The 56,441-nt window shown below is 40.8% G+C and carries 70 protein-coding genes, 1 rRNA gene, 1 pseudogene and 2 other annotated features; of the genes and pseudogenes, 1 reads left to right on the top strand and 71 read right to left on the bottom strand.

The annotated features are described in order from the left end of the window. Positions 1 to 73 precede the first annotated feature (73 nt). Positions 74 to 691 carry a spore germination lipoprotein GerD gene (gerD, locus tag EEJ45_RS14530; RefSeq protein ID WP_124565536.1) on the top strand — a complete coding sequence of 206 codons (618 nt, stop codon included), beginning with the start codon at positions 74 to 76 and terminating at the stop codon, positions 689 to 691. A 22-nt stretch (positions 692 to 713) separates the two neighbouring features. On the opposite strand, the gene EEJ45_RS14525 is transcribed toward gerD, so the two are convergent. The 71 genes and pseudogenes from EEJ45_RS14525 to rrf all read right to left on the bottom strand — a co-directional run bounded on the left by EEJ45_RS14525 (position 714) and on the right by rrf (position 56,439). Further along, positions 714 to 1,772: an Mrp/NBP35 family ATP-binding protein gene (locus tag EEJ45_RS14525; RefSeq protein WP_124565535.1), complete on the bottom strand. Its 1,059-nt coding sequence runs from the start codon at positions 1,770 to 1,772 to the stop codon at positions 714 to 716. A gap of 113 nt (positions 1,773 to 1,885) precedes the next feature. Next, positions 1,886 to 2,599 carry an N-acetylmuramoyl-L-alanine amidase CwlD gene (cwlD, locus tag EEJ45_RS14520; protein WP_124565534.1) on the bottom strand — a complete coding sequence of 238 codons (714 nt, stop codon included), beginning with the start codon at positions 2,597 to 2,599 and terminating at the stop codon, positions 1,886 to 1,888. 62 nt (positions 2,600 to 2,661) lie between these two features. Continuing rightward, positions 2,662 to 3,102 carry a DUF2521 family protein gene (locus tag EEJ45_RS14515; protein WP_124565533.1) on the bottom strand — a complete coding sequence of 147 codons (441 nt, stop codon included), beginning with the start codon at positions 3,100 to 3,102 and terminating at the stop codon, positions 2,662 to 2,664. Positions 3,103 to 3,533: 431 nt separating this feature from the next. Next, complete coding sequence (gene rpsI, locus EEJ45_RS14510; protein WP_124565532.1) at positions 3,534 to 3,926, bottom strand: 30S ribosomal protein S9; 393 nt, start codon at positions 3,924 to 3,926, stop codon at positions 3,534 to 3,536. A 20-nt stretch (positions 3,927 to 3,946) separates the two neighbouring features. Further along, the gene (gene rplM / locus EEJ45_RS14505; RefSeq protein ID WP_124565531.1) at positions 3,947 to 4,384 is read right to left on the bottom strand and encodes a 50S ribosomal protein L13; all 438 of its coding nucleotides are present in this window, start codon (positions 4,382 to 4,384) and stop codon (positions 3,947 to 3,949) included. A 154-nt stretch (positions 4,385 to 4,538) separates the two neighbouring features. Continuing rightward, positions 4,539 to 5,279 (bottom strand): tRNA pseudouridine(38-40) synthase TruA, encoded by a 741-nt coding sequence (truA, locus tag EEJ45_RS14500; RefSeq protein WP_124565530.1) that lies wholly within the window; start codon positions 5,277 to 5,279, stop codon positions 4,539 to 4,541. Between the two features lie 5 nt (positions 5,280 to 5,284). Next, a complete protein-coding gene (locus EEJ45_RS14495) occupies positions 5,285 to 6,079 on the bottom strand; it encodes an energy-coupling factor transporter transmembrane component T family protein (protein ID WP_124565529.1) in 795 nt (264 codons plus the stop codon). After that, positions 6,080 to 6,946 carry an energy-coupling factor ABC transporter ATP-binding protein gene (locus tag EEJ45_RS14490; RefSeq protein ID WP_124565528.1) on the bottom strand — a complete coding sequence of 289 codons (867 nt, stop codon included), beginning with the start codon at positions 6,944 to 6,946 and terminating at the stop codon, positions 6,080 to 6,082. After that, positions 6,922 to 7,764, bottom strand: a complete 843-nt coding sequence (locus EEJ45_RS14485; RefSeq protein ID WP_124565527.1) for an energy-coupling factor ABC transporter ATP-binding protein — start codon at positions 7,762 to 7,764, stop codon at positions 6,922 to 6,924. The genes EEJ45_RS14490 and EEJ45_RS14485 overlap by 25 nt, the downstream gene beginning before the upstream one ends. 116 nt (positions 7,765 to 7,880) lie before the next feature. Next, positions 7,881 to 8,243, bottom strand: coding sequence for a 50S ribosomal protein L17 (gene rplQ, locus EEJ45_RS14480; protein ID WP_124565526.1), 363 nt, complete (start codon positions 8,241 to 8,243; stop codon positions 7,881 to 7,883). Positions 8,244 to 8,287: 44 nt separating this feature from the next. Further along, positions 8,288 to 9,232, bottom strand: a complete 945-nt coding sequence (locus EEJ45_RS14475; RefSeq protein WP_124565525.1) for a DNA-directed RNA polymerase subunit alpha — start codon at positions 9,230 to 9,232, stop codon at positions 8,288 to 8,290. A 169-nt stretch (positions 9,233 to 9,401) separates the two neighbouring features. Continuing rightward, positions 9,402 to 9,791, bottom strand: coding sequence for a 30S ribosomal protein S11 (gene rpsK / locus EEJ45_RS14470; protein ID WP_124565524.1), 390 nt, complete (start codon positions 9,789 to 9,791; stop codon positions 9,402 to 9,404). A gap of 24 nt (positions 9,792 to 9,815) precedes the next feature. Beyond that, complete coding sequence (gene rpsM / locus EEJ45_RS14465) at positions 9,816 to 10,181, bottom strand: 30S ribosomal protein S13 (RefSeq protein ID WP_124565523.1); 366 nt, start codon at positions 10,179 to 10,181, stop codon at positions 9,816 to 9,818. 20 nt (positions 10,182 to 10,201) lie between these two features. Then, on the bottom strand, positions 10,202 to 10,315 hold the full coding sequence (gene rpmJ / locus EEJ45_RS14460; RefSeq protein WP_000868344.1) for a 50S ribosomal protein L36: 114 nt from the start codon (positions 10,313 to 10,315) through the stop codon (positions 10,202 to 10,204). A 35-nt stretch (positions 10,316 to 10,350) separates the two neighbouring features. Beyond that, positions 10,351 to 10,569 (bottom strand): translation initiation factor IF-1, encoded by a 219-nt coding sequence (gene infA / locus EEJ45_RS14455; RefSeq protein WP_028400878.1) that lies wholly within the window; start codon positions 10,567 to 10,569, stop codon positions 10,351 to 10,353. 60 nt (positions 10,570 to 10,629) lie between these two features. Continuing rightward, positions 10,630 to 11,376, bottom strand: coding sequence for a type I methionyl aminopeptidase (map, locus tag EEJ45_RS14450; RefSeq protein ID WP_124565522.1), 747 nt, complete (start codon positions 11,374 to 11,376; stop codon positions 10,630 to 10,632). Then, positions 11,376 to 12,026: an adenylate kinase gene (locus EEJ45_RS14445; RefSeq protein WP_124565521.1), complete on the bottom strand. Its 651-nt coding sequence runs from the start codon at positions 12,024 to 12,026 to the stop codon at positions 11,376 to 11,378. Before EEJ45_RS14445 ends, map begins: the two co-directional genes overlap by 1 nt. A 51-nt stretch (positions 12,027 to 12,077) precedes the next feature. Further along, on the bottom strand, positions 12,078 to 13,376 hold the full coding sequence (gene secY / locus EEJ45_RS14440; RefSeq protein ID WP_124565520.1) for a preprotein translocase subunit SecY: 1,299 nt from the start codon (positions 13,374 to 13,376) through the stop codon (positions 12,078 to 12,080). After that, entirely contained in the window at positions 13,376 to 13,816 is a 441-nt protein-coding gene (gene rplO / locus EEJ45_RS14435) for a 50S ribosomal protein L15 (protein WP_124565519.1), read from the bottom strand. Before rplO ends, secY begins: the two co-directional genes overlap by 1 nt. A 34-nt stretch (positions 13,817 to 13,850) precedes the next feature. After that, the gene (gene rpmD / locus EEJ45_RS14430) at positions 13,851 to 14,033 is read right to left on the bottom strand and encodes a 50S ribosomal protein L30 (protein WP_124565518.1); all 183 of its coding nucleotides are present in this window, start codon (positions 14,031 to 14,033) and stop codon (positions 13,851 to 13,853) included. Between the two features lie 19 nt (positions 14,034 to 14,052). Continuing rightward, positions 14,053 to 14,553 (bottom strand): 30S ribosomal protein S5, encoded by a 501-nt coding sequence (rpsE, locus tag EEJ45_RS14425; protein ID WP_124565517.1) that lies wholly within the window; start codon positions 14,551 to 14,553, stop codon positions 14,053 to 14,055. Between the two features lie 21 nt (positions 14,554 to 14,574). Further along, entirely contained in the window at positions 14,575 to 14,937 is a 363-nt protein-coding gene (gene rplR / locus EEJ45_RS14420; protein WP_124565516.1) for a 50S ribosomal protein L18, read from the bottom strand. Positions 14,938 to 14,968: 31 nt separating this feature from the next. Next, positions 14,969 to 15,508 (bottom strand): 50S ribosomal protein L6, encoded by a 540-nt coding sequence (rplF, locus tag EEJ45_RS14415; protein ID WP_124565515.1) that lies wholly within the window; start codon positions 15,506 to 15,508, stop codon positions 14,969 to 14,971. A 26-nt stretch (positions 15,509 to 15,534) separates the two neighbouring features. Continuing rightward, a complete protein-coding gene (rpsH, locus tag EEJ45_RS14410) occupies positions 15,535 to 15,933 on the bottom strand; it encodes a 30S ribosomal protein S8 (RefSeq protein ID WP_124565514.1) in 399 nt (132 codons plus the stop codon). 29 nt (positions 15,934 to 15,962) lie between these two features. Then, positions 15,963 to 16,148 carry a type Z 30S ribosomal protein S14 gene (locus EEJ45_RS14405; protein ID WP_124565513.1) on the bottom strand — a complete coding sequence of 62 codons (186 nt, stop codon included), beginning with the start codon at positions 16,146 to 16,148 and terminating at the stop codon, positions 15,963 to 15,965. Between the two features lie 33 nt (positions 16,149 to 16,181). Beyond that, complete coding sequence (gene rplE, locus EEJ45_RS14400) at positions 16,182 to 16,721, bottom strand: 50S ribosomal protein L5 (RefSeq protein WP_124565512.1); 540 nt, start codon at positions 16,719 to 16,721, stop codon at positions 16,182 to 16,184. 25 nt (positions 16,722 to 16,746) lie between these two features. Next, positions 16,747 to 17,058: a 50S ribosomal protein L24 gene (gene rplX / locus EEJ45_RS14395; protein ID WP_124565511.1), complete on the bottom strand. Its 312-nt coding sequence runs from the start codon at positions 17,056 to 17,058 to the stop codon at positions 16,747 to 16,749. 38 nt (positions 17,059 to 17,096) lie between these two features. Next, positions 17,097 to 17,465 (bottom strand): 50S ribosomal protein L14, encoded by a 369-nt coding sequence (gene rplN / locus EEJ45_RS14390; RefSeq protein WP_124565510.1) that lies wholly within the window; start codon positions 17,463 to 17,465, stop codon positions 17,097 to 17,099. Positions 17,466 to 17,510: 45 nt separating this feature from the next. Then, a complete protein-coding gene (gene rpsQ, locus EEJ45_RS14385; protein ID WP_124565509.1) occupies positions 17,511 to 17,774 on the bottom strand; it encodes a 30S ribosomal protein S17 in 264 nt (87 codons plus the stop codon). A 22-nt stretch (positions 17,775 to 17,796) separates the two neighbouring features. Continuing rightward, the gene (gene rpmC / locus EEJ45_RS14380; protein WP_124565508.1) at positions 17,797 to 17,997 is read right to left on the bottom strand and encodes a 50S ribosomal protein L29; all 201 of its coding nucleotides are present in this window, start codon (positions 17,995 to 17,997) and stop codon (positions 17,797 to 17,799) included. Beyond that, complete coding sequence (gene rplP / locus EEJ45_RS14375; RefSeq protein ID WP_124565507.1) at positions 17,987 to 18,421, bottom strand: 50S ribosomal protein L16; 435 nt, start codon at positions 18,419 to 18,421, stop codon at positions 17,987 to 17,989. The genes rpmC and rplP overlap by 11 nt, the downstream gene beginning before the upstream one ends. A 2-nt stretch (positions 18,422 to 18,423) precedes the next feature. After that, a complete protein-coding gene (rpsC, locus tag EEJ45_RS14370) occupies positions 18,424 to 19,083 on the bottom strand; it encodes a 30S ribosomal protein S3 (protein WP_124565506.1) in 660 nt (219 codons plus the stop codon). 3 nt (positions 19,084 to 19,086) lie between these two features. Continuing rightward, positions 19,087 to 19,428 (bottom strand): 50S ribosomal protein L22, encoded by a 342-nt coding sequence (rplV, locus tag EEJ45_RS14365; RefSeq protein WP_124565505.1) that lies wholly within the window; start codon positions 19,426 to 19,428, stop codon positions 19,087 to 19,089. Between the two features lie 17 nt (positions 19,429 to 19,445). Then, on the bottom strand, positions 19,446 to 19,724 hold the full coding sequence (gene rpsS / locus EEJ45_RS14360) for a 30S ribosomal protein S19 (RefSeq protein WP_124565504.1): 279 nt from the start codon (positions 19,722 to 19,724) through the stop codon (positions 19,446 to 19,448). A 57-nt stretch (positions 19,725 to 19,781) separates the two neighbouring features. Continuing rightward, positions 19,782 to 20,612, bottom strand: a complete 831-nt coding sequence (gene rplB / locus EEJ45_RS14355; RefSeq protein ID WP_124565503.1) for a 50S ribosomal protein L2 — start codon at positions 20,610 to 20,612, stop codon at positions 19,782 to 19,784. A 27-nt stretch (positions 20,613 to 20,639) separates the two neighbouring features. After that, positions 20,640 to 20,930: a 50S ribosomal protein L23 gene (gene rplW / locus EEJ45_RS14350; RefSeq protein WP_124565502.1), complete on the bottom strand. Its 291-nt coding sequence runs from the start codon at positions 20,928 to 20,930 to the stop codon at positions 20,640 to 20,642. Then, positions 20,930 to 21,553, bottom strand: coding sequence for a 50S ribosomal protein L4 (gene rplD / locus EEJ45_RS14345; protein WP_124565501.1), 624 nt, complete (start codon positions 21,551 to 21,553; stop codon positions 20,930 to 20,932). Before rplD ends, rplW begins: the two co-directional genes overlap by 1 nt. A gap of 23 nt (positions 21,554 to 21,576) precedes the next feature. Next, positions 21,577 to 22,209, bottom strand: a complete 633-nt coding sequence (gene rplC / locus EEJ45_RS14340; protein ID WP_124565500.1) for a 50S ribosomal protein L3 — start codon at positions 22,207 to 22,209, stop codon at positions 21,577 to 21,579. A gap of 33 nt (positions 22,210 to 22,242) precedes the next feature. Further along, positions 22,243 to 22,551: a 30S ribosomal protein S10 gene (rpsJ, locus tag EEJ45_RS14335; protein WP_028397310.1), complete on the bottom strand. Its 309-nt coding sequence runs from the start codon at positions 22,549 to 22,551 to the stop codon at positions 22,243 to 22,245. A 473-nt stretch (positions 22,552 to 23,024) separates the two neighbouring features. Then, a complete protein-coding gene (gene tuf, locus EEJ45_RS14330; RefSeq protein WP_124565499.1) occupies positions 23,025 to 24,212 on the bottom strand; it encodes an elongation factor Tu in 1,188 nt (395 codons plus the stop codon). Between the two features lie 120 nt (positions 24,213 to 24,332). After that, complete coding sequence (gene fusA, locus EEJ45_RS14325; RefSeq protein ID WP_124565498.1) at positions 24,333 to 26,411, bottom strand: elongation factor G; 2,079 nt, start codon at positions 26,409 to 26,411, stop codon at positions 24,333 to 24,335. A gap of 197 nt (positions 26,412 to 26,608) precedes the next feature. Then, a complete protein-coding gene (gene rpsG, locus EEJ45_RS14320; protein ID WP_124565497.1) occupies positions 26,609 to 27,079 on the bottom strand; it encodes a 30S ribosomal protein S7 in 471 nt (156 codons plus the stop codon). 32 nt (positions 27,080 to 27,111) lie between these two features. Next, positions 27,112 to 27,531 carry a 30S ribosomal protein S12 gene (gene rpsL / locus EEJ45_RS14315; RefSeq protein ID WP_124565496.1) on the bottom strand — a complete coding sequence of 140 codons (420 nt, stop codon included), beginning with the start codon at positions 27,529 to 27,531 and terminating at the stop codon, positions 27,112 to 27,114. 281 nt (positions 27,532 to 27,812) lie between these two features. Further along, a complete protein-coding gene (gene rpoC / locus EEJ45_RS14310) occupies positions 27,813 to 31,424 on the bottom strand; it encodes a DNA-directed RNA polymerase subunit beta' (protein WP_124565495.1) in 3,612 nt (1,203 codons plus the stop codon). Between the two features lie 38 nt (positions 31,425 to 31,462). Further along, entirely contained in the window at positions 31,463 to 34,996 is a 3,534-nt protein-coding gene (gene rpoB, locus EEJ45_RS14305; RefSeq protein WP_124565494.1) for a DNA-directed RNA polymerase subunit beta, read from the bottom strand. A 281-nt stretch (positions 34,997 to 35,277) separates the two neighbouring features. Then, a complete protein-coding gene (locus EEJ45_RS14300) occupies positions 35,278 to 35,874 on the bottom strand; it encodes a class I SAM-dependent methyltransferase (protein ID WP_124565493.1) in 597 nt (198 codons plus the stop codon). A 164-nt stretch (positions 35,875 to 36,038) separates the two neighbouring features. Further along, positions 36,039 to 36,401: a 50S ribosomal protein L7/L12 gene (rplL, locus tag EEJ45_RS14295; protein WP_124565492.1), complete on the bottom strand. Its 363-nt coding sequence runs from the start codon at positions 36,399 to 36,401 to the stop codon at positions 36,039 to 36,041. A 61-nt stretch (positions 36,402 to 36,462) separates the two neighbouring features. Next, a complete protein-coding gene (gene rplJ, locus EEJ45_RS14290) occupies positions 36,463 to 36,963 on the bottom strand; it encodes a 50S ribosomal protein L10 (protein WP_124565491.1) in 501 nt (166 codons plus the stop codon). Positions 36,964 to 37,000: 37 nt separating this feature from the next. Next, positions 37,001 to 37,139: a sequence feature (ribosomal protein L10 leader region), on the bottom strand. Between the two features lie 50 nt (positions 37,140 to 37,189). After that, positions 37,190 to 37,882: a 50S ribosomal protein L1 gene (rplA, locus tag EEJ45_RS14285; RefSeq protein ID WP_124565490.1), complete on the bottom strand. Its 693-nt coding sequence runs from the start codon at positions 37,880 to 37,882 to the stop codon at positions 37,190 to 37,192. Positions 37,883 to 38,043: 161 nt separating this feature from the next. Next, positions 38,044 to 38,469: a 50S ribosomal protein L11 gene (gene rplK / locus EEJ45_RS14280; RefSeq protein ID WP_164464297.1), complete on the bottom strand. Its 426-nt coding sequence runs from the start codon at positions 38,467 to 38,469 to the stop codon at positions 38,044 to 38,046. Between the two features lie 167 nt (positions 38,470 to 38,636). Continuing rightward, positions 38,637 to 39,170: a transcription termination/antitermination protein NusG gene (gene nusG, locus EEJ45_RS14275; protein ID WP_124565488.1), complete on the bottom strand. Its 534-nt coding sequence runs from the start codon at positions 39,168 to 39,170 to the stop codon at positions 38,637 to 38,639. 121 nt (positions 39,171 to 39,291) lie between these two features. Next, complete coding sequence (gene secE, locus EEJ45_RS14270) at positions 39,292 to 39,471, bottom strand: preprotein translocase subunit SecE (RefSeq protein WP_124565487.1); 180 nt, start codon at positions 39,469 to 39,471, stop codon at positions 39,292 to 39,294. A 30-nt stretch (positions 39,472 to 39,501) separates the two neighbouring features. Beyond that, on the bottom strand, positions 39,502 to 39,648 hold the full coding sequence (gene rpmG / locus EEJ45_RS14265; protein ID WP_124565486.1) for a 50S ribosomal protein L33: 147 nt from the start codon (positions 39,646 to 39,648) through the stop codon (positions 39,502 to 39,504). Positions 39,649 to 39,858: 210 nt separating this feature from the next. Further along, a pseudogene (locus tag EEJ45_RS14260) lies at positions 39,859 to 39,975 on the bottom strand (IS200/IS605 family element RNA-guided endonuclease TnpB); the annotation flags it as partial. A 24-nt stretch (positions 39,976 to 39,999) separates the two neighbouring features. Further along, the gene (locus EEJ45_RS14255) at positions 40,000 to 40,656 is read right to left on the bottom strand and encodes an RNA polymerase factor sigma-70 (RefSeq protein WP_124565485.1); all 657 of its coding nucleotides are present in this window, start codon (positions 40,654 to 40,656) and stop codon (positions 40,000 to 40,002) included. A 142-nt stretch (positions 40,657 to 40,798) separates the two neighbouring features. Then, entirely contained in the window at positions 40,799 to 41,311 is a 513-nt protein-coding gene (locus EEJ45_RS14250; protein WP_124565484.1) for an NYN domain-containing protein, read from the bottom strand. Positions 41,312 to 41,314: 3 nt separating this feature from the next. Next, entirely contained in the window at positions 41,315 to 42,058 is a 744-nt protein-coding gene (rlmB, locus tag EEJ45_RS14245) for a 23S rRNA (guanosine(2251)-2'-O)-methyltransferase RlmB (RefSeq protein WP_124565483.1), read from the bottom strand. Further along, positions 42,055 to 42,459: a Mini-ribonuclease 3 gene (locus EEJ45_RS14240; RefSeq protein WP_124565482.1), complete on the bottom strand. Its 405-nt coding sequence runs from the start codon at positions 42,457 to 42,459 to the stop codon at positions 42,055 to 42,057. The genes rlmB and EEJ45_RS14240 overlap by 4 nt, the downstream gene beginning before the upstream one ends. A gap of 2 nt (positions 42,460 to 42,461) precedes the next feature. Further along, a complete protein-coding gene (gene cysS / locus EEJ45_RS14235) occupies positions 42,462 to 43,862 on the bottom strand; it encodes a cysteine--tRNA ligase (RefSeq protein ID WP_124565481.1) in 1,401 nt (466 codons plus the stop codon). Beyond that, a complete protein-coding gene (cysE, locus tag EEJ45_RS14230; protein WP_124565480.1) occupies positions 43,843 to 44,508 on the bottom strand; it encodes a serine O-acetyltransferase in 666 nt (221 codons plus the stop codon). Before cysE ends, cysS begins: the two co-directional genes overlap by 20 nt. Before the next feature lie 199 nt (positions 44,509 to 44,707). Further along, positions 44,708 to 44,921 (bottom strand) — a binding site (T-box leader). Between the two features lie 104 nt (positions 44,922 to 45,025). Beyond that, complete coding sequence (gltX, locus tag EEJ45_RS14225; protein WP_124565479.1) at positions 45,026 to 46,483, bottom strand: glutamate--tRNA ligase; 1,458 nt, start codon at positions 46,481 to 46,483, stop codon at positions 45,026 to 45,028. A gap of 28 nt (positions 46,484 to 46,511) precedes the next feature. Continuing rightward, on the bottom strand, positions 46,512 to 46,991 hold the full coding sequence (gene ispF / locus EEJ45_RS14220; RefSeq protein WP_124565478.1) for a 2-C-methyl-D-erythritol 2,4-cyclodiphosphate synthase: 480 nt from the start codon (positions 46,989 to 46,991) through the stop codon (positions 46,512 to 46,514). 11 nt (positions 46,992 to 47,002) lie between these two features. Then, positions 47,003 to 47,680 (bottom strand): 2-C-methyl-D-erythritol 4-phosphate cytidylyltransferase, encoded by a 678-nt coding sequence (ispD, locus tag EEJ45_RS14215; protein WP_124565477.1) that lies wholly within the window; start codon positions 47,678 to 47,680, stop codon positions 47,003 to 47,005. 9 nt (positions 47,681 to 47,689) lie between these two features. After that, entirely contained in the window at positions 47,690 to 48,787 is a 1,098-nt protein-coding gene (locus tag EEJ45_RS14210; protein WP_124565476.1) for a PIN/TRAM domain-containing protein, read from the bottom strand. Positions 48,788 to 48,920: 133 nt separating this feature from the next. Further along, on the bottom strand, positions 48,921 to 49,997 hold the full coding sequence (disA, locus tag EEJ45_RS14205; protein WP_124565475.1) for a DNA integrity scanning diadenylate cyclase DisA: 1,077 nt from the start codon (positions 49,995 to 49,997) through the stop codon (positions 48,921 to 48,923). A gap of 2 nt (positions 49,998 to 49,999) precedes the next feature. Further along, complete coding sequence (gene radA / locus EEJ45_RS14200; protein ID WP_124565474.1) at positions 50,000 to 51,379, bottom strand: DNA repair protein RadA; 1,380 nt, start codon at positions 51,377 to 51,379, stop codon at positions 50,000 to 50,002. Positions 51,380 to 51,479: 100 nt separating this feature from the next. Beyond that, on the bottom strand, positions 51,480 to 53,915 hold the full coding sequence (gene clpC, locus EEJ45_RS14195) for an ATP-dependent protease ATP-binding subunit ClpC (protein WP_124565473.1): 2,436 nt from the start codon (positions 53,913 to 53,915) through the stop codon (positions 51,480 to 51,482). 13 nt (positions 53,916 to 53,928) lie between these two features. Continuing rightward, the gene (gene mcsB, locus EEJ45_RS14190) at positions 53,929 to 55,002 is read right to left on the bottom strand and encodes a protein-arginine kinase McsB (protein WP_124565472.1); all 1,074 of its coding nucleotides are present in this window, start codon (positions 55,000 to 55,002) and stop codon (positions 53,929 to 53,931) included. Positions 55,003 to 55,005: 3 nt separating this feature from the next. Beyond that, positions 55,006 to 55,551 (bottom strand): protein-arginine kinase activator protein McsA, encoded by a 546-nt coding sequence (mcsA, locus tag EEJ45_RS14185; protein WP_124565471.1) that lies wholly within the window; start codon positions 55,549 to 55,551, stop codon positions 55,006 to 55,008. A 19-nt stretch (positions 55,552 to 55,570) separates the two neighbouring features. Next, on the bottom strand, positions 55,571 to 56,032 hold the full coding sequence (locus EEJ45_RS14180) for a CtsR family transcriptional regulator (protein ID WP_124565470.1): 462 nt from the start codon (positions 56,030 to 56,032) through the stop codon (positions 55,571 to 55,573). Between the two features lie 291 nt (positions 56,033 to 56,323). After that, positions 56,324 to 56,439 (bottom strand): 5S ribosomal RNA (gene rrf / locus EEJ45_RS14175). Positions 56,440 to 56,441: the final 2 nt, after the last annotated feature.

The following is a 56,441-nucleotide window of genomic DNA, read 5'->3' as shown; positions in this document are numbered from 1 at the left end:
AACGTGACCATGTATAAATTTCAACGTAGGATTCATATTAAAAAAGAAAAAGTAGTGAAAGGGGCTCCGGCTAATGAAACGGATTCCGTTATTATTGTGCTTTCTTCTTTTAACAACTGCCTGCGCTCAACCAAAGCAAGCGGAGTCACAACCGGATTATGATCAAACGAAGAAAATGGTTGTTGATATCTTAAAGACTGACTCCGGAAAAAAAGCGATTGAACAAGTGCTAGCCGATGAGAAAATTAAGCAAACCATGGTTTTAGATGAGGCTGTTGTTAAAAAAACGATAGAAGATGTAATGATGTCTGAAAAAGGGCAACAATTTTGGGAAAAAGCCTTTACAGATCCTCAATTTGTCGCCGCATTCGCAAAAAGCATGGAAAAAGAACAAGCAAAACTGATGAAAACCTTATTAAAAGATCCCGAGTATCAAGCTGGGGTGATTGATATTATGAAAAATCCTGAAATAGAAAAACAAATGATGGAAGTCATGAAAAGTAAAGAATATAGAAAACACGTACAGCAAGTTATAACTGAAACAACAGAAAGTCCTTTGTTTCAAGCAAAAATGATTGATGTTATTAGTAAAGCTATCAAAAAAGCTGAAAAGAGTGGGGAAGAAAGTACAGGTAGTTCAAAGACCTCTAACGGAGAAGGTAACTCTCAAAACCAGCAAGAACAAAAATAAAACCTCCAAATGGAGGTTTTATTTATTTTGCATATATCGTTAATTCAGCGATTTGCTTTGCAATATCATTATAAATTTTACCTATTTGATGATCAGCCTCATATACAGACGGCGCAAAGTCTTCTTTGTCCCAATCCGGTTGTTGCAGAGGAATTTGTCCTAAGACTTTTGTGCGCAGCTCTTCTGCAAGCTTTTGTCCGCCACCTTGCCCAAAAACATATTCTTTCTCGCCTGTGATTTTACTCTCAAAGTAAGACATGTTTTCAATAACGCCTATAATCTCATGCTCAGTACGAAGTGCCATTGCACCTGCACGAGCTGCTACAAAGGAAGCCGTAGGATGAGGTGTTGTAACAATCACCTCTTTACATGCCGGAAGCATAGCATGTACATCTAGCGCAACATCACCTGTACCTGGTGGTAAATCAAGCACCAAATAATCTAGTTCACCCCATTCTACCTCTGTAAAGAAATTATTGAGCATTTTCCCTAGCATCGGCCCTCTCCAAATAACCGGTGCATTATCTTCTACAAAGAACCCCATAGAAATTACTTTTACACCCAGTCGTTCTACAGGAATAATTTTGTCCCCTCTCACAACAGGCCGTTTGGTAATTCCCATCATGTCAGGTACACTAAACCCATAAATATCTGCGTCAACAATACCAACCTTTTTCCCTAATCTCGCTAGAGCAACAGCCAAGTTAACTGATACTGTAGATTTTCCGACTCCGCCCTTACCGCTTGCCACAGCTAAAAATACCGTTTGCGAGTTTGGAGACAGTAGGTTATCCGGCTTCGTTTCATTAATTTCAAAAGCCTTTAGCTCTTCTGCATCCATTTCAGCAAAGCGAATGCCAACTGTTTGTGCGCCCAGCTCCTTGATTAGCTTTACAACGGCAGTTTGTAACTGCATTTGTTCTGCTGTACCTGTTTTAGCAATGGCTAACTTAACACTTACATGATTTTTCTCCGGCTTTACCGTTACTTCTTTAATCCCACCCGTTTCCTTTAGGCTTTTATGTAAAAACGGATCTTGCAGTTGTTCTAATGCTTGTACAATCGTTTCCTTTGTCATCATGATAGCCCCCATCACCTATTGGAAATAAATACGCTTTCATACATTATATCCTATGCTGTATCCTAGGACAAACGGTTATGCATTCTCCTCATATAAATATAAGAAAACCCACCTTATTCAGGAGGGTTTCCCTTTTCTGTAAAATAGCGTAATATACCGCGATATACCGCTGCCGAAACCTTTTGTTGATATTTCTCTGAATTCAATAAATACCGCTCATTTACATTAGATAGAAATCCGGCTTCCACAAGCACACCAGGTACTTCCGTATGTTTTAATAAGTATACACGATTAATCGTCTTTGCTTGCCTATGTGTATTCTCCAAGCTCGTTCTTAGCTCAGCTTGTATATACTTAGCCGCTCTTTCATTCTCAACTAACGAACGATAATAAAATGTCTGTGCACCTTTAGAACTGCTGATCGGTATGGCATTTAAATGTATACTGACAAATAAATCAGCACCGGAATGGTTAATAAGCTTTACCCGTTGTTTTAAATCCTCAGCCTTCCGCCGACTGTACCCCTTTGTATTCTTAGATGCCAAGTCCTCATCTTCATCTCTTGTTAAAATAACTAGCGCTCCTTGTTCTTGTAAATAATCACGAATCTTCTTGGAAATCTCCAGGGTAATTTCTTTCTCAACAATGTCTTCTCCGCCTACGGCCCCACCATCTGGACCACCATGACCGGCATCTAATACGATAATTTTACCTGCTAGAGGCAGATTCCAGGACCTCCATGATTTTGTAATTTCAAATTCATGCTGTACCAGAAAAAATAAAATCACCGCCGCCGTTAGAAATGAAAATGCCTTAATTTTCTTCATACCTCTCCCTCCTGCTCGTCCTCTACTTACTTATATGGGACAAGAGAGAGGAATATGAATCGTTAGCGCAATCTCAATCGATATCTTCTTTCACCTTTTGTATAGCCTTCTGTCCACCAACAAGAGATAAATTCGTGGCATGTATCATATAGAGATTGATGGCACTCCTCTATAAACTCACTAGCTGGAATGCTGCATAAAAACTGGAATAACGTTTCCGCCAAATGACTTTCCTCATAATGAGAGCGAATTTTCACATTCAGTAAAGACTCGCCATAATAGCCAAATTTACTATAACGAGCTCCCAACAAATATGATTCCACCGCAAGCTCTAAACAATAGTCCTCTAAATGACGCGCAAAGCGCGGTGCACTCATGTATTGAATAAATGAATTGTGTATGCCGCTGCGCAATGTTTGTAAGGATAGTTCCCGTAGCAGCCGCTTCTCATATTTCAATTGCTTCTCTCTTCTCTTTTCTGTTAGGGTAGTAACAATTGTCATACAACACCTCCCTACTTCGTAGTCTAAACGACTCGAAACGGAACATGCGGCTAAAAATATTCCAAAGAAAAGAGACGTATAATATTAAGAAACAATAAAACATTTCCTTTTGCATTTTGACTGTTTTCGCAAACTTTGCTTCTATGTAACAAATCGTGGGGAGTGGTTTATTTCTGCTCTAGGTTGCTCACTTTCCGCGGGAATCTCTCACCTTCCACTCCAACCAACCTGAAACAAAGAAACCTATCTAAAAACAACAATTTTTGAGAAAAGAGCCTACATTTTTGCCTCTGTTTCATAACGGTCTGAACAGGATAGAAATCAGACCAAAGGAATTACATTAATTATTACTGTTATCGGTAAGAACCTTTACTGTTTTTAGCATATAAAAAACTCCAAGCAAATTTGCTTGGAGTTTGAAAACGTAAAAATTAACGTTTTGAGAACTGAGGTGCACGACGAGCACCTTTAAGACCGTATTTCTTACGCTCTTTCATACGTGCGTCACGAGTCAACAATCCTGCACGCTTAAGAGTTAAGCGGTACTCAGGATCAGCTTTTAGCAATGCTCTTGCGATACCGTGACGGATTGCACCAGCTTGACCAGTGAAACCGCCGCCGCTTACATTTACAAGAACATCGTAGTTACCTAAAGTTTCAGTTGCAACTAGAGGTTGTTTAACTACTTCACGCAATGCAGCGAATGGGATATAGTTTTCGAATTCACGACCGTTGATGATAACGCGTCCTTCACCTGGAACGAGACGTACGCGCGCTACTGAACTCTTACGACGTCCAGTACCATAGTATTGTACCTGTGCCAAATTAAACCCTCCTTAGTAAATTATCCGCGAAGTTCGTAAACTTCTGGTTTTTGTGCTTGGTGTGGATGCTCAGAACCAGCATACACGTTTAATTTCTTAACCATTTGACGACCCAAACGGTTCTTTGGAAGCATACCTTTAACAGCAAGCTCGATCATTTGTACTGGGTAGTTTGTACGCATTTCCAATGCAGTTCTTTGTTTCAAACCGCCTGGGTGCATAGTGTGACGATAGTAAATTTTATCGTTCAATTTATTACCTGTTAGGTGAACCTTTTCAGCGTTGATGATGATTACATGATCACCAGTATCAACGTGTGGTGTAAAAGTTGGTTTGTTTTTACCGCGTAAAATAGCAGCTACTTCGCTTGCAAGACGACCTAAAGTTTGACCTTCAGCATCGATCACATACCATTTACGCTCAACTTCGTTAGCTTTTGCCATGAAAGTCGTACGCATGTTTATTTCCCTCCTACATGTTTTGTTCTCAAGATCAATTCATTGTTTATCTTAAACACGATTAATTTCCGGGGCTAATCGTGGTTTTAGAAACAATACCATATGTTATGATATATCTTTGCGAAACCAATGTCAAGCAAATGTTACACCAGGATTAGTTGTTATAGTTTACCTGCCATAAATATAGCCCGTGTCCCGGTGCTGTTTTACTAGCATAGCGACGGTCGCGCTTTTCCAGAATGGCTGGTATATCTGCAGGAGCACGCCTTCCTTGCCCAACATCAAGCAATGTCCCTACCATAATACGGACCATATTATACAAGAAACCATTACCTACAAATCGAAATAGAAGTTCATCGCCATTTTGCTGTATTTCAATTTCATGAATGGTGCGCACTTTGTTTTCTTTATCTGATTTCGCAGAGCAAAATGAAGTGAAATCATGTGTGCCTAAAAAGTGCTTTGCCGCAGCTTCCATTGTACTTACATCAATGCGATACGGATAACGATACATATAATTGCGTGCAAATACATTATCCCTTCCATTTAGCAACACCTTATAACGGTATTCCTTACTCACGACATCATAGCGCGCATGAAAATGCGAATGAACCTTTTCCACCCTTCTTACCGCAATATCCTCAGGTAATGCTGAATTTAAAGCAGCAACCCAGCCTAAAGCAGGAATAGCAAGGGGGGAATCAAAATGAAAAACTTGTCCGTACGCATGCACTCTAGCATCTGTTCGACCTGAGGCATGCGTACGAATGTCATCTTTATGAATTTTGCGAAGCGCTCGTTCTATCTCAAATTGAACCGTCCTGTCTTTTTGCTGCATTTGATAGCCACTAAAATTTGTTCCATCATATGAAATGGTACACTTTATTCTTTCCATGTATATCACCAACGTAAAAGAATAAGGACTAACGCTATTACTACTAAACTTAGCAATGCTAAATTATCCTTATATCCCCATTGTAACTGACGAAATTTGGTTCGCCCTTCTCCGCCCCTATAGCCTCTTGCTTCCATCGCAATGGCAAGGTCTTCAGCACGTTTAAAAGCACTAATAAATAGAGGGACGAGCAAGGCAATTACAGCTCGCAGTCTCTCTTTTAGGGGCCCGCCTGTAAAATCTGTTCCACGTGAAGATTGTGCTTTCATAATCTTTTCTGTTTCCTCCATAAGTGTCGGAATGAAACGTAACGAAATGGACATCATTAATGCAATTTCATGCACAGGCATACCAATCCGTTTAAATGGTGAGAGTAATGTCTCCAACCCATCTGTAATTTCAATAGGTGTAGTGGTTAGTGTTAGCATAGTTGTTATGATAATTAGCAGCAAAAAGCGCAAGGATATATAAATTCCTTGTTGTAAGCCTTTTTCATAGACTGCAAACCACCCAACTTGAAACAATACATTACCTTCTTTCGTTGTTAAAACGTGAAGAAGAAATGTAAATAAAAATAACCATAATACCGGTTTTAAGCCCGAAACGATATATTTAATAGGCACGCGTGATAAAAATAAGGGAATAGATGTGTATAGCAATAGTACTGTGTACGATATTGCATCGTTTGCTAAAAAGACTACAAATACATATAGGAAAGCAAACAACAGCTTAGTCCGAGGGTCTAAACGATGGATAATAGAATGACTAGGAATATATTTACCAATAATAAGCTGCTGCATCTACATTCCACCCTTCTTAAACAAAGAAGTTATTTCTTCTGCTAAAGCCTCTATTGTTAATGCATTGGTATCGAGCGTAATATTCATTCTTTGTTCAAGAAGCTGCTTACACTTTACAGAAAGGGGCACAGACAGACCAATCTCTTCTAATAAAGTCGCATTGGAGAAAACTTCTTCTGGTTTACCACGTAGAAAGACCGTACCCTTATGCATAACCACGACTTCTTGGGCATATTGTGCCGCATCTTCCATGTTATGTGTAACTAGTATAACCGTTATCCCTCTTTGTTTATGGAGTTTATAGAACATAGCCATGAGTTCTTCCTGACCTCTCGGATCAAGCCCCGCAGTCGGTTCATCTAAGACGAGAACTTCAGGTTCCATAGCCAATACTCCCGCTATAGCAACACGGCGCATTTGTCCACCACTTAGTTCGAATGGGGATTTCTGCAGGAACTCTATCGGTAGCCCTACCATTTCAAGAGCAAATGCAGCCTTTTTCTTTGCTTCCTCACTAGAAACACCAAAATTTAAAGGTCCAAAACAAATATCCTTTTCTACAGTTTCTTCAAACAACTGATGCTCCGGATATTGAAATACAATGCCGACCTTCTTGCGAATACCTTTTAGCTTTTTCTGCTTTTTATCAGCAGCCACAACAATATCTCCCAGCTCTACTTTCCCCGCTGTTGGCTTTAAAAGCGCATTTAAATGCTGAATAACTGTAGATTTACCTGAGCCTGTATGACCAATAATAGCGTAATAGCCGCCTTCTAAAAAAGAAAGGTCTATATCATATATAGCTAACCGTTCAAACGGTGTATTCTTTTGATATCGATGTTCTACTTTTTTAAATATAATGTCCAAAGCTCGTTCACCAAACTTTCCGCGGTAAGATGCATCTTGTTTACCGGTAACATTCGCTCTTTTAACATTTCTGTCAATCTTACTGAAAAAGGAACGTTGAGTCCCATAGAGCGAAGCTCCTCTGTAAACGTAAATACATATTCAGGCGTGCCTTCTTTTACTATATTCCCTCGGTCAAGCACAACGATACGATCTGATTGCGCTGCTTCTTCTAAATCATGGGTAATTGAAATGACAGTCATATGATTTGCTTGCACCAGCTGCTGTACCGTTTCCATTACTTCTTTTCTTCCCATAGGATCTAACATAGAGGTCGCTTCATCCAAAATCAAAATGGAAGGTCGGAGCGCTAACACACTTGCAATCGCTACACGCTGTTTTTGTCCGCCTGATAAGGTGTGAGGCTCCTGTTCAGCAAATTCCTCCATACCGACCAAAGAAAGGGCATACTGTAATCTTTCTATCATTTCATTACGCGGCACACCTCTATTTTCCATTCCAAACACTACATCATCTTGTACTGTTGTCCCGACAAATTGATTATCCGGATTTTGAAAGACCATCCCAATATGCTCACGTACATCCCATATCGTTTCTTCTGATAAAATAATTTCCCCATTTACTAGAATAACGCCTTCATTGGGAAGCAGTAACCCATTTAGAATTTTAGCTAGCGTAGACTTACCTGAACCGTTTTGGCCGATGATAGACAGCCATTCTCCTTGATAAACAGAAAATGATATATCTTTTAAAGCAGCCTCTTTTGCATGAGGATATTGAAACGACAAATGCTCTATACGAAGCTTCTCTTCCTTCATTTATCGACACCTTCTCGTATTATTTCCTAAGAAATACGAATATTCCCTATCAATGCATACAAAAAAAGGGCCACGACCAGTTACTTAAAAAGCACTGTCCTGCCCTTTTACTGCGGTTATACTAATTCGATGATAACCATTGGAGCACCGTCACCGCGACGAGGACCAACTTTAGCGATACGAGTGTATCCACCTTGGCGGTCTGCGTAGCGAGGAGCGATGTCTGCAAATAATTTTTGCAACGCATCTTGCTTCGTCTCAGCGTTTGCTACTTCGTTACGAACGTAAGAAGCTGCTTGACGGCGAGCGTGAAGATCTCCGCGTTTACCTAGAGTAATCATTTTTTCTACTACGGAACGAAGCTCTTTCGCACGAGTTTCAGTCGTTTCGATGCGCTCGTTGATGATTAAGTCAGTAGTCAAGTCACGTAACATAGCTTTACGTTGCGCGCTTGTACGGCCTAATTTTCTGTATGCCATTCGTAGTTCCCTCCTTCGTTGATTGTTAACAAAACAAAGAAACCTTAGTCGTCCTTACGTAAGCCTAAGCCTAGCTCTTCAAGCTTGTGCTTTACTTCCTCTAAGGATTTACGTCCTAAGTTACGAACTTTCATCATATCTTCTTCTGTTTTGTTAGCAAGCTCTTGTACCGTATTGATACCAGCTCGCTTTAAGCAGTTATAAGAACGAACAGAAAGATCCAGTTCTTCAATTGTCATTTCTAAAACTTTTTCTTTTTGATCTTCTTCTTTTTCTACCATAATCTCCGCATTTTGCGCTTCGTTAGTTAAACCAACAAAGATATTTAAATGCTCGGTTAAAATCTTAGCTCCTAACGAAATTGCTTCTTTCGGCCCGATGCTTCCATCCGTCCATACATCTAGCGTCAATTTGTCAAAGTTCGTTACTTGCCCTACACGTGTATTTTCCACTTGGTACGTTACACGTGACACTGGAGTGAAAATGGAATCAATAGGAATTACGCCTATTGGTTGATCTTCTCTTTTGTTTGCATCAGCTGGCGTATACCCACGACCACGCTTTGCAGTTAAACGCATGCGTAAATGCGCATCCTTTGCTAACGTTGCAATGTGTAAATCCGGATTTAAGATTTCGACATCGCTATCATGAGTAATATCGGCAGCTGTGACAACACCTTCACCCTGCACATCAATTTCAAGCGTTTTCTCCTCTTCAGAGTAAATCTTAAGCGCCAATTTCTTGATGTTTAAGATAATTGTTGTAACATCTTCTACAACACCCTCAATTGTTGAAAACTCATGAAGTACACCATCAATTTGGATTGACGTAACAGCGGCACCAGGGAGTGAAGATAACAAAATACGACGTAAGGAGTTACCCAAAGTAGTACCATATCCACGCTCAAGTGGTTCAATAACGAATTTACCGTATTTAGCGCCTTCGTTAAGTTCAACCGTTTCGATTTTCGGTTTTTCAATCTCGATCATGTATTAAACCCTCCTTCAAAACGTCGAAACCCCGGCTAGACAAGTAGTATTGTCTAACCGAAAGTCCCCCTTAGGCAGTTCCCGATTGTGCACAACAAGCGATGCTTCTGTTAAATATTTTCAGTCTATATCCCATTATAGACAAGAGTAAGAAATTTATACAGAAGAATTACACACGACGACGTTTTGGCGGACGGCATCCGTTATGAGGTACTGGCGTAACATCGCGGATCGCTGTTACTTCTAGACCTGCAGCTTGAAGCGCACGGATTGCAGCTTCACGACCTGCACCAGGACCTTTAACAGTAACCTCTAGAGTTTTTAAACCATGCTCCATAGATGTCTTTGCAGCTGTTTCAGCAGCCATTTGCGCCGCAAATGGTGTAGACTTACGAGAGCCTTTGAAACCAAGTGCACCAGCACTAGACCAAGAAAGTGCGTTACCATGAACGTCTGTGATTGTTACGATTGTGTTGTTGAATGTTGAGCGGATGTGTGCGATACCAGCTTCAATGTTCTTTTTCACACGACGTTTACGAGTGTTAGTTTTACGTGCCATTGATGTTCAACCTCCTTTACTTAATTATTTCTTTTTGTTCGCTACTGTACGACGAGGACCTTTACGTGTACGAGCATTGTTCTTAGTATTTTGACCACGAACTGGTAAACCACGGCGATGGCGAATACCACGATAAGAACCGATTTCCATTAGACGCTTGATGTTTAGGGATACTTCACGACGAAGGTCACCTTCAACTTTCAATTTGTCAATGATATCACGGATTTTACCTAATTCTTCTTCTGTTAGATCACGAACACGAGTATCTTCAGAAACGCCAGCTTCAGCAAGAACCTTCTCCGCTGTTGGACGACCAATACCGTATACGTATGTTAAAGAAATAACGACGCGTTTGTCACGAGGAATATCTACACCTGCAATACGTGCCATTAGAAAACACCTCCTTCAAATTAACCTTGTTTTTGCTTATGTTTAGGATTTTCACAGATAACCATTACTTTTCCTCTTCTGCGAATAACTTTACATTTTTCACAGATCGGCTTTACAGATGGTCTTACTTTCATCTCTCTAACCTCCTTAAAGATTACGGAGTGCTATATCATTTAAAACGGTACGTAATACGACCACGATTTAAATCGTACGGAGATAATTCTACCGTAACTTTGTCTCCAGGTAAAATACGAATGAAGTTCATACGAATTTTACCAGAAACATGAGCTAATACGACATGCTTGTTTTCCAGTTCTACTTTGAACATAGCATTCGGTAATGTCTCGATAACTGTACCTTCAATTTCAATTACATCATCTTTAGCCATTTCTTGTTCTCCCTTCTTCAAATCGTCTTTGAGACTGCTCTGAAATCTCGGAGAAGTAAACTACTCAGTTGTCAAAATTTCATACCCTGTTTCCGTAATGGCAATTGTATGTTCAAAGTGAGCACACCACTTACCATCCACAGTCACTACTGTCCAGTTGTCGGACAATGTTTTCACATATCGATGTCCTTGGTTAATCATCGGTTCAATACAAAGTACCATGCCCGGTTTTAACCTCGGCCCTTTTCCCGGAGGTCCGTAGTGCGGAATTTGGGGAGCTTCATGTAAGTCTTGCCCAATCCCATGTCCTACATACTCTCTTACGACTGAAAAACCCTCGCCTTCAGCATACACTTGGATCGCATGAGAAATATTTGAAAGCCTTACATTAGGTTTTGCTTCTGCTAAGCCAATGTGCAACGATTTCTCTGTGACATCAAGCAGCTTCTGGACAGAATCTGAAATCTTGCCGACCGGATACGTCCATGCAGAATCTCCATGATATCCGTTATATTTAGCACCAATATCAATGCTAATAATATCGCCGTCTTTGAGCTTACGATCTCCTGGAATACCGTGAACAAGTTCTTCATTAACGGAAGCACAGATGCTTCCCGGAAAGCCATTATATCCTTTAAATGATGGCGTAGCACCATACCCTCGGATGACTTTCTCAGCAATGGAATCAAGCTCTTTCGTTGTAATCCCAGGTACAATATGCTTTTTTAACTCTTTATGCGTAAGAGCGACAATTTTGCCGGCATATCGCATGATCTCGATTTCACGAGGCGTTTTACATATAATCATTACGCTAACTCTCCGATAAGCGCATTGATATCTGCAAATACCTTGCTAATTTCTTGCTCACCGTCGATATTTCTTACATAACCAAGCTCACCATAGAAGTCCAGCAAAGGTTGCGTCTGCTTGATGTTTACTTCAAGGCGATTCGCAACGGTTTCTTCATTGTCATCAGAACGTTGATACAATTCACCGCCGCATTTGTCGCAAACACCTTCCACTTGAGGCGGATTAAATATCAAATGATACGTAGCGCCGCAGCTTTTGCAGATCCGTCTGCCCGTCAATCGTTTTAGCAATAGGCTAGAGTCAACATTAATGTTGAGGACATAATCAATCTTCTTGCCAAGATCTTTCATAATCCCTTCCAAAGCATCAGCCTGCGCAACAGTTCGCGGAAAACCGTCAAGCAAGAAACCTTTGGAGCAATCGTCTTTCGCTAAACGCTCACGAACAATACCGATTGTTACTTCATCCGGAACGAGCTCACCTTTATCCATGAAAGATTTTGCTTGTAGGCCAAGTTCCGTTCCTTCTTTTATAGCAGCACGAAACATATCGCCTGTCGAGATATGAGGAATGTTGTACTCAGCAACGATTTGCTCGGCTTGTGTACCCTTTCCTGCTCCCGGAAGTCCCATTAAAATTAGATTCATCTTTGAGTTCCCCCTAAGGATAAGCCTTTAGGGAAGATTACTCTTCCCGGCTCATTGTTTGATAAAGCCTTTATAATGGCGTTTCACTAACTGGCTCTCTAGCTGCTTCATTGTTTCTAAAGCAACCCCGATTACAATCAGTAAGCTCATTCCACCAATTTGGGCAGAAGCTGGAAGATCAGCTATTTTAATGAATAACACAGGCAGAATTGCAATTGCCGCTAGGAAAATTGCACCTACGAACGTTAAACGGTATAAGACCTTTGTTAAATATTGTTCTGTATTCTTACCCGGACGAATACCAGGAACGTATCCACCTTGTTTATTCAGATTTTCAGCCATCTGCTCCGGATTAACCTGAACAAATGCATAGAAATACGTGAAGGCAACGATTAAAGCAACATATACGATCATTCCTACTGGATGATTGTAGTTAAAGTTATTTATAATCCATTGCGAAACATCGCTTTTCGGGAAAAACTGAGCAATTGTCGGTGGCGTAATCAGGAAAGAAACAGCGAAAATGACTGGAATTACACCTGCACTATTTACTTTTAAAGGTAAATGCGTGTTTTGCGCACCAGCAAAACCGTTGTTTCCTGTAGAACGTTTTGCATACTGAATTGGAATCTTACGAGTCGCTTGTTGGATGTAGATAACACCTACAATAACCGCCAATAAAGCAAGCAAAACCAATCCTACTTTTACAAGACGAATGAATAAATCATCCCCTGCATCTTGGAACTGCTGTACATAAACTTGATTTATAACATTCGGAATCGCTGCTGTAATACCTGCAAAGATGATGATAGAAATACCGTTTCCTACCCCTTTTGCAGTAATCTGCTCACCAAGCCACATTAAAAATGCTGTCCCGGCAGTCAGAACAGTAGCAATGTATAAATAAGTCGTCCAGCCTGGATCAATAATTAGCTGACCACCAGCCAAATTGTTGAATCCAATTGACATCCCAATCGCTTGGATAAAACCAAGAGCAATTGTAAAGTAACGTGTAAATTGCGCTAACTTACGACGCCCGGCTTCCCCTTGCTTTGACCATTCTGTAAACTTAGGAACAACATCCATCTGTAATAGCTGTACAATGATGGATGCTGTAATGTAAGGCATAATCCCCATTGCGAAGATTGAGAAGTTTTGTAAGGCACCTCCACCAAACGTGTTGAGAATACCTAAAGCACTCAACGAGTCTTGTGCTTTTAGAACATCACCGTTGACGTGCGGTACCGGAATAAATGTACCGATACGAAACACGATCAACATCGCAAAGGTGAAAAAGATTTTATTTCTTATCTCAGCAACGCGCATAAAGTTGGAGATTGTGCGAAACATTAAATCACCTCAGTTTTGCCGCCAGCTGCTTCAATAGCCGCAGTAGCAGTTGAAGAAAACTTATGTGCTTTTACAGTAAGCTTCTTCTCTAACTTGCCGTTAGCAAGAATTTTCACACCGTTGTTTACTTTGCTGATTACGCCAGTTTCAAGTAATAATTCTGGTGTTACTTCTGTACCATCTTCAAAGCGATTTAATGCTGTTAGGTTAACGATAGCAAATTCTTTACGGTTGATGTTTGTGAAACCGCGTTTTGGTAAACGACGGTAAAGTGGAGTTTGGCCACCCTCAAAACCAAGGCGAACACCGCCGCCAGAACGAGCGTTTTGTCCTTTATGACCTTTACCAGCAGTTTTACCGTTACCAGAACCGATACCACGTCCAACACGGTTGCGAACTTTACGAGAACCTTCAGCAGGCTTTAATTCATGAAGTTTCATTCCGAGGCACCTCCTTATTGTACGTAATTTATTATTAAACTTCTTTCACTGTTACAAGGTGAGAAACTTTAGTGATCATGCCGCGGATCGCAGGAGATTCCTCTTTCACTACAGTTTGGTTAAGCTTACGTAAGCCTAATGCTTCAACTGTTGCGCGTTGATCTTGCGGACGACCAATTACACTACGAGTGAGGGTAATTTCTAACTTCTTTGCCATGTGTTTTCCCTCCTTCTTCTTAGCCTAGTAGCTCTTCTACAGTTTTACCACGCAATTTCGCTACATCTTCAGCACGCTTTAATTGGCTTAATCCGTTCATTGTAGCGCGAACCATGTTGATTGGTGTGTTAGAGCCTAAAGATTTAGAAAGAATATCTTGTACACCAGCAAGCTCAAGTACCGCACGAACAGGACCACCTGCGATAACTCCAGTACCCTCAGAAGCAGGCTTCAAGAATACTTCACCAGCTCCGAAAAGACCTAACACTGAGTGTGGAATTGTTGTACCAACTAGAGGTACGCGAATCAAGTTTTTCTTCGCATCTTCGATAGCCTTGCGAATCGCATCAGGTACTTCTTGTGCTTTACCTGTTCCGAATCCAACATGACCATTTTTGTCTCCAACTACAACCAATGCTGCAAAGCGGAAACGACGTCCACCTTTAACAACCTTTGCAACACGGTTAATCGTTACTACACGTTCTTCAAGTTCTAATTTGCTTGGGTCAATGCGACGCATCTGTTTTCCCTCCTTTGACCATTAAAATTGTAATCCAGCTTCACGAGCAGCTTCAGCTAAAGCTTTAACACGACCATGGTATAGGTAACCACCGCGATCGAATACTACTTCTTTAATACCTTTCTCAACAGCACGCTTTGCAACTAACTCGCCTACTTTTGTAGCAGCAGAAATGTTGCCAGTACCTTCAAGAGAAAGTTCTTTATCAAGAGTAGATGCACTTACCAAAGTTACACCCTTCACATCGTCAATTACTTGAGCGTAAATGTGTTGATTAGAACGGAATACGTTTAAACGAGGACGTTGTGCCGTACCTGTAAGCTTTGCGCGTACACGTGCATGTCTTTTCTTACGAACCACATTTTTATCAGGTTTAGTGATCATTGATGTCACTCCTTTCTTTCACCTAATGGGCTTACTTAGCTGTTTTACCTTCTTTACGACGTACATTTTCGCCTTCGTAGCGAATACCTTTGCCTTTGTAAGGCTCTGGAGCACGTACTGCACGGATGTTAGCAGCCAATTCACCAACACGTTGTTTATCGATACCTTTTACGACGATCTTTGTGTTTGAAGGAACTTCGATTTCAATACCTGCTTCAGGCGTGATCTCAACTGGATGAGAGTAACCTACGTTCAATACAAGCTTGTTACCTTGCTTTTGCGCACGGTAACCAACCCCGATTAACTCAAGGCTACGTTGGAAGCCATTTGTTACACCTTCAACCATGTTGCCGATTAAAGCACGAGTTGTACCGTGAAGAGCGCGGTGTTCTTTTTGATCAGAAGGACGCTCAACAGTTAAAATGTTATCTTCAATCTTAACAGCAATAGCTGCGTTGAATGTACGAGACAATTCACCTTTAGGACCTTTAACTGTTACTGTGTTGTTTTCGCTAACAGTAACTGTAACGCCTGCAGGGATTTCAAGAATCTTTTTACCAATACGAGACATTTGTCACACCTCCGTTCGTTTCGATATTACCAAACGTACGCTACTACTTCTCCACCTGTTTGTGCTTGACGAGCTTCTTTGTCAGTCATAACACCTTTAGATGTAGAAACGATCGCGATACCTAGTCCGTTAAGTACACGTGGTACTTCATCAGATTTTGCATATACACGTAAGCCAGGCTTACTGATGCGTTTTAGTCCTGTAATAACACGCTCGTTATTTGGACCGTATTTCAAGAAGATACGAAGAATACCTTGTTTGTTATCCTCGATCAATTCTACGTCGCGAACGAAACCTTCACGCTTTAAGATTTCTGCAATTTCTTTCTTGATTTTAGAAGCAGGAACTTCTAATTTATCGTGACGTACCATGTTCGCATTACGGATGCGAGTAAGCATATCTGCAATTGGATCTGTCATCACCATTTGTTTTACCTCCTTCCCATTTTCGGGTATTACCAGCTAGCTTTTTTAACACCAGGAATTTGTCCTTTATATGCAAGTTCACGGAAACAAATACGGCAAAGCTTAAATTTACGGTATACGGAATGTGGACGACCGCAACGTTCACAACGTGTATACGCTTGAACATTAAACTTTGGAGTACGTTTTTGCTTCGCAATCATTGACTTCTTAGCCACGTTTTCGCCTCCTCTACTTAGCGCTTGCTTCCATTATTTTTGGAATGGCATACCGAATTGTGTTAAAAGTTCACGAGCTTCTTCGTCCGTGTTAGCAGTTGTTACAATTACGATATCCATACCGCGGACTTTGCTTACTTTATCATAATCAATTTCCGGGAAGATTAACTGCTCTTTAACACCTAGAGTATAGTTACCGCGACCGTCGAAGGACTTCTTAGAGATACCACGGAAGTCACGAACACGTGGTAAAGATACTGCGATTAGTTTATCTAGGAACTCATACATTTTTTCGCCACGAAGTGTAACTTTCGCACCGATTGGCATACCTTCACGAAGACGGAAACCAGCGATTGATTTCTTAGCACGAGTTACTACAGGCTTTTGACCTGTAATAGCAGCCAACTCTTCTACTGCATTGTCCAATGCTTTAGAGTTTTGAACAGCATCACCGATACCCATGTTAATAACGATCTTCTCAAGCTTAGGTACTTGCATTACAGATTTATAGCTAAACTTGCTCATTAGAGCAGGAGTAATTTCTTTTTGGAATTTCTCTTTAAGGCGATTCAATGAAGGGACCTCCTTTCGAAAAGAATTATTTATCTAAAGATTCACCTGATTTTTTCGCAACGCGAACTTTTTTACCGTCAACGAATTTGTATCCTACACGAGTAGGCTCACCTGTTTTTGGATCTAATGCCATAACATTAGATACATGGATAGGTGCTTCCTTCGTTACGATTCCACCTTGTGGATTCAATTGGGACGGCTTGGAGTGTTTTTTTACAATGTTAACACCCTCAACAATAACACGGTTTTGTTTAGGGAAAGAAGCAAGGATAACACCTTGTTTTCCTTTGTCTTTACCAGTGATTACTTGAACTTTGTCACCTTTTTTAACATGCATCTTACTTGTGCACCTCCTTAGAAAGGCAATACCTCAAATTATAGAACTTCTGGAGCTAAAGAAACGATTTTCATGAAGTTGCTATCACGCAATTCACGAGCAACTGGTCCGAAGATACGAGTACCACGAGGGCTCTTGTCTTCTTTGATAATTACCGCTGCATTTTCATCAAAACGGATGTAAGATCCGTCTTTACGACGCATACCGCTCTTCGTACGTACAACTACAGCTTTAACAACATCACCTTTTTTAACAACGCCACCTGGTGTTGCTTGTTTTACCGTAGCAACGATGATATCGCCGATGTTAGCGTACTTACGGCCGGAACCACCTAAAACTTTAATTGTTAATAGTTCACGTGCGCCAGAGTTGTCAGCAACTTTCAAACGAGATTCTTGTTGAATCATGCTATGAAACCTCCCTTCGGATTTCTCATTTATCCGATTCGTCTATTAAATAATAACAGCTTCTTCAACGATTTCAACTAAACGGAAACGCTTAGTCGCAGAAAGCGGACGAGTTTCCATAATTTTAACGATATCGCCAACTTTTGCTTGGTTTTGCTCATCATGTGCTTTGTACTTCTTAGAGTACTTAACACGCTTACCATATAAAGAATGGTTTTTGTAAGTTTCAACTAAAACTGTGATCGTTTTGTCCATTTTATCAGACACTACGCGTCCAGTATAAACTTTACGTTGGTTACGTTCGCTCACAATGCAAACCTCCCCTCAATTTTTATCCGTTAATTCCGATCTCTCTTTCACGAACTACAGTTTTCATACGAGCAATCGCTTTGCGAACTTCGCGGATGCGAGCTGTATTCTCAAGTTGACCTGTAGCCAATTGGAAGCGAAGGTTGAACAACTCTTCCTTCAATGCTTTAACCTTTAGTTCGATTTCGGCAGTGGTTAATTCACGAATTTCATTAGTTTTCATTTGCTTCACCACCATTTTCTTCACGTTTTACGAACTTGCACTTAACAGGTAGTTTGTGTGCAGCAAGACGTAATGCTTCACGTGCGATTTCTTCAGAAACGCCAGCAATTTCGAACATTACTTTACCAGGCTTAACAACTGCTACCCAACCTTCTGGAGCACCTTTACCGGAACCCATGCGCACCTCTAGAGGTTTTGCAGTGTAAGGCTTAGAAGGGAAAATTTTGATCCATACTTTACCGCCACGTTTCATATAACGAGTCATTGCACGACGTGCAGCCTCAATTTGACGGTTTGTGATCCAAGACGCTTCAAGAGATTGCAGACCGAATTCGCCGAAATGAACTTCAGTACCGCCTTTCGCTTTACCACGCATTTTACCACGATGCTCTCTGCGATATTTTACGCGTTTAGGCATTAACATACTTATTTTCCTCCTTCCTCAGAAGCTCTCTTTTTTGTAGGAAGGACTTCTCCACGGTAGATCCATACTTTTACGCCTAGTTTACCGTATGTTGTGTCTGCTTCTGCAGTTGCATAATCGATATCAGCGCGAAGTGTATGAAGTGGAACAGTACCTTCACTGTAAGATTCAGCACGAGCGATGTCAGCTCCGCCAAGACGACCAGAAACCTGTGTTTTGATACCTTTCGCACCTGCGCGCATAGCACGTTGAATTGTTTGCTTTTGTGCACGACGGAAAGATACGCGGTTTTCTAATTGACGAGCGATGTTCTCAGCAACGAGTTTCGCATCCAGGTCAGCTTTTTTGATTTCAATGATGTTGATGTGTACACGTTTGCCAGTCAATTCGTTAAGTGCTTTACGAAGTGCTTCAACTTCTGTACCACCTTTACCGATTACCATACCAGGCTTAGCTGTGTGTACTGTAATATTTACGCGGTTTGCAGCACGCTCAATTTCTACTTTAGAAACAGAAGCGTCTTTCAAACGAGCGCTGATGTATTCACGGATTTTAATATCTTCGTGTAGTAACTCAGCGTAATCTTTACCAGCGTACCATCTGGACTCCCAATCACGGATAATACCGACGCGAAGACCAACCGGACTTACCTTTTGACCCATGGATTATCCCTCCTTCTTTTCTGATACCACGATTGTGATGTGGCTAGTGCGTTTGTTGATTTGGCTTGCACGTCCCATAGCACGTGGACGGAAACGTTTCAATGTTGGACCTTCATCAGCAAAAGTTGCGCTAACAACTAGATTGTTCGGATCCATTTCATAGTTATGTTCTGCGTTTGCAATTGCAGACTTCAAAAGCTTTTCTACAACTGGAGAAGCAGTTTTTGGTGTGTGGCGAAGAATTGCGATTGCTTCACCAACTTGCTTTCCTCGAATTAAATCTAATACTAGACGAACCTTACGAGGAGCAATACGAACTGTTCTTGCGATTGCTTTAGCTTGCATTGGAGTGCCTCCTCTCATTATCTTCTTGTTTTCTTATCGTCGGCATCATGACCTTTGTAAGTACGAGTAGGTGCGAATTCACCTAGTTTGTGGCCAACCATATCTTCTGTAACAAATACAGGAACATGCTTGCGGCCATCGTACACAGCGATCGTGTGACCAATGAATTGTGGGAAAATAGTAGAACGACGAGACCAAGTTTTAACAACTTGTTTAGCGTCTTTTTCGTTTAATTGCTCGATTTTCTTCATTAAATGATCATCGACAAATGGTCCCTTTTTTAAGCTGCGAGCCATTTTTGTACCTCCCTTCGTGATTGAGGTACGGTTCTGCTGAACCGTACTGCAACCCCGTTATTTTTTACGACGACGAACGATGAACTTGTCAGAAGCTTTATTCTTCTTACGAGTTTTAAAGCCAAGAGTCGGTTTACCCCATGGGCTCATTGGAGACTTACGTCCAATTGGAGAACGACCTTCACCACCACCGTGTGGGTGATCAACTGGGTTCATTACAGAACCACGAACTGTAGGGCGTTTACCTAACCAACGAGAGCGACCTGCTTTACCAATTTTAATAAGTTCGTGTTGCTCATTACCTACTTGACCTACTGTAGCACGGCAAGTAGCTAAGATCAAACGTACTTCACCGGAAGTTAAACGTACTAGTACGTATTTTCCTTCTTTACCTAATACTTGCGCGGAAGAACCAGCAGAACGTACTAATTGTCCACCTTTACCAGGCTTAAGCTCGATGTTGTGGATCAATGTACCTACAGGCATGTTTGCAAGTGGAAGTGCGTTACCTACTTTAATGTCGGCATCAGGACCAGACATAATCTCCATACCTACTTGAAGGTTTTTAGGAGCAAGGATATAACGCTTTTCACCATCAACGTAGTTAATCAAAGCGATATTCGCAGAACGGTTTGGATCGTACTCGATCGTAGCAACGCGTCCTGGAATTCCATCTTTATTACGCTTAAAGTCGATGATACGGTATTGACGCTTATGTCCGCCACCTTGGTGACGTACAGTAATTTTACCTTGGTTGTTACGGCCAGCTTTTTTGCTCAAAGGAGCAAGCAAAGATTTTTCTGGTTTGTCAGTAGTGATTTCAGCGAAATCAGAAACTGTCATACCACGACGACCGTTTGTAGTTGGTTTGTACTTTTTAATTGCCATCTTGGTTTCCCTCCTTCTCTATAAGAATTAAACGCCTTCGAAGATTTCGATTTCTTTGCTGTCGGCTGTTAATTTAACGATAGCTTTTCTACGACGGTTAGTTAGACCAGAGTAGCGACCTACACGACGGAACTTTGGCTTGTAGTTCATGATGTTTACTTTTTCAACTTTTACGCCAAAGATTGCTTCAATAGCATCTTTAACTTCAGTTTTGTTAGCTTTTACATCAACGTCAAACGTGTATTTTTTTTCAGCCATCATTTCCATAGAACGTTCAGTGATAACCGGGCGCTTAATGATATCACGAGGATCTCTCATTATGCAAGCACCTCCTCTACTTTTTCCACTGCCGCTTTAGTCATGATCAATTTATCATGATGTAGAACGTCTAATACGTTCACGCTGCTAGCAGTGATTACTGTTACACCAGGAATGTTACGAGCAGATAATGTAACTGCTTCGTTTGAATCAGCTGTTACGATAAGAGCTTTCTTCTCAACAGACAAACCTTTTAGTACAGCTACCATTTCTTTTGTCTTAGGAGCATTTAATGCTAGGTTGTCAAGAACGATTACGTTGTTCTCTAGTACCTTAGTAGACAATGCAGATTTAATAGCTAAACGACGAACTTTTTTAGGTAGTTTGTAAGCGTAAGATCTTGGAGTAGGACCGAATACGATACCACCACCACGCCATTGCGGAGAACGGATAGAACCTTGACGAGCGCGTCCAGTTCCTTTTTGACGCCATGGCTTACGACCGCCACCACGTACTTCCGAACGACCTTTTACTTTATGAGTACCTTGACGCAAAGATGCACGTTGCATAATTACAGCATCAAAAAGTACAGCTTCATTTGGTTGGATTCCGAAGATAGCATCTGCTAATTCGATTTCACCAACTTGAGATCCAGTTTGGTTAAATAACGTTACTTTTGGCATTGGATGTCCTCCTTTCTATATGATTATTTTCCAGCCTTAATAGCACTACGAACCACTACTAGTGATTTCTTAGCACCAGGAACGTTTCCTTTTACTAAAAGCAAGTTGCGTTCTGCATCAACCTTAACGATTTCAAGGTTTTGTACAGTAACTTGATCTCCACCCATACGTCCAGCAAGCTTTTTGCCTTTGAATACGCGGTTTGGAGCAACAGGTCCCATAGAACCTGGACGACGATGGTAACGAGAACCGTGAGACATAGGTCCACGAGATTGTCCGTGGCGTTTAATAACACCTTGGAATCCTTTACCTTTAGAAGTTCCTGTTACATCAACAATTTCGCCTTCAGCGAAAGTTTCTACTTTAATCTCTTGACCAACTTCGTACTCTTCTACGTTTGCATCGCGTAATTCGCGAATGAAGCGCTTAGGAGCAGTACTTGCTTTTGCAACATGACCTTGTTCTGGTTTGTTAGCAAGCTTTTCACGCTTATCTTCAAACCCTAACTGAACTGCGTTGTAGCCGTCAGTTTCAGCAGTTTTCTTTTGAAGAACTACGTTTGGAGTAGCTTCGATAACAGTTACCGGAATTAGTTCGCCGTTTTCAGCAAATACTTGAGTCATACCGATCTTTCTTCCTAAGATTCCTTTGGTCATGAGTCACACCTCCTGCATTGTTTAAATTTTCATTTATAGTTTAATTTCGATATCTACACCAGATGGTAGATCCAAACGCATTAGTGAATCTACTGTTTGCGGTGTAGGATTCACGATGTCGATTAAACGTTTGTGCGTGCGCATTTCGAACTGCTCACGAGAATCTTTGTACTTATGAACCGCACGAAGAATCGTGTATACAGACTTTTCAGTTGGCAATGGGATTGGACCAGATACAGCTGCACCAGAGCGCTTTGCTGTTTCTACAATCTTTTCTGCTGACTGATCAAGGATACGGTGATCATAAGCTTTCAAACGGATACGAATCTTTTCTTTTGCCATTATTTTCCCTCCTTCTTCGCCTATTTTGATAAATAGACATTCTCCATGGAAATTTTCCGCACACTCGCCATGGCAAAGCGGCCGTGTGTGTCGGTAACCTTCCACTTCATCGCAGTCAAAGACCAACATTATCTATTATATACTATCCAGTGACAATATGCAAGAATAATTTATTCCTGCTCATCAACCGCACTTTTCACATTATACATCTTGTTTTATAGGATTTCAAGCGACGACACTATTGTTTGAAAAAGAAGATTTTGTAAAAACGATACTATGTGAACGGGAGAGAACAGTACAATGTGTATGATTACATTTATCCCCTCAACAGCTGCATGTACAAAATGAAATTATAGGTGAAAAGTTGTTTTTACTTAGACTGTGATACCTAAAAGCAACTTACTTCTATAATAAAGAAAGAAATAGTAACAAAAAAAGAATCCGGAAGCTTCCGGATTCTTTTTTATCATCAATTACTCGATGATTGTAGCAACTACACCGTGACCTACTGTACGGCCACCTTCGCGGATAGAGAACTTAGTTCCCTCTTCAACAGCGATTGGAGCGATAAGCTCAACTGTCATTTCGATGTTGTCGCCAGGCATAACCATTTCAGTACCTTCTGGTAACTGCATGATACCAGTTACGTCAGTTGTACGGAAGTAGAACTGTGGACGGTAGTTGTTGAAGAATGGAGTGTGACGTCCACCTTCTTCTTTAGATAGAACATAAATTTCAGACTTGAATTTAGTGTGTTGTTTAACAGAACCTGGCTTAGCAAGTACTTGTCCACGTTGGATTTCGTCACGAGCTATACCACGAAGTAGTGCACCGATGTTGTCACCAGCTTGTGCTTGGTCAAGAAGCTTACGGAACATTTCCACACCTGTTACAGTTGTGTTTTTAGTTTCTTCAGCAAGACCAACGATTTCTACTGCGTCACCAACTTTAACGATACCACGCTCAACGCGGCCAGTTGCTACTGTACCACGACCAGTGATTGAGAATACATCCTCAACTGGCATTAAGAAAGGCTTGTCAGTGTCGCGCTCTGGAGTTGGAACGTATGCATCAACTTCAGCCATAAGCTCGATGATTTTAGCTTCCCACTCAGGATCTCCTTCAAGACCTTTAAGAGCAGAACCTCTAATTACAGGAACCTCGTCGCCTGGGAAATCGTACTCAGACAATAGGTCACGTACTTCCATTTCAACTAGTTCAAGCAATTCTTCGTCGTCAACCATGTCACATTTGTTTAAGAATACAACGATGTAAGGAACACCTACTTGGCGAGAAAGAAGGATGTGCTCACGAGTTTGTGGCATTGGGCCATCAGCAGCAGATACTACTAGGATAGCACCGTCCATTTGAGCAGCACCAGTAATCATGTTTTTAACATAGTCAGCGTGTCCTGGGCAGTCAACGTGTGCGTAGTGACGAGTTTCAGTTTCGTACTCAACGTGAGCTGTAGAGATTGTGATACCACGCTCTCTTTCTTCTGGAGCAGCATCGATTTGATCGTATGCACGTGCTTCAGCACCACCAGTTTTTGCAAGAACTGTAGTGATAGCAGCAGTTAGAGTTGTTTTACCATGGTCAACGTGGCCGATTGTACCGATGTTAACGTGTGGTTTAGAGCGTTCGAATTTAGCTTTAGCCATTAGAATAGCCTCCTTAATAATATAGAAAATTAATTTATATAGGATAGAAAGCGGTGGCGCAAGCCTGTCCGCTTTCTAGGCTTACATAGTAGTTATACTTGAACAATCGATAAAAATCAATTATTGTCCTTTATTTTTCTTTATGATTTCTTCAGCAATGCTACGTGGAACTTCTTCGTAGTGATCAAACACCATGGAGAATGTTCCGCGACCTTGCGTGTTAGAACGTAGAGATGTCGCATAACCAAACATTTCAGAAAGTGGAACCATTGCGCGTACAACTTGTGCGTTACCGCGTGCTTCCATACCTTCTACACGTCCGCGACGAGAAGTTACGTCACCCATGATGTCACCTAGGTACTCATCAGGGATTACAACTTCAACCTTCATCATCGGCTCAAGGATTGCTGGGTTACACTTAGAAGCAGCAGCTTTAAGTGCCATAGACGCAGCGATCTTAAACGCCATCTCAGAAGAGTCAACATCGTGGTAAGATCCGTCAACCAATGCAGCTTTAACGTCTACTAGTGGATAACCAGCTATTACACCGTTTTGCATTGCGTCTTTTAGACCTGCTTCAACAGCTGGGATATATTCACGAGGAACAACCCCACCCACGATTTTGTTTTCGAATACGAAGCCTGCACCCTCTTCGTTAGGCTCGAACTCAATCCAAACGTGACCGAATTGACCGCGACCACCAGACTGACGCGCGAACTTACCTTCAACTTTAGCCGCAGCGCGGAACGTTTCACGGTAAGCAACCTGAGGAGCACCAACGTTAGCTTCAACTTTGAACTCGCGACGCATACGGTCAACGATGATGTCAAGGTGAAGCTCACCCATACCGGAGATGATTGTTTGACCAGTCTCTTGGTCAGTATGAGCACGGAATGTAGGATCTTCTTCAGCAAGCTTCACTAGAGCTGTACCCATTTTATCTTGGTCAGCTTTAGATTTCGGCTCGATAGCTACAGAGATAACTGGCTCTGGGAATGTCATTGACTCAAGGATTACTTGATTTTTCTCATCACATAAAGTGTCACCAGTTGTAGTATCTTTTAAACCTACAGCAGCAGCGATGTCACCAGAGTAACATACAGAAATCTCTTGACGAGAGTTTGCGTGCATTTGTAGGATACGTCCTAGACGTTCACGTTTACCTTTTGTTGAGTTAACAACGTAAGAACCAGCTTCTGCTTTACCAGAGTAAACGCGGAAGAATGTTAACTTACCAACATAAGGGTCAGTCATGATTTTAAATGCCAACGCAGAGAATGGACCTTCGTCATCAGCAGGACGTGTAACTTCTTCATCAGTATCAGGAACGATACCTTTGATTGCCTCAACGTCAACTGGAGATGGCAAGTAGTCAATTACTGCATCAAGCATAAGCTGAACGCCTTTGTTTTTGAAGGCAGAACCCGCAACTACTGGGAAGAAGTTTACGCTTAGCGTAGCCTTACGGATCGCAGCTTTTAATTCTTCAGCAGTAACTTCTTCGCCTTCAAGATACTTCATCATCAACTCTTCATCGTGATCAGCAAGTGCCTCGATTAGAGATCCGCGAAGTTCTTCAGCTTTATCTTGATATTCAGCAGGGATTTCACCCACTTGAATGTCAGTACCTAAATCATTTGTATAGAAATGAGCTTTCATTTCTACAAGGTCAATGATTGCTTTAAATTGATCTTCCGCACCAATTGGTAACTGGATTGGATGAGCATTTGCTTGCAAACGCTCATGAAGAGTACCTACAGAGTATAGGAAATCAGCACCGATCTTGTCCATTTTGTTGATGAACACGATACGTGGTACTCCGTAAGTTGTAGCTTGGCGCCAAACAGTCTCTGTTTGAGGCTCTACACCGGATTGTGCATCAAGTACAGCAACTGCACCATCAAGTACGCGTAGGGAACGCTCTACTTCAACTGTGAAGTCTACGTGTCCTGGAGTATCGATGATGTTTACGCGATGACCTTTCCATTGAGCAGTTGTCGCAGCGGACGTGATTGTAATACCACGCTCTTGCTCTTGCTCCATCCAGTCCATCGTTGCAGCACCTTCGTGCACTTCACCGATTTTGTGTACACGGCCTGTGTAAAACAAAATACGTTCAGTTGTAGTTGTTTTACCAGCATCGATGTGGGCCATGATACCAATATTACGAGTTTTGCTTAAGGAGAACTCTCTTGCCATATGGTATTCTTTCTCCTTCCTTTAATGGAATTAGATTTTTTATAGCAGCATAAAAATTTAGCTTGTCGTATGTAAGTATTCTCAAAAACATCCAATTTATATAAAGGGACGTTCATTGAAGAGAGAGGAATTTCTCCCTCTCTCTACTTTTCATGAACGACAAGACTAGCTTAATGCATACAATTATTATTTTAATCTTACCAACGGTAATGAGCAAACGCTTTGTTCGCTTCTGCCATTTTGTGAGTGTCCTCACGCTTTTTAACAGATGCACCAGTATTGTTTGCTGCATCAAGGATTTCGTTAGCTAGACGCTCTTCCATAGTTTTTTCACCACGAAGACGAGCGTAGTTAACTAACCAACGAAGACCTAGAGTAGTACGACGCTCTGGGCGAACTTCTACAGGAACTTGGTAGTTAGCACCGCCGACACGACGAGCACGAACTTCAAGAACTGGCATAATGTTCTTAAGAGCTTGTTCAAATACTTCCATTGGATCTTTACCCGCGCGATCGCGTACGATATCAAACGCGTTATAAAGAATAGCTTGGGATGTACCTTTTTTACCGTCAATCATCATTTTATTGATTAAACGAGTAACAAGTTTAGAGTTGTAAATTGGATCTGGTAATACGTCTCTTTTTGCAACAGGTCCTTTACGAGGCATGTTGATTTCCTCCTTTCAAAGAAAAATGTCTATTATTTTTTAACTTTTGGTCTCTTAGTACCATATTTAGAACGACCTTGTGCACGGTTGTTAACACCAGCTGTGTCAAGCGCACCGCGAACGATGTGGTAACGTACCCCTGGTAAGTCCTTTACACGACCACCGCGAATTAGTACTACGCTGTGCTCTTGTAAGTTATGCCCGATACCAGGAATGTAAGCAGTAACCTCAATACCATTTGTCAAACGCACACGAGCATATTTACGCAACGCGGAGTTTGGTTTCTTTGGAGTCATTGTACCAACACGAGTACATACGCCACGTTTTTGTGGTGCAGAGATATCAGTTGATTTTTTCTTCAAAGAGTTGAAACCTTTGTTCAACGCTGGTGATTTGGATTTCCATACTTTATCAGTACGACCTTTTCTAACTAATTGGTTAATAGTAGGCATGGTTTGTCCTCCCTTCACATCTTTGTATGACCACATATCCAGGTGGTTCATTATTAGTTGAAAACAAAGTTTTTGCAAGGAGGGAACCATGCGCTCCCACCTCACAAAAACAGTTTTAACTGGTTATATTAAAGCTTTTGCTCATTTTCAGAAGAGATCGCAATGTGCTGTTCGCAATCATCCGAAGCCCCTCATGAGCAACCTTGCTTATATTAACATTTTGACATAAGCAATGTCAACTGCTGATGTACACTTTTACATATTATTTATACTAGAAAATTTTAGCTTTCTACATAAACCTCTGTGTTTTCAAGTGTTTCATCTTCAGCTGAAGTTTTTGTAAGCTCTACTTTGCGATAACGACTCATACCCGTACCAGCTGGAACAAGCTTACCAATGATAACATTTTCTTTCAAGCCAAGAAGCTCATCGCGCTTACCTTTAATTGCTGCATCCGTAAGAACGCGTGTTGTTTCTTGGAAGGAAGCTGCAGACAAGAAGGAATCCGTTTCAAGAGACGCTTTTGTAATACCAAGAAGGACAGGACGTGCCGTTGCCGGCTGCTTACCTTCAAGCAATACTTTCGCGTTCGCATCTGTAAATTGGTGAATATCTAATAATGTACCAGGTAGTACATCTGTGTCACCTGCATCCATAACACGAACTTTGCGAAGCATTTGACGTACCATTACTTCAACGTGCTTGTCACCAATTTCTACCCCTTGCATACGATATACTTTTTGTACTTCGCGCAATAGGTACTCTTGTACTGCTGTAATGTCTTTTACTTTTAGTAATTCCTTCGGATCAATAGAGCCCTCTGTTAGTTCTTGACCGCGCATAATTTGCTGACCTTCAGCAACCTTCAAGCGCGCACCATATGGAATTACATAAGGGCGTGATTCTACATCACCTTGGATAACTACTTCTTGACGATCTTTTACATCGTTGATTGCAGACACAACGCCATCAATCTCAGAGATAACCGCTTGACCTTTTGGATTACGTGCTTCAAACAACTCTTGAATACGCGGTAGACCTTGTGTAATATCATCTCCCGCAACACCACCTGTATGGAATGTACGCATCGTCAACTGTGTTCCAGGCTCACCGATAGACTGCGCTGCAATAATACCTACTGCTTCGCCGACTTCTACATCGGTACCTGTCGCAAGATTGCGACCGTAACATTTCTTACATACACCGTGACGCGTATTACATGTGAACGCAGAACGGATGTGTACTTCTTCTACACCAGCCTCTACGACAACTGTAGCAAGATCTTCTGTAATTAATTCGTTTTCAGCAACCAGTACTTCATTTGTACCTGGATGCTTAATTGTTTTTCTTGCAAAGCGACCTACTAGACGATCATATAATGATTCGATGACTTCATTACCTTCTTTAATTGCACGTACAAGCAAGCCTTTATCTGTACCGCAATCGTCCTCACGAACAATTACATCCTGTGCAACGTCAACAAGACGACGAGTCAGGTAACCGGAATCGGCAGTCTTAAGCGCTGTATCAGCAAGACCTTTACGCGCACCATGCGTGGAAATAAAGTACTCTAGTACCGTCAGACCCTCACGGAAACTTGATTTAATCGGAAGTTCAATAATACGTCCAGACGGGTTCGCCATCAATCCGCGCATACCAGCAAGCTGCGTAAAGTTTGATGCGTTACCACGGGCACCGGAATCACTCATCATAAAGATTGGGTTGCGTTTATTCAAGGATTTCATCAACTTACCTTGAATAACATCCTTCGCATTACTCCAGATTGTGATAACACGGTCATAGCGCTCTTCCTCTGTAATTAAACCACGGCGGAATTGCTTTGTAACTGTGTCTACCTTCGCCTGTGCTTCACGAAGAATTTCTTCCTTTTCACCCAATACTACGATATCTGCCACACCAACTGTAATACCAGCTTTTGTTGAGTATCTGAAACCTAGGTTTTTCATACGGTCAAGCATACGAGATGTTTCGGTAATTTTGAAACGCTTGAATACTTCCGCAATGATGTTACCAAGGATTTTCTTTTTAAACGGCGCTACTTCTTCACGCTCAGCAATAATTGCTTTTATATCTGCGCCTTTTGGAACAAAGTACTTAGCAGGTGTTTCTTTTTCTAAGTTATCTTTTGTAGGCTCATTGATATAAGGGAAAGAAGTTGGTAGGATTTCGTTGAAAATCAACTTACCTACTGTTGTTAATAATAACATGCCTTTTTGTTCTTCTGTAAACGTTTCGTTATTTAACGACCCTGCTGCAACCGCAACGCGTGTATGCAAATGTACATACCCATTGTGATAAGCAAGCAACGCCTCGTTTGTATCTTTGAATACCATACCTTCCCCGACTGCGCCTTTGCGCTCTAGAGTTAGGTAGTAGTTACCTAATACCATATCCTGAGATGGCGTAACAACAGGCTTTCCATCTTTCGGGTTCAGGATGTTTTGCGCAGCAAGCATTAACAAACGAGCTTCTGCTTGCGCTTCAGATGAAAGCGGTACGTGAACCGCCATTTGGTCTCCATCAAAGTCAGCGTTATATGCTGTACATACAAGCGGATGCAGACGGATTGCGCGACCTTCTACAAGAGTTGGTTCAAACGCTTGAATACCAAGACGGTGAAGCGTTGGGGCACGGTTTAGTAGTACCGGATGCTCTTTAATGACAGACTCTAATACATCCCAAACTTCAGGCTGTACACGCTCAATTTTTCGTTTCGCACTCTTAATGTTATGTGCTAAACCTTTTTCTACAAGCTCTTTCATAACAAAAGGCTTGAACAACTCAAGAGCCATCTCTTTTGGAAGACCACATTGGTACATTTTCAAGTTAGGTCCTACGACGATAACAGAACGACCAGAGTAGTCAACACGCTTACCAAGCAAGTTTTGACGGAAACGCCCTTGCTTACCTTTTAGCATGTGAGAAAGAGATTTTAATGGACGGTTACCAGGTCCTGTTACTGGGCGACCACGACGACCGTTATCAATTAAGGCATCTACCGCTTCTTGAAGCATGCGCTTCTCATTTTGTACGATGATGCTTGGTGCACCAAGGTCAAGAAGACGCTTCAAGCGGTTATTACGATTAATTACACGACGATATAAATCGTTCAAGTCAGAAGTTGCAAAACGACCGCCATCTAATTGAACCATCGGGCGAAGCTCCGGTGGGATAACTGGCAGTACATCAAGCACCATCCAAGATGGCTCATTACCAGAGCCACGGAATGCCTCTAGCACTTCTAGACGCTTGATTGCACGTGTACGACGTTGTCCTTGTGCTGTTTTCAACTCTTCTTTTAAATAATCTACTTCTTTATCTAAGTCGATGTCTTGAAGTAGCTTTTTAATTGCTTCTGCACCCATAGATGCTTGGAATGTATTTCCATATCTCTCCCGGTACGCGCGATACTCTTTTTCAGATAAAAGTTGTTTTTTATCAAGAGGTGTATCACCACTTTCCGTTACTACATAAGAAGCAAAATAAATGATTTCTTCAAGTGCACGCGGAGACATATCAAGGACAAGCCCCATACGGCTTGGAATACCCTTGAAATACCAAATGTGAGACACAGGAGCAGCTAGCTCAATGTGACCCATACGCTCGCGACGTACTTTTGCACGAGTAACTTCAACACCACAGCGGTCACATACAACACCTTTGTAGCGCACGCGTTTGTATTTTCCGCAATGGCATTCCCAGTCCTTTGTAGGACCGAAAATGCGCTCGCAGAACAAACCGTCTTTTTCAGGTTTTAATGTACGGTAGTTAATCGTTTCAGGTTTCTTAACCTCACCATGTGACCAAGAACGGATCTTGTCAGGTGAAGCAAGTCCAATCTTCATATATTCAAAGTTGTTTACATCTATCAAGGGGCCTACCTCCCTTTTAATCTACAGGTTATACCCAATTATTCTTTCGTTGTCTCAACTTCGATGTTTAGTCTATCGGCAGATTGATGATCATCATCATCATCCATGTCACGCATCTCGATTTCTTCATCGTTGCTTGACATCATTTTTACGTCCATACCCAAGCTCTGAAGCTCTTTAATTAATACCTTAAAGGATTCTGGTACACCTGGCTCTGGAACATTTTCGCCTTTAACAATCGCTTCGTACGTTTTCACACGTCCTACAACGTCATCGGATTTTACTGTCAAGATTTCTTGCAATGTGTATGCTGCACCGTAAGCTTCCAGTGCCCATACTTCCATCTCACCAAAGCGCTGTCCGCCGAATTGCGCTTTACCACCAAGCGGCTGTTGCGTTACAAGTGAGTAAGGTCCTGTAGAACGAGCATGTAGCTTATCGTCAACCATGTGCGCAAGCTTAATCATATACATAACACCGACAGATACACGGTTATCAAAAGGTTCCCCTGTGCGTCCATCGTATAGAACTGTTTTTGCATCACGAGCCATGCCCGCTTCTTCAATTGTTGCCCACACATCCTCTTCACGTGCACCGTCGAATACAGGCGTTGCTACATGAATACCTAAGTGGCGTGCTGCCATACCAAGGTGAAGCTCTAACACCTGACCGATGTTCATACGAGAAGGTACACCCAGTGGGTTCAACATGATGTCAATTGGCGTACCGTCTGGAAGGAAAGGCATGTCTTCTTCCGGTAAGATACGGGAAATAACACCCTTGTTACCGTGACGTCCGGCCATTTTGTCACCTTCGGAAATTTTACGTTTTTGTACGATATACACGCGTACCAATTGGTTTACACCTGGAGGAAGCTCATCGCCATCTTCACGGTTGAACACTTTTACATCCAAGATGATACCGCCACCGCCGTGAGGAACACGAAGAGATGTATCGCGTACTTCACGCGCTTTTTCACCAAAGATTGCATGCAATAGACGTTCTTCCGCCGTAAGCTCTGTTACACCTTTTGGCGTTACTTTACCTACAAGAAGGTCTCCGTCTTTTACTTCCGCACCAATGCGGATGATGCCGCGCTCATCTAGGTTACGAAGTGCATCTTCCCCAACATTTGGAATATCGCGCGTAATTTCTTCAGGTCCAAGCTTTGTATCGCGAGCTTCTGACTCATACTCTTCGATGTGAACAGATGTATACACATCATCTTTTACAAGACGTTCACTCATGATAATTGCATCCTCATAGTTGTAACCATCCCATGTCATGAAGCCAACAAGCACGTTACGACCAAGCGCAAGCTCACCTTTTTCCATAGATGGTCCATCTGCAAGGATTTCCCCTTTTACTACTTCATCACCAACACTTACAATTGGACGCTGGTTATAGCATGTTCCTTGGTTAGAGCGGATAAATTTCAACATTCTGTAGCGATCTAAATCGCCTTTTACTTTTTGTCCGTCTACATCAATATAACGACGTACCCAAATTTCTTTAGCTTCTACACGTTCTACAACGCCCGGATGTTTACAGATAACTGCCGCACCAGAGTCTTTTGCAGATACATATTCCATACCTGTTCCAACAATTGGCGCCTCAGGATTTAACAAAGGAACCGCTTGTCGTTGCATGTTCGCTCCCATTAGCGCGCGGTTGGAGTCATCGTTCTCTAAGAACGGAATACAAGCCGTCGCAGCAGAAACAACCTGCTTAGGTGATACATCCATATAATCGACGCGATCGCGATTTACTACAATGTTTTCACCACGGAAACGAGCAATAATATCTTCATCAATGAAGTCTCCCTCATCAGATAAACGCATGTTTGCTTGTGCTACTACATAGTTATCTTCTTCATCTGCAGTTAGATAATCTACGCGGTTTGTAACACGACCTGTTTCAGGATCAACACGACGATACGGTGTTTCAATGAAACCAAACTCATTTACTTTTGCAAAGGAAGACAAAGAGTTAATCAAACCAATGTTTGGACCCTCTGGCGTTTCAATCGGACACATACGACCATAGTGGGAGTAGTGAACGTCACGCACTTCAAAGCCTGCGCGCTCACGCGTTAAACCACCCGGTCCAAGGGCAGATAGACGACGTTTATGCGTTAACTCAGCCAATGGGTTTGTTTGATCCATGAACTGAGATAACTGAGAGCTACCAAAGAACTCTTTAATAGATGCAATAACTGGACGAATGTTAATCAATGCTTGTGGCGTAATTGCATTCGTATCTTGAATGGACATTCTCTCACGAACAACACGTTCCATACGAGAAAGACCGATTCTGAATTGATTTTGTAACAACTCACCTACAGAACGTAAACGACGGTTACCTAGATGATCAATATCATCTGTATCTCCTACTTTGTAAAGAAGGTTAAAGAAGTAGCTGATAGAAGAAATAATATCAGCAGGTGTAATATGCTTTACGCCGCGATCGATGTTGGCATTACCAATTACATTGATTACATGCTCACCATCTGATTCAGGTGCATAAATCTTAATAGACTGCATATTTACATCTTCATCAATCACACCGCCCACAGGTTTTGCAACCTTAAAGCCAATGTTCTTCTCTAAATAAGGGAGAATACGATCTAGCGTACGGCGATCAAGGATAGTACCTTCTGAAACAAGGATTTCTCCTGTCTCCGGATCTACCAATGTTTCTGCTACACGCTGGTTAAACAATCTATTTTTAATATGAAGCTTTTTGTTCATTTTATAGCGTCCTACATTCGCTAAATCATAGCGCTTCGGATCAAAGAAACGGGAAACTAGCAAACTTTTTGCGTTTTCTACTGTAGGCGGTTCACCTGGGCGAAGACGCTCATAGATTTCAAGCAACGCTTTCTCAGTGCTATCTGTATTGTCTTTCTCAAGGGTATTACGCAAGTACTCGTTTTCCCCTAAAAGATCTACAATCTCTTGATCAGAGCCAAAGCCTAATGCACGAAGCAAAACTGTTACAGGAAGCTTACGTGTACGGTCAATACGTACATACACAACATCCTTTGCATCTGTTTCGTACTCTAACCAAGCACCACGGTTTGGAATTACAGTTGCTGTGAAACCGCGCTTTCCGTTTTTATCAATTTTGCCACTATAATATACGCTCGGCGAACGAACAAGCTGAGAAACAATAACACGTTCTGCTCCATTGATCATGAACGTACCAGTCTCCGTCATTAACGGGAAATCACCCATAAATACATCTTGCTCTTTCACTTCGCCTGTTTCTTTGTTGATAAGGCGTACCTTCACACGCAACGGCGCAGCGTATGTAACGTCGCGTTCCTTACATTCTTCTACAGAGTACTTAGGCTCGCCTAAGCTGTAGTCAATGAATTCAAGCGATAGATTACCTGTGAAGTCCTCGATAGGAGAAATGTCTTGAAACATTTCGCGCAAACCTTCATCCAAGAACCACTGATAAGAAGAGGTTTGAATTTCAATAAGATTTGGTAACTCCAATACTTCACTAATACGGGCATAACTTCTTCGTTGGCGGTGGCGTCCGTATTGAACTAGTTGACCTGTCAACTGCTTCACCCCTCAAATCATGAGTATTATAAAAATGCACTTTGAAAAGTGCAAAACAACAAACAAAAGACGACTAACACTTCTAAAGCGTAGCCTTGATACAATTTTCATTCTGAGCCTGCAAAAAAGAAAAATGGTTTCTCATCAGAAAACCATCATTCTATTTCACGTTTTTACCGATTTTACTATCATTTCCAAGTTTCCGAAAAATATACATACTAAAGAAACCCAGAAAATCACACATTGGCATTGTATAATGTTAACACAACCAAAAATAACCGTCAACGTTTTTTTGATTTTATGATATAATATCCTTTTTTCTTTTCTACAATCTCCGCAGACCCGAACACTTCTTCCATCTTAGCTATAGCCGAAGGCGCTCCTTGCTTCTTTTGAATCACAATCCAAAGTTCCCCGCCCACCACTAAGTGGTTATAAGCTTTCTCTAAAATCTCGTGAACAACCTGCTTCCCCGCTCTAATAGGAGGATTAGATAAAATAGCAGCATAAGAACCTTGTACATTTTCATATACACTACTAGAAAATATACGAACATTCTTTACCCCGTTTAACTGCGCGTTTTCAGCAGCCAATTCCATAGCACGTTCGTTTACATCAACCATATCAACATGACGATCAAATTCTTTAGCAAGCGATAAGCCGATTGGACCATAACCGCAACCCACATCAAGCAACGCACCTTCTACGACAGGCAATTCAAACGTCTCAATTAATAAACGTGAGCCAAAGTCCACTTCACCCTTAGAAAAAACACCATGATCAGAATAAAACTGCATAGTGCGTCCGCGCAATGAGAATTGCCATTTTCTTTTATCACTCTTACTAGTTGGGCTATTCGAAAAATAATGTTCCGCCACTATTCTCACCTCTTATATCGTACAGAAATCACAATATCCTTGTTATAGACATGATACTGCAGATCCTATACGCGGCACACAATATAAACTTTAAAACCTCATAATATATAAGGATAAAAAAAAGCTCGCATAAGAGCGAGCTTTTTTATGCAGCATCAGTGAAATTACTTAACTTCAACAACTGCTCCAACTTCTTCAAGTTTAGCTTTGATTTCTTCAGCTTCTTCTTTAGAAGCGCCTTCTTTAATAGCTTTAGGCGTGTTGTCAACTAGTTCTTTAGCTTCTTTCAAGCCAAGACCTGTAAGTTCACGAACAACTTTGATAACTTTGATTTTTTGAGCGCCTGCGTTAGCAAGTACCACGTCGAACTCAGTTTTCTCAGCAGCAGCTTCAGCAGCGCCACCAGCCATAACAGCTACTGGAGCAGCAGCAGTTACGCCGAATTCTTCTTCGATAGCCTTAACTAGGTCGTTAAGTTCTAATACAGTCATATTTTTAACCGCTTCAATGATTTGTTCTTTAGTCATTTGAAGATCCTCCCTTATTTACACGTAGTTTAATTTAATGAAAATTGATTGTAGGCGAAAATTAAGCGCCTTGTTCTTCTTTTTGATCCGCCACAGCTTTTGCAGCAAGTGCAAGGTTGCGAATTGGAGCTTGAAGAACGCTAAGCAACATAGAAAGTAAGCCTTCGCGAGATGGAAGTTCAGCGATTGCTTTAACTTCTTCTACGGATACTAATTTACCTTCAATGATACCAGCTTTGATTTCTAAAGCTTCATGCTTCTTAGCGAAATCGTTCAATACTTTAGCAGGTGCTACTACATCTTCATTGCTGAATGCAATAGCGTTAGGACCTGTAAGGTATTCGTTCAGTTCAGCCATTTCAGCTTCTTCTGCAGCACGACGAGTTAATGTGTTTTTGTAAACCTTGAACTCGATGCCAGCTTCACGTAATTGCTTACGAAGTTCAGTTGCTTCACCAACAGTCAGACCGCGATAGTCAACAACGATCGTTGATTTGCTCTCTTTCAGTTTGCCTGCGATTTCAGCTACTACTACTTGTTTTGCTTCGATTGCTTTGCTCATCGTTACACCTCCTGTAAGACTGGATTGTACCGATACCGTGCGTCATAAAAAACCTCCACGCTAAGCAGACGTGGAGGTTTTATAGTCACAGAAAAAAATCCGTTTCTATTCAAACACCTCGGTAGGAAATTAAGCCGAGTGGCACCTACTGTCTACGGTACAGGTAATTAAATTAACAACGTTATTGATTATATACAAACTTCAATAAGAAGTCAACTTCCAATTATTATGCAAAAGTAGAAACGTCTACTTTTACGCCAGGTCCCATTGTAGAAGAAACTGTTACGTTCTTCATGTAAGTTCCTTTAGCAGCAGATGGCTTAGCTTTAAGCATAGCTTCATATACTGTTTGTAAGTTTTCAACAATCTTATCGTTTTCGAAAGATACTTTACCTACCGGAACGTGGATGTTACCAGCTTTATCAACGCGGTATTCTACTTTACCAGCTTTGATTTCGTTAACTGCTTTTGTTACATCAAATGTAACTGTACCAGTTTTAGGGTTTGGCATTAAGCCTTTAGGTCCCAATACGCGACCAAGCTTACCAACTTCACCCATCATATCTGGAGTTGCAACTACCACATCAAACTCGAACCAACCTTGTTGGATTTTATTGATGAATTCAGCATCTCCTACGTAGTCAGCGCCAGCAGCTTCTGCTTCTTTCGCTTTTTCACCTTTAGCAAATACCAACACGCGTTGTACTTTACCAGTACCATTTGGAAGTACTACAGCACCACGAATTTGTTGGTCAGCTTTCTTAGGGTCTACACCTAAACGAAATGCAACTTCTACAGTCGCATCAAATTTAGCAGGGTTTGTTTTCTTAACAAGCTCAATTGCTTCTGTTACAGAGTAAGCAGTAGCACGGTCTACAAGCTTTGCAGCTTCTAGGTACTTTTTACCTCTTTTCGCCATTTCAATTTCCTCCTTGAATGTGGTTTTAGCGGAATAACCTCCCACGTATATGCCTTTTTAGAGGATAAGGCACCATCCTTGTATATCAAACCTGACATATTTTACGATAATAAAGGTTGCAGTGTTACCCGCAACCTTCTTTTGCAACAAACAAATCGAAATTAGTCTTCGATAACAATGCCCATACTGCGAGCAGTACCTTCGACCATACGCATAGCAGCTTCTACGCTAGCAGCGTTTAGATCTGGCATTTTTTGTTCAGCGATTTCACGTACTTTATCACGCTTTACAGTTGCCACTTTATTACGGTTTGGTTCACCAGAACCAGACTGAATTCCAGCTACTACTTTCAAAAGAACAGCAGCAGGCGGAGTTTTTGTAATGAAAGTGAAAGAACGGTCTTCAAATACCGTAATTTCAACAGGAATAATCAAACCAGCTTGATCTGCTGTACGAGCGTTGAACTCTTTACAGAAGCCCATAATGTTAACACCCGCTTGTCCAAGTGCCGGACCAACCGGTGGAGCTGGATTAGCTTTACCTGCAGGAATTTGTAGTTTAACAACTTTAATTACCTTTTTAGCCACGAGACACACCTCCTTAAGTCCGTGATGTGGTAAATGGGCCTTTGCCCTCCCACTCTATTCTTTTATCTCTCTATGAGATAAAAGCATGCAAGTTACTGCCTTCTGTATGAAGACATACTGACCTTAAAGATATTATCACTTTTCGTTTTGAATTTCAAGTTTTATTCTTATAATTTTTCAACCTGGTTAAAATCTAGTTCGACAGGTGTTTCACGACCAAACATATCAACAAGCACAGTTACTTTTTGCTTTTCCATATCAATCTCTTCAATCATGCCTGTGTAGTTTGCAAATGGACCTTCTTTGACACGAATTGTTTCTTTCATTTCAAAGTCAAAGTCAACCTTTTCACTCTCTACACCCATGCGCTTCAAGATAACGGCTACTTCTTCTTCTAGTAACGGTGTAGGCTTTGAACCTGATCCAGCAGAGCCAACAAAACCTGTTACACCTGGTGTATTACGCACAACGTACCAAGAATCATCCGTCATGACAAGCTCCACCAAAACATAGCCTGGAAACACCTTTCGCTTCATGAGCTTCTCTTTACCATTTCTCATTTCTACTTCTGTTTCTTCCGGTACAACAACTCGGAAGATTTTATCTTGCATATTCATTGTTTCTACACGTTTTTCTAGGTTCGTTTTTACTTTATTTTCGTAACCAGAATACGTATGCACTACATACCAGCGTTTTTCCATTCCGTTAGGACAACCGTCCTTCCCTCCCCGACTCTATTATTTTTGCTCAAACGAAAAAACCCGTTCACCGGGTTTTTAACACAGTTCGTATAGATATCATTATACCATGTACGTGCGCATCTTATTCAAGAATTAAACGGATTAATGAAGAAATACCCATGTCCAATGCCGCGAAAAAGACTGCGAAAAATACAACAGTAACAAGAACTGTAATGGTAGAACGAACAAGCTCTGCTCGTTTCGGCCAACTTACTTTTTTCATTTCACGACCTACATCGCCAAAAAAGGTAGTCAAACGCATTTACGGGACCTCCAATATGAATAGCAATTCTTATTTTGTTTCTCTATGAATCGTATGATCATTGCAAGATTTGCAGAATTTCTTCATTTCAAGCCGCTCCGCAGAGTCTGCCTTTTTCATTGTGGAGTAGTTTCTGCTGTTACAACTCGTGCATGAAAGTACAACTTTTTTACGCATCTTTACACCAGCCTTATGAAACTATGTCTTTAAAACTGTACCATATGTTAAAAAGGCATGTCAATTGCAGGTATAAGATATAACGGGAGAAATATGCGAGTATACACAGAAAAATAACATTATTTTTAACAGGATACCGCAGATGAGGTTTGACTACGGTCACAGTCTACCTACCAACACCTTCTTGCACTTTTATTTTCTTATTGCTTAAATGAAGTATTTACCCCACGGATTGCGTCTAATGGTAGCATGTAGTATCTTGCCTTGTACTTCACGACTTTTGGCAAAGCGAACAAGACCAAGTTTTGGCAACTTAATATGATTCCCATCATATACACTCGTATGTATTCTCTAGTTCATTGCTGCACTTTCTCTCATTTCTACGTAGCGCTCCATTTTACGTTTGACACGCTGTAGCGCATTGTCAATTGATTTGACGTGACGATTTAGTAATTCAGAAATCTCTTGATAAGAACGCCCGTCTAAATATAAAGAAAGGACCTTTCTTTCTAAATCGCTTAATAATTCAGAAATTTTAAGTTCTATATCAACATACTCTTCTTGATTAATAATCATTTCCTCAGGATCTGTGACCTTGGATTCGGAAATAACATCCAAAAGTGTACGATCTGATTCTTCATCATAGATAGGCTTGTCCAATGAAACATAGGAATTTAAAGGGATGTGCTTTTGCCTTGTAGCCGTTTTAATAGCTGTAATAATTTGGCGAGTGATGCAAAGCTCTGCAAATGCTTTAAATGATGAGAGCTTGTCTTCTTTGTAGTCTCGAATTGCTTTAAATAAGCCAATCATACCTTCTTGGATGATATCTTCTCGATCTGCACCTACTAAAAAGTACGATCTTGATTTGGCGCGTACAAAATTTTTGTACTTATGGATTAAGTACTCAAGCGCCATTACATCACCCTTTCTGACATAATCGACAATTTCTTCATCTTCTAAATCAACGAATTGCGCGTTGTGTTCACTTAAGACGTTCAGTTCCAAATTGCACCCTCCCCCAACCGCTAATTAGACTACTTTTAAACTGTTAGATAAAGCACTATTCACTTTTATATGTTCTTTAGTAAAAAACACACTTTTACAGTTAGAAATATTATACAGTACGTCACAAAAGAGCGTCAATCACTCAACGCTCTCCGCGACGTAACTTTTCTAACTTTTCTGTAATTTCCTTGCTATATCTTGATTCAAACATACCTTTTTGCGATTTTTCCTTTGCAATTTCGCTTCGAACCCGCTTTTCCATGCTTTTCACTTCAATCTCAAGCTCACGTGCAGATTTACGCAAGGCACCTTGTGCAAAAATAATCCATTGCTCTGTATAGTCAGAGGTAGCCACATGAATGCGAGTATCCAATTGCTTTAGCTCTCGTGCTAATTGTTCAATCTTTTCATCCGCTGTTTGGTTTTTTCTCGTAAAAATAATCTCTACTTTAGCTTGTTTTATCTTTTTTTCAATTCCTTGTACAAAATGAGCGTCAAATACAATGATTACTTTTGTACCCGTATAACCTTGGTAGTCGGCCATCTTATCTATTAACATATCTCGCGCGGCCTGCAAATCATCATCACGGAGCTTGCGCAAATCTTCCCAAGCTCCAATGATGTTGTAACCATCTACTATTAATATCTCCTTCATTTCCTATTCACCGAGTGGCATTCTTTTACGAAACACCTCATACATTAACAATCCCGCGGCAACAGATGCATTCAACGATGTAACCTTTCCCTTCATCGGCAATCTAATTAAGAAATCGCATTTGTCCCTTACTAGGCGACTGACTCCCTTACCTTCACTGCCAATGACAAGCCCAAGTGGCAATGTACCATCCAAGTTTCGATAGTCATCACTACCTTTTGCATCTGTTCCTGCAATCCAAACACCGCGTTCTTTTAACTCGTCAATAGTTCTCGCTAAATTAGTTACACGCGCTACAGGTATATACTCAATTGCGCCCGTTGAAGACTTTGCTACCGCTGCTGTCAATCCAACTGCTCTACGCTTTGGAATAATGATTCCATGCGCTCCGACTGCATCTGCCGTTCGCATAATAGAACCTAAATTATGCGGATCTTCAATTTCATCAAGCAGTAAGAAAAAAGGTGCTTCTCCTCTTTCTTCTGCTAGCTTAAACAAATCATCCACATCTGCATACTCATATGCAGCTACTTGTGCAATTACCCCCTGATGATTACCTTCTACCATTTGATCTAATTTTTTCTTGGGAGACTGCTGTACGATAACTCCATTTTCTTTAGCCAATTGAAGCACCGTTTGAATTTGCCCTTTATTTGCTCCTTCAGAAACCCAAATTTTATTGATATCTCTCCCTGACTTCAATGCTTCAATGACAGGGTTCCTTCCAATTACATAGTCCTGACTCATTGCTCTCTTCCTTCCTTATTCTCGGAAAGCGAAATGGCTCTTTCAATAATTTCCGAAAGTCTGTTATGGTTGTCCAATAAATAGTGATAACCCACTAATGCTTCAAATGCTGTACTGTACCGGTATGTTTGTACATCTGTGTTTTTCGGAATTGTTCCTGACTTAGCATTTCTTCCTCTTTTCACAACAGCAATTTCTTCTTCGTTGACAAAACCTTCTTCAAGCATTTGTAAAATCACCTTTGCCTGCGCTTTTGCTGAAACATATTGCGTACTAAGGCGATGAAGCTGGTTAGGACGAATATTTCCTTTTAAAAGGAGGTGATGCCGAATGTGCTTCTCGTAAACGGCATCACCCATGTATGCTAACGCCAAGCTGTTTAATTGCTTTACATCAATCATATTTATCCTCTCTTCCAGCGCGTTCCTTGCGGTGTGTCTTCGAGAATAATATTACGCTCCTTCAACTCATCGCGAATTTGGTCAGCTCGTGCAAAATCTCGATTCTTACGTGCATCAATTCGTTGTTGAATTAAATCTTCAACTTCTTCATCCAACAACTCAGCATCTTGGGTTAATTGTAAGCCGAGGATAGAAAATAAATCTTCAAATTCCTTTATAAAGGTCTCAATAACGACTTTTGATGTATGCTTTTCGAGCAAATATTGATTTGCTTGATTCGCTAGATTGTACAGCTCTGTTACTGCATTCGCCGTATTAAAATCATCATCCATCGCTGTTTCAAAAGCTGTTCGGAACGATGTTGCTTCTTTTACCCATTTTTCATCGCTATCCGTTAAATTTGTGCTGCTTTTCATACGATGCTTTAGATTTTCATAAGATGTACGAATCCGCTCTAAGCCTTTTTGCGTACTCTGCAATAATGATTCACTAAAGTTAATGGGATGGCGATAATGTACAGATAACATGAAGAAACGAATTAATTGCGGGTCATACTGCTTAATGATGTCATGTACAAGGATAAAATTACCAAGCGATTTCGACATCTTTTCATTATCGATATTGATATAACCATTATGCATCCAATACTTTGCAAACGGCTTTCCTGTTAACGCTTCTGATTGCGCAATCTCATTTTCATGATGCGGGAATGCCAAATCCTGACCGCCCGCATGGATGTCAATCGTATCTCCTAAGTACTTTCTAGCCATGGCAGAGCACTCAATATGCCAGCCCGGGCGACCTTTACCCCAAGGACTTTCCCAGTAAATTTCGCCTTCTTTTGCTGCTTTCCATAATACGAAATCAAGCGGGTCTTGTTTCCTCTCACCAACCTCAATACGAGCACCATGACGCAGATCAGCTATTGATTGATGAGAAAGTTTTCCATACTCATCAAACTCTTTCGTTTTGTAATATACATCACCCTGAGATTCGTACGCATAACCTTTATTTATCAGTTCCTGTACAAATTCAATGATGATATCGATATTTTCTGTTACACGAGGATGTACATTTGCATGCTTGCAACCTAGTGCCTGTGTATCATCAAAGTACGCTTGAATAAATCGCTCGGCAATTGTTGGTACATCTTCACCTAATTCATTAGCCGCCTTAATCAACTTGTCATCTACATCAGTGAAATTAGAAACATAGTTTACTTCAAAGCCTTTATATTCTAAGTAGCGGCGCACCGTATCAAATACAATGGCAGGTCTTGCATTACCTATATGAATGTAGTTATATACTGTTGGGCCACATACATACATTTTTACTTTCTTTTCTTCTAGCGGAATAAACGCTTCTTTCTTGCGTGTTAAAGTATTATACAGATGAATTGTCATAATCCTTCGTCCTTTCTTTTAACCCCTGCAGTTGTAACTTTAGCTGTTGTATCTCTGCCTCCATTGCTTTTAATTTATCAGCAATTGGATCAGGTAAATCTGTATGATTTAAATCATGTTTGACTTTAATACCATCACGAATGACTACACGTCCCGGAATACCTACTACGGTTGAGTTTGGAGGGACCTCCTTTAAAACTACTGATCCGGCACCTATTTTAGAATTTTCACCTACTGTAATAGAACCCAGGACTTTTGCTCCCGTTGCAATAAGAACATTATCCTTAATAGTAGGATGCCGCTTTCCTTTTTCTTTTCCAGTACCACCAAGCGTAACACCTTGAAAGACAATCACATTATTCCCAATTTCACACGTCTCACCAATCACAACTCCCATACCATGATCAATAAAGAACCTTCTTCCTATTGTAGCGCCAGGGTGTATTTCAATACCGGTAAAAAAGCGGCTCACTTGCGAGATGACACGAGCGAGAAAGAAAAAGCGCTTCTTGTATAAAGCATGTGCTACTCTGTGTGACCAAATTGCGTGAAGACCTGAATACGTTAAAATTACTTCTAGGTAGCTCCTGGCCGCCGGATCTTGTTCAAAGACGACTTCTATATCTTCGCGAAGTCTCTTCAACATAATTGGTTCCCCCTTTGTTTACAATCTTCCCTATTTAACATTAAGAATAGATCAAAACTTACTCGTTTGTGACTAAAGAGTAGTACAAAGAGTTCATTCAGCAAGCAGTTGCTTAGCGCCATTCCCTTAGAATGTATATCTTCTTTTAAATATTACTGACTCAACACAATTTCCCACATAAAAAAGACGCCTCTGTAAAGACAGAGACGCCAAAGCGCGGTTCCACTCTGTTTAAGTCCAATAAGGACCTCAACTTATGTTTCATAACGGCTCTTCACCGCTTCCACCTACTGTATTATTCAGTGGAAGACTCCAAGGGGCACTTCAAAAGCTAACTCATAAATCGCTCACAGCCAAGGCGATTCTCTCTGTAAAGAGTATAACTTCCTACTTTTCCTTATCGTCGCTTTATCATATGAACTGTGTTTGTTTACATATTGTCATATCTCTAAGGTTACTGCAAGAATTCTGTGTAAATCTAAAAGTATTCTTATTATATTGCAAAGTTCTAAAAAAGTTAACGAATTGCTTTGCTAATTCTTGATAAAACTTTTTGCTTTCCTAAAAGCGCGATTGCTTTCGGTAAATCAGGACCATGCGTTTGACCTGTAGTAGCTACGCGAATTGGCATAAATAATTTTTTGCCTTTTTGTCCTGTTTTCTTTTGAACAGCTTTAATAGATGCTTGCACTGCTTCAGCTGTAAATTCTTCTAAAGATTCAAGTTCTGCAGCAAATGCCTCCAAGACCTCTGGAACTTGCTCTTCCGCTATTACTGTAGCTGCTTCTTCATCATAACTGATTTCATCTTTAAATAACACGTTAGAGAGTTCAACAATTTGAGCACCATAACTAAGCTGCTCTTGATAGAGAGCAACAAGGTCTCTTACCCATTGTAGCTCTTGCTCAGTTGGATGTTCTCCAATACGGCCTGCTTTTACAAGATGCGGCATACAAAGCTCCATCACACGCTCAACAGATTGCTTTTTGATATATTGATTGTTCATCCATGTTAATTTTTGTGTATCAAATACTGCCGGAGATTTAGACAAACGTGCTGAGTCAAAGATATCAATGAATTGCTCTTTCGTAAAGATCTCTTCCTCACCACCTGGAGACCATCCAAGCAAACCGATAAAGTTAAGTAGAGCTTCTGGAAGATAGCCAAGCTCTTCATACTGCTGAATGAACTGAATGACAGATTCATCACGCTTACTTAACTTTTTACGATTTTCGTTTACAATCAGTGTCATGTGACCAAAAATTGGTGTATCCCAGCCAAAAGCCTCGTAAATCATCATTTGCTTTGGTGTGTTGGAAATATGCTCTTCTCCGCGCAATACGTGTGTGATTTTCATAAGATAATCATCTACCGCTACCGCAAAGTTATAAGTAGGAATACCGTCCTTTTTCACAATAACGAAGTCACCGAAATCTTCTGAACCAAATCGTACTTCTCCCTTAACCATATCATTGAACACATATTCCTTGTTTTCAGGAACGCGGAAACGGATACTTGGAATACGCCCTTCTGCTTCAAAAGCCTGCATTTGCTCTGGTGTTAGATTTCGATGCGCACCGGAATACTTCGGATTTTCTCCAGCTGCCATTTGCGCCTCACGCTCTGCTTCCAGCTCTTCTTCTGTTAGGTAACATTTATAAGCCAAACCTTTTTCTAAAAGCTGCTCGTACAGCTCACGATAAATGTTGAGGCGTTCTGTTTGACGATACGGGCCATATGGACCGCCTACATCCACACTTTCATCCCATTCAATGCCGAGCCATTTCAAATATTTCAACTGGCTTTTCTCACCATTTTCTACATTGCGCTTTAAATCTGTATCTTCAATGCGAATAATAAAATCTCCGCCATGATGTTTAGCAAATAGATAGTTAAACAACGCTGTTCTTGTGTTTCCAATATGCAAATGCCCTGTCGGACTAGGTGCATAACGTAACCTTACCTTTTTATCCATAACGTACACCTTCCAAATTTAAAATAATTTATCGTTTTTTCTGTAGTAACACAACAGCCTGTGAAGCAATACCTTCTTCTCTTCCTGTAAAGCCCAACTTCTCAGTTGTTGTTGCCTTTACATTGACATTTTCAATAGAGGTTTGCAGCAGTTCACTGATGCGCTTTCTCATATCTCCAATGTAAGGCGCCATTTTTGGTTTTTGAGCAATAATGGTACAATCTATATTCACAAGCTCATAGCCTTTTTCAGTTACAATATCCCACACTCTTTCTAGCAATACCGCAGAATCCGCATCTTTAAATGCCTGATCTGTATCCGGAAAATGTTTACCAATATCTCCTTCCGCTACAGCACCTAAACATGCATCTGCAATCGTATGAAGCAATACATCTGCATCTGAATGTCCCAATAGCCCTTTTTCATAAGGAATGGTGATACCCCCTAGAATAAGCGGTCTTCCTTCAGCAAAGGCATGGACATCAAATCCTTGTCCAATTCGAAACATAATGTTTCCTCCTATCTGTTCGTGCGCAAAAACGCTTCTGCAACGACTAAATCGTCCGGTGTTGTCACCTTAATGTTATAGTAGCTTCCTTCTACCACAGTAACCTTGTGCTTTATGTACTCCACCAAGCTTGCATCATCTGTCCCATTATAACCTGCTTCACGGGCAATTTGATGTGCTTTTTTTAGAAGCGGCAGGTGAAATCCTTGTGGTGTTTGTACGGCCCATAAAGCTGAACGTTCCACAGTCTCTTCAACCACACCATCTACAATTCGTTTAATAGTATCCTTTACTGGAACCGCACAAATAGAAGCCCCATATTCTACAGCCGCATCTAAAACACGCTGCGTAACACCCTCTGTTACAAAAGGTCTCGCTCCATCATGCACCAAAACATATTCATGTTGTGCATGACATATACCATTATAAACACTGTCCTGCCTTTCGCTACCACCATTTACAAAGACTACGTCTTTTTTTATATCATATTTTGCGAGTAAATCAGAGAATGTTTCATACTCATCTTCACTGATTACCAAAATAATCTCTGCACAATTCGAGTCATTCTCAAATGCTCGTAATGTATGAATAATAACAGGAGCAGATTGCATAGGTATCAAAAGTTTGTTTATCCCCGCTCCCATGCGTTTTCCTTTTCCCGCAGCAGGAATTACCAGAGTATATTTCATAACATTCTCCTATAGTGCCTTTTCCAATTGCTTTCTTTTTGCAAAAATCATTCGACCTGCTGAAGTTTGCAGGACACTTGTCACCAATACATCCAACTGCACACCAATGTAATCCCGACCATCTTCTACAACAATCATTGTACCGTCATCTAGATAAGCTACGCCTTGATTTTGTTCTTTCCCATCTTTTACGACATACACACGCAGTTCCTCACCCGGTAACACCACTGGTTTAATAGCGTTTGAGAGATCATTAATATTAAGAACCTTAACTCCTTGGAGTTCGCACACTTTATTTAAGTTGAAATCATTGGTGACGACAGTTCCGTTCATGATTTTAGCTAACTTCACCAATTTACTGTCAACCTCTTGAATATCTTCAAAATCACCTTCATAAATCTCAACCTTAATATCTAACTCTTTTTGAATCTTATTTAAAATATCCAAGCCTCGACGTCCCCTGTTACGTTTTAATGTATCCGAGGAATCAGCTATATGCTGCAACTCACCAAGTACAAACTGCGGAATTAAAATCGTACCCTCAAAAAAACCAGTTTTACAAATATCCGCAATTCTTCCATCAATAATCACGCTCGTATCAAGAAGCTTAAAATTAGCCGCCGGAGTCTCTTCAACGTCTTCATCATGATTCGTTTTCTTTTTTCCCACGCGCTGAGGCAGTGAAAATAGCGCCACAAGCTCGTTTCGTTTTTTAAATCCAACTTGAAAGCCTAGATAGCCTAATAATAAAGTCACAAAAATTTGAAGCACTGTACTAATAATATCAATGGTGATAGATTTAATAGGCAAAAGTATTAAATAAGCTACTATAAGTCCAAAAATCAGCCCTAAACTACCAAACAGAACATCCGTTACCGGTGCTCGAACCATTGCTTCTTCTACATACTTAATTAAATGGACAATATAATCGACGAGCCAAAACGTTGTGATAAATAGAACAAGTGCACCGACAATTGCACGAATATACGATGTTTCCAAAAGCACAACAGACTCCATACCAAGTATATCTGTAATTTTAGGAATAAGAAAAATCCCCAAGGCCCCTCCTACTATTAAAAAGAAGAGTTGCACAATTCGTTTTAACATCCAACCACCTCCTACTCATTATAGACCGCACTGCTCACTTAAAAACAAAACGCACAGTGTTTCTTTCTAAATCATGGTTATATCATACCATAACTCACAATACCTTGCGTGCGGACAGATTTGAATACGCTCATTAATTATGACGACTTATGTAAAGTTGCTCCTGAATACGTTTTAATCCGTCGCGAATTTTCTTTGCGCGAACCTCTCCAATTCCCTCTACTTCATCAAGGTCATCAATCGTTGCTCTGCAGATACCTTGCAAATTTTTAAACTGATTAATTAAGTTTTCAATAACCAAAGGAGGTAATCTTGAAATCTTGCCCATAATACGATACCCACGAGGGATAACTTGCTTTTCTTCTAGTTTTAATTGACTTGGATATCCTAGTAGTTTAACAAGGTCACTATCTTCAAGCAATTCTACATTCGCTAATTCTTGAAGCTTTTTCAAGATTTGATAATGATCTTGCGTTTTTTCATATGAATAATCTTTAATAAGTAGGGCCGCCTCTTCTTCTAAATCAGCTAATAATTCATCAAGCTGCAGTCGAATAAGACGTCCTTCCGTTCCAAGTTCGTGTATGTAACTTAAAATCTCATTTTTAATACGCAACACCATTTCAACACTATGCAACACATGCATAACTTCCGCTAAGGTTACAACCTCCTCAAACTCTAGAACCCCTAAATTTGTGATCCCTTCATTCCATACCGACTTATATTTTTCCAGCGTTTGAATTGCTTGATTTGCTTTCGTTAAAATAACTCCAATGTCTTTCAATGTATAGCGCAGGTTGCCACGATATAGTGTAATGACATTCCGTCTTTGAGAGATGGCAATAACTAAATTTCCTGTTTGTTTTGCAACTCGCTCTGCCGTTCTATGACGCATTCCTGTTTCTTTAGATTCTATGGCAGCTTCCGGCATAAGCTGCGCATTTGCAATTAATATTTTACTGCCGCTTTCGTTTAAAATTAAGGCGCCATCCATTTTAGCAAGTTCATATAAACTAGCAGGGGAAAATGCACAGTTTATATGAAAACCACCATCTACAATATTCTTCATTTGCTCATTATAGCCAAGAACAATTAACCCTCCTGTTTGCGCGCGCAGTACATTATCAATCCCTTCACGCAATAATGTACCCGGAGCAACAAGCTGAAGTATACCAATTATTGTTCTTGAACGCTGTTTGTGTTCATCCATTACTATGCTCCTCCTAATGTATGACGAAGTGCTTCCCCAATATTTGATACACCTACTACTTCAATCCCTTCTGGAATATTCCACCCACCTAAATTTTTACTTGGCATAATAACTCTTTTAAAACCAAGCTTTGCAGCTTCTTGTACTCGTTGTTCAATACGGGAAACCCTTCTGATTTCTCCTGTTAATCCTACCTCCCCAATTACCGCATCAACAGGCGAAGTAGGCTTATCTCTAAAGCTGGAAGCGATACTTACCGCAACTGCCAAATCGACAGCGGGTTCATCAAGTTTAATACCACCCGCTACTTTTAAATATGCATCTTGGTTTTGTAAAAGAAGCCCGGCACGCTTTTCTAATACAGCCATAATGAGCGATACGCGATTATGATCTACCCCTGTAGCCATACGACGAGGGTTTCCAAAGCTTGTAGGAGAAATCAACGCTTGCACTTCCACCAAAACAGGACGCGTTCCCTCCATAGAAGCTACAACTGTTGAGCCAGCCACTCCAACAGGGCGTTCTTCCAAAAATATTTCAGAAGGATTTAATACTTCCTCAAGCCCAAGCTCCTTCATTTCAAAGATTCCCATTTCATTCGTAGAACCAAAACGGTTTTTCACAGCTCGTAAGATACGATAGGTGTGGTGTCTTTCTCCCTCAAAATATAACACAGTATCCACCATGTGCTCGAGTAACCTTGGACCCGCAATATTTCCTTCCTTCGTAACATGTCCCACAATGAAAATCGGGATTCCTTTTGTCTTTGCAATTTTCATTAACTCCGCCGTACATTCACGTACTTGCGAGACACTGCCAGGCGCGGATGTTACATCAGGCATATAAATGGTCTGAATGGAATCAATAACGACAAATGCCGGATTCATGTCTTCAATATATTGTACAATTCGCTGCAAGTCCGTTTCAGAGTATACATATAAATTGTTGCTTGCAGCATCTAAACGATCAGCACGTAATCTGATTTGCTTAGGAGATTCTTCTCCCGATATATATAGAACTTGATAATTATGCTGCGCAAGCTGCGCAGAAACTTGTAAAAGAAGCGTGGACTTTCCAATCCCCGGATCTCCACCAATTAATACTAACGATCCGTCTACAATTCCTCCCCCAAGTACGCGATTCAACTCTTGATAGTCGGTTGTAATACGCACCTCTTGTTTTGTTTCTACATCTGTAATAGGGCGAGGCTTAGCTGCCTCAGTTTGTAAACCTGTAGCGAACGTTAACCTTCGATTGGATACAGAAGGCGCAAGCTCTTCTACGAACGTATTCCACGCCCCACATCCTGGACATTTTCCCATCCATTTGGGAGACTCATAACCACAATCCTGACACACAAATTTCGTTTTTTTCTTAGCCATACTGTGTCCCTCTTTATATCCTTTTTACTCTAGCTAGATACCTAACTACGTTTACTATATAAGAAAAGGGGCTGTGCTAGCCCCCTTTTCCTGTTTATTATTATTTTACCTTTTCAACGCTACGAATGACAAATGTTTCCCCTTCTGCATCGAAAATAACCTTTTGTCCTTTCTCAATAGCACCTTTTAATAGTTCTTCAGACAGACGATCTTCCACATGTTTCTGGATTGCGCGGCGTAATGGACGTGCTCCATATTCCGCATCAAAGCCTTTATCAGCAAGTGCACTTAACGCCTCATCTGTAATCTCAAGTTCAATTTCTTGCTCGACCAGACGCTTTTTCAACTGATTTGCCATAAGCGATACAATTTCCTTAATATGCTTCTTCTCTAATGGATGGAACACAATAATTTCATCAATACGGTTCAAAAATTCAGGGCGGAATGCCTTTTTCAATTCATCCATTACTTTCCCTTTCATATCAGCGTAATCACGGCCTTCGTCTTGTACATTGAAGCCCATGTGCTTACTGCGCTTCAATGTATCTGCTCCAACGTTAGACGTCATGATTACAATGGTATTACGAAAATCAACTGTGCGTCCTTTAGAATCAGTCAATCTGCCATCCTCGAGGACTTGCAGAAGGATATTAAACACATCCGGATGCGCCTTTTCTACCTCATCCAACAAAATAACAGAATATGGTTTTCTTCTTACTTTTTCTGTTAATTGTCCACCTTCTTCATAACCTACATAACCAGGAGGCGAACCTACTAGACGCGATGTAGAATGCTTTTCCATGTACTCAGACATATCAATGCGAATTAAAGCATCTTCATCACCAAACATGGATTCAGCTAAAGCACGTGCTAGTTCTGTTTTACCTACACCTGTAGGCCCTAGGAAGATAAAAGAACCAATTGGACGCTTTGGATCTTTTAAACCTGCTCTTGCACGACGAACCGCTTTTGCTACCGCAACAACAGCTTCTTCTTGACCAATTAATCGATCATGTAAGATTTGTTCTAAGTTTAACAGTTTATCTGTTTCTGTTTGTGCCAATTTAGATACAGGGATACGTGTCCATGTAGATACAACACTTGCTATATCCTCTACCGTAACCTCTGAGTTTTCTTTTCCTTGTTTTTCTTTCCACTGGCGCTTTGTATCTTCTAATTGTTCGCGCAAACGTTGCTCTGTATCGCGCAAGGACGCTGCTTTTTCAAATTCTTGACTTTGGACAGCTGCATCCTTTTCTTTGCGAACTTCTTCTAGCTTTTGCTCACATTGCTTCAGGTTTGGTGGAGCAGTATAAGAACGTAAGCGTACTTTAGATGCTGCTTCGTCAATTAAGTCAATTGCCTTATCCGGCAAGAAACGATCTGTTATATAACGGTCTGACAGTTTTACTGCAGCTTCAATAGCTTCATCTGTAATAGATACACGATGATGTGCTTCATAGCGATCACGTAGTCCTTTTAAAATTTGAACGGACTCTTCTGCACTTGGTTCATCTACTTGAATTGGCTGAAAGCGTCTCTCTAGTGCAGCGTCCTTTTCAATATACTTTCTATACTCATCAAGTGTCGTTGCACCAATACATTGTAATTCACCACGCGCAAGAGATGGCTTTAAAATGTTAGAAGCATCGATTGCTCCTTCTGCGCCACCTGCACCGATCAGCGTGTGTAACTCATCGATAAACAAAATAATGTTGCCCGCCTGTCTAATTTCATCCATAACTTTCTTTAAGCGGTCCTCAAATTCACCACGATATTTTGTTCCAGCAACAACCGTTCCCATATCAAGTGTCATAACACGCTTATCACGTAAGGTTTCGGGCACTTCATTGTTAATAATTTGTTGTGCCAATCCTTCAGCGATAGCTGTTTTACCAACACCAGGCTCACCAATTAACACAGGATTATTTTTCGTACGACGGCTTAATACTTCAATAACGCGTTGAATTTCTTTACTGCGCCCAATCACAGGATCAAGGCGTCCTTCTCTTGCAATAGCAGTTAAATCACGCGCTAAGCTATCTAAAGTTGGCGTATTTGCATTAGCAGCAGCGCCACCTTGGCCTCCTGAATTTGTCTCATTGCTTCCTAAGAGTTGCAATACTTGTTGTCTTGCTTTATTTAGGCTAACACCAAGATTATTTAAAACACGGGCAGCAACACCCTCTCCTTCTCGAATCAACCCAAGCAAAATATGTTCAGTTCCTACATAAGAGTGACCTAGTTTACGAGCTTCATCCATGGATAGCTCTATCACTTTCTTGGCACGCGGTGTATAATGAACTGTTTGTGTTGTATCGGTTCCGCGTCCAATTAAAGCTTCGACCTCTTTTTGAATTTTTTCAGGGCTTAATCCTAATGCAACAAGCGCCTTTGCTGCAATTCCTTCACCTTCACGCACTAACCCAAGTAAAATATGCTCGGTTCCTATATTGTTATGGCCAATGCGGATTGCTTCTTCTTGAGACAAAGCCAATACTTTTTGAGCTCGCTCTGTAAATCTTCCAAACATCATATGAATCAGCTCCCTACATATTTTTGTTTTCTTCGAATTGTAATCTTTCACGAATCAATGAAGCACGACGTTGATCGCGCTCCTCAGGTCTTAACGGAAAGCCCGCATACTGCTGTAATATGCCCGGTTGGGTCAAAATCATTAATTCTGTTAATATGTTGCCAGATAAATGTTTGATGTACCCTAAATCAATTCCTAGTCTTACATCGGATAAACAACTAGCCGCTTCTGCGGACTCAATTAAACGGCAGTTAGCTAAAACGCCATATGAGCGATATATCTTATCCTCAAGGCGTATACCTGAGGCTTTCGCAATAGCATCTCGAGATGCTCTTTCCTGCTCAATGATTTGTAATACAACACTGCGCAAATCTTCAATAATGTCGTTTTCTGATTTTCCAAGAGTTGTTTGGTTAGATATCTGAAAAATATTTCCGAGGGCATCGCTACCTTCACCATATATACCTCGTACGACTAGCCCCAGTTTATTAATGGCTGTAACAATACGAGACATTTGACCCGTTAGTACTAATCCCGGCAAATGCATCATAACAGAAGCTCTTAGACCGGTTCCTACATTGGTGGGACAGCTTGTTAAATAGCCCAGATGCTCATCAAATGCATATTCTACATTTGATTCAAGTAAATCATCCACTGAATTAGCTAAGTCTAATGCCTCTTTTAATTGTAAGCCCGGGAATAAACATTGTATGCGAATGTGATCTTCTTCATTAATCATAACGCTAATTTGTTCGTTTTCTGATAATAAACAAGCACCTGCAAAAGGAGCTGCAGCTAAATCAGGACTAATTAAATGCTTTTCTACCAGTACCCTTCGTTGCAGGGGTTGTAGCTCATCCACCCTAATCATTTGAAGTTTACCTATCTTTACATGTTCATCTTGCAAAATACCTTGTAACTCATGCAAGACCTTTAAAGCTCCATCCTCTGCTAAAAAAGCAGGAAACGTATATCGTTTTAAGTTTCTTGCAAGTCGAACCCGACTGCTTAATACAATATCCTCCTCTGGACCATGTTCTTTCATCCAAGGACTAATGGCTTCATTCATAATTCGATCAAGTGACATAGACTACTCCTCCTCCCTATGCTCACTCAACTGTTTGCTAATCTCACGTATACGATCTCGAAGTTCGGCAGCTTTTTCAAACTCTTCTTTCTGTATATGCTGGGTCATGAGTTGTTTTAACTGTTCTAATTCTTTTTTTAAACGTATATTTCCTTCCAGGCGCTCTGGAAATTTCCCTTTATGCGTATTATTTCCACCATGTAGTTTCCTTAATATTGGTTGCAGTTGTTCCCGGAAGGTTTCATAGCAATGAGAACAACCGAATTTCCCAACCTGTATAAACTGCTCATATGTCATATGACAATGATGACAGCGCTGCTGTGTATCGTCGGCAACTTTATGATGGTGATTGACAATAGCATGCTCATGATTTAAAAGTCCAGCTAAAAGGTTATGAAATGAAAAGCTAGAATTTTTCCCTGAAAAAAATGCACTATACTTATCTTGCTTTGCACATTCATCACAAACATGTATCTCTGTTTTTTCGCCATTCATTATCTGCGTAAAATGCAATGTGGCTGGTCGCATTTGACATTCTTGGCAAATCAAATTTCATCCCGCCCTTTTATCACTTGTATTTTAAAGCTGTGAGCATGGCTTTTAACATGCGAGCCCGCAATTCATCACGATAAGGTAAATCAGCTAACAGAACGGAACGATCTAGCACACTTAACATAATCTTCGCCTCTCTGATAGTAATAATTTCTTCTTCAGCAAGACGAGTGACAATGCTTTCTGCACCAGATTGAGAAATGCTATTGTGTGCTAAACGAATCATCTGATCAATCATATGAATCTCATCGTGAAGCTTTACCTTAATAATTCTAATATATCCGCCGCCACCTCTTTTACTTTCAACTATAAAACCTTTTTCTAATGTAAATCTAGTGTTGATAACATAGTTTATTTGAGAAGGTACACAGTCGAATTTGTCTGCAACCTCACTACGTTTAATTTCTACGGCGTGATTTTCACTTAAGTCAATAACATGCTTCAAGTACTGCTCAATAATATCAGATATATTTCTCATTCACCTTCCACCTTCATTGACTTTGACTATCTTTGACTTTAATTATATACATCTACATTTTTTTTGCAACTATTTTGTATAGTATTAGTATCACCAAATCAAACGAGGTTTAATCCAAAGAATCTATGTTCAGCCTTTGCTAATTTTCACGGTAAACATTTGCTTTCGACAAGCAGCTAGGGAGAGTATCTGAAGGTATGTAGCGCTGGCAGTGCCCTACTTAACTCACCAACATTAAGCTTTACCGCAACAAAAACAAAAAAGCCGGTCAAAATGACCGGCTTACTGTGTGCCTAGCGACGTCCTACTCTCACAGGGACAAGGTCCCAACTACCATCGGCGCAAAAGAGCTTAACTTCCGTGTTCGGTATGGGAACGGGTGTGACCTCTTTGCCATCATCACTAGACT

The organism is Ectobacillus antri (assembly GCF_003852715.1).
Lineage (GTDB): Bacteria > Bacillota > Bacilli > Bacillales > Bacillaceae_G > Ectobacillus > Ectobacillus antri.
The sequence above is the reverse complement of the archived record's forward strand: the minus strand, read 5'-3'. Positions and strand labels throughout refer to the sequence as shown.

Bases quoted from the DNA above. Each gene is read 5' to 3' on its own strand.
- gerD (WP_124565536.1), top strand. From the start codon at position 74: ATGAAACGGATTCCGTTATTATTGTGCTTTCTTCTTTTAACAACTGCC.
- EEJ45_RS14525 (WP_124565535.1), bottom strand. From the start codon at position 1,772: ATGATGACAAAGGAAACGATTGTACAAGCATTAGAACAACTGCAAGAT.
- cwlD (WP_124565534.1), bottom strand. From the start codon at position 2,599: ATGAAGAAAATTAAGGCATTTTCATTTCTAACGGCGGCGGTGATTTTA.
- EEJ45_RS14515 (WP_124565533.1), bottom strand. From the start codon at position 3,102: ATGACAATTGTTACTACCCTAACAGAAAAGAGAAGAGAGAAGCAATTG.
- rplM (WP_124565531.1), bottom strand. From the start codon at position 4,384: ATGCGTACGACTTTCATGGCAAAAGCTAACGAAGTTGAGCGTAAATGG.
- truA (WP_124565530.1), bottom strand. From the start codon at position 5,279: ATGGAAAGAATAAAGTGTACCATTTCATATGATGGAACAAATTTTAGT.
- EEJ45_RS14495 (WP_124565529.1), bottom strand. From the start codon at position 6,079: ATGCAGCAGCTTATTATTGGTAAATATATTCCTAGTCATTCTATTATC.
- EEJ45_RS14485 (WP_124565527.1), bottom strand. From the start codon at position 7,764: ATGAAGGAAGAGAAGCTTCGTATAGAGCATTTGTCGTTTCAATATCCT.
- rplQ (WP_124565526.1), bottom strand. From the start codon at position 8,243: ATGGCATACAGAAAATTAGGCCGTACAAGCGCGCAACGTAAAGCTATG.
- EEJ45_RS14475 (WP_124565525.1), bottom strand. From the start codon at position 9,232: ATGATCGAGATTGAAAAACCGAAAATCGAAACGGTTGAACTTAACGAA.
- rpsK (WP_124565524.1), bottom strand. From the start codon at position 9,791: ATGGCACGTAAAACTAACACTCGTAAACGTCGTGTGAAAAAGAACATT.
- rpsM (WP_124565523.1), bottom strand. From the start codon at position 10,181: ATGGCACGTATTGCAGGTGTAGATATTCCTCGTGACAAACGCGTCGTT.
- rpmJ (WP_000868344.1), bottom strand. From the start codon at position 10,315: ATGAAAGTAAGACCATCTGTAAAGCCGATCTGTGAAAAATGTAAAGTT.
- infA (WP_028400878.1), bottom strand. From the start codon at position 10,569: ATGGCTAAAGATGATGTAATTGAAATTGAAGGTACAGTTATCGAGACA.
- map (WP_124565522.1), bottom strand. From the start codon at position 11,376: ATGATTATATGTAAAACGCCTCGTGAAATCGAGATCATGCGATATGCC.
- EEJ45_RS14445 (WP_124565521.1), bottom strand. From the start codon at position 12,026: ATGAATCTAATTTTAATGGGACTTCCGGGAGCAGGAAAGGGTACACAA.
- secY (WP_124565520.1), bottom strand. From the start codon at position 13,376: ATGTTTCGCACAATCTCCAACTTTATGCGCGTTGCTGAGATAAGAAAT.
- rplO (WP_124565519.1), bottom strand. From the start codon at position 13,816: ATGAAACTTCATGAATTAAAGCCTGCTGAAGGTTCTCGTAAAGTTCGC.
- rpmD (WP_124565518.1), bottom strand. From the start codon at position 14,033: ATGGCAAAGAAGTTAGAAATTACCCTCACTCGTAGTGTAATTGGTCGT.
- rpsE (WP_124565517.1), bottom strand. From the start codon at position 14,553: ATGCGTCGCATTGACCCAAGCAAATTAGAACTTGAAGAACGTGTAGTA.
- rplR (WP_124565516.1), bottom strand. From the start codon at position 14,937: ATGATCACTAAACCTGATAAAAATGTGGTTCGTAAGAAAAGACATGCA.
- rplF (WP_124565515.1), bottom strand. From the start codon at position 15,508: ATGTCTCGTATTGGTAAAAAGATTCTTGAAATCCCTGCAGGCGTTACA.
- rpsH (WP_124565514.1), bottom strand. From the start codon at position 15,933: ATGGTGATGACAGATCCAATTGCAGATATGCTTACTCGCATCCGTAAT.
- rplX (WP_124565511.1), bottom strand. From the start codon at position 17,058: ATGCATGTTAAAAAAGGTGACAAAGTTCAAGTAATCACTGGTAAAGAC.
- rplN (WP_124565510.1), bottom strand. From the start codon at position 17,465: ATGATTCAACAAGAATCTCGTTTGAAAGTTGCTGACAACTCTGGCGCA.
- rpmC (WP_124565508.1), bottom strand. From the start codon at position 17,997: ATGAAAACTAATGAAATTCGTGAATTAACCACTGCCGAAATCGAACTA.
- rplP (WP_124565507.1), bottom strand. From the start codon at position 18,421: ATGTTAATGCCTAAACGCGTAAAATATCGCAGAGAGCATCGTGGTAAA.
- rpsC (WP_124565506.1), bottom strand. From the start codon at position 19,083: ATGGGTCAAAAGGTAAGTCCGGTTGGTCTTCGCGTCGGTATTATCCGT.
- rplV (WP_124565505.1), bottom strand. From the start codon at position 19,428: ATGCAAGCTAAAGCAATCGCAAGAACAGTTCGTATTGCTCCTCGTAAG.
- rpsS (WP_124565504.1), bottom strand. From the start codon at position 19,724: ATGGCTCGCAGCTTAAAAAAGGGACCATTTGTCGATGATCATTTAATG.
- rplB (WP_124565503.1), bottom strand. From the start codon at position 20,612: ATGGCAATTAAAAAGTACAAACCAACTACAAACGGTCGTCGTGGTATG.
- rplW (WP_124565502.1), bottom strand. From the start codon at position 20,930: ATGAGAGATCCTCGTGATATCATTAAGCGCCCGGTTATCACTGAACGT.
- rplD (WP_124565501.1), bottom strand. From the start codon at position 21,553: ATGCCAAAAGTAACGTTATTTAACCAAACTGGATCTCAAGTTGGTGAA.
- rplC (WP_124565500.1), bottom strand. From the start codon at position 22,209: ATGACCAAAGGAATCTTAGGAAGAAAGATCGGTATGACTCAAGTATTT.
- rpsJ (WP_028397310.1), bottom strand. From the start codon at position 22,551: ATGGCAAAAGAAAAGATTCGTATCCGTTTGAAAGCTTATGATCACCGT.
- tuf (WP_124565499.1), bottom strand. From the start codon at position 24,212: ATGGCTAAAGCTAAATTCGAACGCTCTAAACCACACGTTAACATCGGT.
- fusA (WP_124565498.1), bottom strand. From the start codon at position 26,411: ATGGCAAGAGAGTTCTCCTTAAGCAAAACTCGTAATATTGGTATCATG.
- rpsG (WP_124565497.1), bottom strand. From the start codon at position 27,079: ATGCCTCGTAAAGGACCTGTTGCAAAAAGAGACGTATTACCAGATCCA.
- rpsL (WP_124565496.1), bottom strand. From the start codon at position 27,531: ATGCCTACTATTAACCAATTAGTTAGAAAAGGTCGTACTGATAAAGTA.
- rplL (WP_124565492.1), bottom strand. From the start codon at position 36,401: ATGACTAAAGAACAAATCATTGAAGCGGTTAAAAATATGACTGTATTA.
- rplJ (WP_124565491.1), bottom strand. From the start codon at position 36,963: ATGAGCAAAGCAATCGAAGCAAAACAAGTAGTAGTAGCTGAAATCGCA.
- rplA (WP_124565490.1), bottom strand. From the start codon at position 37,882: ATGGCGAAAAGAGGTAAAAAGTACCTAGAAGCTGCAAAGCTTGTAGAC.
- nusG (WP_124565488.1), bottom strand. From the start codon at position 39,170: ATGGAAAAACGCTGGTATGTAGTGCATACGTATTCTGGTTACGAAAAT.
- secE (WP_124565487.1), bottom strand. From the start codon at position 39,471: ATGCGTTTGACTACCTTTTTTGGCGATGTAGGTCGTGAAATGAAAAAA.
- rpmG (WP_124565486.1), bottom strand. From the start codon at position 39,648: ATGCGTAAAAAAGTTGTACTTTCATGCACGAGTTGTAACAGCAGAAAC.
- EEJ45_RS14250 (WP_124565484.1), bottom strand. From the start codon at position 41,311: ATGAAGGAGATATTAATAGTAGATGGTTACAACATCATTGGAGCTTGG.
- rlmB (WP_124565483.1), bottom strand. From the start codon at position 42,058: ATGAGTCAGGACTATGTAATTGGAAGGAACCCTGTCATTGAAGCATTG.
- EEJ45_RS14240 (WP_124565482.1), bottom strand. From the start codon at position 42,459: ATGATTGATGTAAAGCAATTAAACAGCTTGGCGTTAGCATACATGGGT.
- cysS (WP_124565481.1), bottom strand. From the start codon at position 43,862: ATGACAATTCATCTGTATAATACTTTAACACGCAAGAAAGAAGCGTTT.
- cysE (WP_124565480.1), bottom strand. From the start codon at position 44,508: ATGTTGAAGAGACTTCGCGAAGATATAGAAGTCGTCTTTGAACAAGAT.
- gltX (WP_124565479.1), bottom strand. From the start codon at position 46,483: ATGGATAAAAAGGTAAGGTTACGTTATGCACCTAGTCCGACAGGGCAT.
- ispF (WP_124565478.1), bottom strand. From the start codon at position 46,991: ATGTTTCGAATTGGACAAGGATTTGATGTCCATGCCTTTGCTGAAGGA.
- ispD (WP_124565477.1), bottom strand. From the start codon at position 47,680: ATGAAATATACTCTGGTAATTCCTGCTGCGGGAAAAGGAAAACGCATG.
- EEJ45_RS14210 (WP_124565476.1), bottom strand. From the start codon at position 48,787: ATGTTAAAACGAATTGTGCAACTCTTCTTTTTAATAGTAGGAGGGGCC.
- disA (WP_124565475.1), bottom strand. From the start codon at position 49,997: ATGGATGAACACAAACAGCGTTCAAGAACAATAATTGGTATACTTCAG.
- radA (WP_124565474.1), bottom strand. From the start codon at position 51,379: ATGGCTAAGAAAAAAACGAAATTTGTGTGTCAGGATTGTGGTTATGAG.
- clpC (WP_124565473.1), bottom strand. From the start codon at position 53,915: ATGATGTTTGGAAGATTTACAGAGCGAGCTCAAAAAGTATTGGCTTTG.
- mcsB (WP_124565472.1), bottom strand. From the start codon at position 55,002: ATGTCACTTGATCGAATTATGAATGAAGCCATTAGTCCTTGGATGAAA.
- EEJ45_RS14180 (WP_124565470.1), bottom strand. From the start codon at position 56,032: ATGAGAAATATATCTGATATTATTGAGCAGTACTTGAAGCATGTTATT.